Below are 56,044 nucleotides of genomic sequence, written 5' to 3'. Positions count from 1 at the left end.
TAGAGTGGTTGACGTAGCCTTGGGCATCGGCCAGTGGGTGGCTGGGGTCGTGTACGCGCTTGCCGGGGCTGTTGTCTTCTTGGATGGCTTTGATGCGCACGCCTGCCGAGCTGTCCGCACCCATCGGGGCGGTTTGAAACACCACTTGGCGCGCTTTGTAGGCTTGACCATCTGGGCCAGCCACTGCATCGACGTTGGCCAAGTTGCTGGCCACCACATTGAGACGCTGGGACTGGGCGCTGATGGCGCTGCCCGAGACGCTGAAGATAGAAAACATGGACATGGTAAAAATCCTTTATCCGGTTTACTGGCCCTGAATGGCACTGAGCATGGTTTTGGCGCTGCCATTGATAAAGCGCAGCGTGGCCTCGTAGCGCACCGAGTTATCGACAAAATTGGCGCGTTCGCGGTCTAGATCGACGCTGTTGTTGTCTACCGTGGGCTGGGTTTGTACGGTGTAGCCCAATGCGGCAGGGTCGTTGCCGATGCGGGCTTGGCCTATCTGCACTGTGGGCAAGGCCACATGGCCGGTGTGCGATACCGGAGCTTTGGGGATGTCTTGTTGGCCTAGCACGGCACCGGTGCGCATGGTCTCGCGCAAGGCGCTGGCAAAGTCAAAATCGCGGGCGGTATAGCCGGGAGTGTCAGCATTGGCAATGTTGCTGGCAATGGCACGCTGGCGCTCAGCGCGCAGAAGCAATGCGTTGCCCTGAAAGTCGAGTTGCCCAGTCATTTTGTTGATCATGGCGGTGCCCTTTGCCGGTGTGCCGTGGTTTGCGTGGTGCGCCACTGCCATGCATAAGAGGCTTGGGCGTGCAGCAATTATGGGAAAGCCCCTCGCTGCTGAACCCCGAAAGAAGCCGGGTTTGCCCGTGCAGTTTGTGCCATTGCATGCTGCTAAAACCGCGATAGTGGGATGTTGTTACGTTGCACGTTGAGTGCCTGCCTTGGCGCACAGCAGATAGGTACCCATGTTTGTTTCGCTTTTTTTTGTGCCGGTGTGCCGCCGGTGGCTGTTGTGCCTCGTGGCTTGGCTGTGCTGTGCCAGCTTGGCTGGTGCGCAGGTGCCGCAAAATGGTATTGAAGAGAGCACCCGCCAGTGGGTAGAGCAGGCGCTCAAAACTGCACAGGCCAGCAGTGGTGTGGCCGTGCCTTTGCGCATGGAGGTGACTGTGGGCCAACTCGACCCCCGGCTGCGCCTAGCACCGTGCGAGCGCATTGAGCCTTATTTGCCGGTGGGTACCCGGTTGTGGGGGCGCACCCGTTTGGCGCTGCGCTGCGCGATCGGCCCTAGCCGCTGGAATGTTTTTTTACCCATCACTATCAAAGCCACTGGCCCAGCTTGGGTGCTGACCGGCCCGGTAGCTTCTGGGGCGGTACTGACCGAGGCCCATGCCATGCAGGCGCAAGTCGATTGGGCCGCCGAAAACGATACAGTACTGGTCGATCCGGCCCAATGGGTGGGTAAAACCACAGTTCGCGCTTTGTCTGCCGGTCAGGCGCTGCGCCAGTCTATGCTACGGGCTCCACCTTTGTTTCAGGCGGGGTCACAGGTGCGCGTACTCTCTAAGGGCGGCGGTTTTACCATTAGCGGCAGCGGCCAAGCGATGGGGCCGGCCGGTGCTGGCGATACGGTGCGCGTGCGTATGCCTAATGGCAAAATTATCAGCGGTGTCGTCACCCAAGAGGGCTTGGTCGAGACCCAGTTTTGAGTCTGCTTGGCGTTGATGGCTAAAGTCTGCGCCCCAAGCGCCGATAACACCTGCACTGAAGCCCCGGCAGCGGCAGGGGGTGTGTGGAGAAAAAACATGAAGATAGGACATCAACCGGAGTTGCCCAGTGCCCTGGCGCAGACCCGGCCAGTGGCAGCGCCCGTGGCTGAAGGGGTTGCCAAAGGTGCATCGGCAGCGCTGGCCGCTGGTGTGCCCGTCACAGTAAGTTTTTCGCGTGGTGCCCGTGGGTTAGAAGAGCCCAGCGGGCGTCCTGCGGCCGATTTTGATGCCGAGCGCGTGAAGGCGATGCGTGCCGCTATCGAGTCTGGCACCTTTCGCGTCAATGCCGAGGCGATTGCCGACCGCCTGCTCTCAGACGCCCAAGAAGCGCTGGCGCTGGCCCCGGCGCGTGATGGCTGAGTGCCGGGCCGCTTTGGCCTGGTGTTGTTTTCCACCCCTTTCATTGCTGCACGCCCATGACTGCTTCTTTTTCATCCCCCGCTTTTCTTGACAACGCACTGCACGCTGTAGAGCGGCAACTGCAAGAGTTGTCTGCTGCCTTGCTGGGCACCGACCCGTTGGTGTTGCAGGCGTGCAGCGAGCGTATGCGCCAAGTATCGGTCGATTTCATTGCTGCGCTAGAGGGGCTGCCAGTGGCTGCTGTGACCCAAGGCTTGCAGCAGCGCATCCAGCAAATCCACACCACTTTGTCGGTGCAGCGTGACAGCTTGGCGCGCTTGGCGGCCTTGGCTGACCGGCAGGCCGCAGTGCTGTTGCCTCCGGCCCATCCCACCCCCACCTATGGTGTGGCGCTGGGTGTGCAAGCGGCCAGCACTGGCGCGGCGCGTATTTACAGCGCTGCGGGCTAAAAAGCAGCGCCAAAGCACAACGCCCGGCAGGTGCCGGGCGTGTGTGGGGTGGGTTTGGGTAGGCTGCTGTATTCAGTGAGCGCGCATTTTGGCGCGCAGGCGGGCAATAGCTTGGCTGTGCAACTGGCACACCCGCGACTCGGTCACGCCCAGTACAGCGGCAATTTCTTTCAGGTTCATGTCTTGCTCGTAGTACATGCCCATCACATATTGCTCACGTTCGGGCAATTGCGTAATGGCCTGCACCAAGGCACTGCGCAAGCGCTGGCTGCGCAGCAGGCTGGCGGGGTCTAGCTGCTGGTCAGCCAAGTGGCGGTCAAGAAAATCATCGCCGTCGTTGCTAGAACCCCGGCCCAAGTCTTCTAAGTACAGCAATTGGGTGCCACGCACCTTGCCCAGCAGCTGTTGGTATTCTTGCAGTTCCATGCCCATCTCCTGCGCAATTTCTGATTCAAGTGGGCTGCGGCCCAAGGTTTGTTCCAGCCGGTGGATGGCCCGTTCAATGTCTTTTTGCCCTTTGCGTGAGCTGCGTGACATCCAATCGCCGTTGCGCAGCTCATCGAGCATGGCGCCCCGAATGCGTTGGGTGGCAAAGGTCTCAAACTGCACGCCTTGGCTGGCTTCGTAGCGCGAGAGCGCCTCGGTCAAACCGATCATTCCCACTTGCACCAAATCATCCAACTCTACGTTGGGCGGTAGCTTGGCCATCATGTGGGTGGCTAAGCGTCGCACCAGCGGCAGGTGTTGGCGGATCAGGGCATCGCGGTCAAGCTGGCCTTTGGCGGTGTACATCACACATTAAGGTCAGTGGCTGTGAAAGAGGTGCGATGCCGCTGCATTGGTGGCCCATTGTCCCGCGTGCCACGCCAAGGTGCTGGGGGTGGTAATGGTGCCTGCGTTGTCTAGCAGCAGCAGCGCCAAGCGCTGCAAGTCGGCCCCGCTGTTGTCTGGCAACAAGGTGACATGTAGGCGCTGGCGTAAGTGGTGGGCCACGCAGCGCTCCAGTGCTTGCATACTGCTGCGCGCTTGCTCGGCTTTTTTGCCGCTGGCATGGGGGCTCAGGTAGGCCACCATGCTGCTCATGCCCGCGTGTAAGCTGAGGTGCTTGACTTGGCGGTAGCACTCCATCAGGGCGTTTTTACCGGGCTTAGTTACCAGCAGTGGCATGATGTTGCTGCCCGCCAGCAAAGGGGTGGTCATTAGCTCGATGGGGGCGTACAGCACCATCACAGCGTAGCGCCGGAAAATCGGCTCTAGCTGTTCGAGGGTTTGGGCGGCCTGCCCTTTGCGTTGTGCGGTGTTGGCCAGCGTGAGCATGCCCAAAGCCGCAGGCACTACGGCCAAGGCGGAGGTGTCGGCGTGGACGCCGTGGGCACTGGCATCGGCCCACGGGGCATGGGTAAGCAGTTGCAACAGGCCGGGGGCGCGCTCGGTTTCTACTGCCGTGGCGTCTAGCACCACTACGGGGTAGCCCAGGCGTTGCAGGTGGCCGCACAACTGCCACAAGGTAGAGAGCGTTTTACCGCTATCTTCTTGGCTAGTGACCACCAGCAACCGCAGCTCATCTTGGGGTTGCTGGCATTGCAGGCCCATACCTTGATGGAAATGGGCGTCAAGCATGGCCGGCCATCCCTTCTTGTGCAAACGAGGCAGTGGGTCGGGTGAAGAAAAAGTTTAGATCAGTAACCTTCGGCTCAAAGGCCGAGCGGGCGGTGGCGCGCATCGACAGACTGACCAGCTTTTTGGCATCAGCGGTTTCCCAATCTTCAGGCACGCGCTGGCCGTTGGTAATGCCACGCAGCACCATGCGGTTGCGGATCAGTGCATCCAGTGGGGGGCCGAGTTTGACGGCCTCATCCACCTTGGACAAGATGGCTTGCTGTGGCCCCCGGCTCTTGAATGAGGCAAACACATCGTCTAAGGTATCGCCGTGGCTGCTGGCGTTGACTACCAGCAGGCGCTTGATTTCAGGCAAGTCGAGCACGTCGAGCATGTCGCGCTTGCGTGGGTCGCGGGCGGCTATGCCAGTGGTGTCAATGAGCACCATCTTTTTGCCACTGAGCAGGCCCAGCAGGTCTTGCAGTGCTGCTTGGTCGTGCGCCAAGTGCGCCACCACGCCCAGCATACGGCCATACGAGCGCAGTTGCTCGTGGGCACCAATGCGGTAGGTGTCCAACGTAATCAGGCCTACGCTGGCAGCACCGTACAGGCGAGCGCATTGTGCGGCCAGCTTGGCGCTGGTGGTAGTTTTGCCAACGCCGGTGGTACCTACCAAGGCATAGATACCGCCCTCTTGGGGCAGGTTTTCGCTTTCGGCATCGGTTTTGAGGTTGCGCTCGAGCACTTCCATCAGCCAGCGCACGGCATCGCCAGCGTTAAAGTTTTCGGGCAAGCGCTCTAGCACAGCACGGGCCAAGGTGGGCGAATAACCCGCCCCGATCAGCTTGAGCATCAGGTTCGATTGGATCGGGTTTTGCTTGGCTTGGCCCAACCACGACAGGGTGTTAAAGCGATCCTCGATTAAATCTTTCATCGATTGCAGCTCGGCCATCACACCCTCTTGGCGCACGGGGGCTGGGGTTGCCGCTTTGGCTGGAGCAATGGCACGCTCAGGGCTACGCCGGGTGGTAATTGGGTGCGCTGCGGCGCGCATCGGGGCGGCTGGCTCAGGCTCAATATCAAAACCGGGGGGATACAAACCGGGAATGGCTGCTTTGGGGGCTGCTGCTGCACGCTCGCGGGCCACAGGGGCGGCGCGCGGTGGTTCAGGGCGGCGCGCTGGGGGCGGCTCTTCTGCTGCCGGGCCAGCATCCAAGGCGCTATCGTCTTCGCCGTGGATAGCCTCATGGCGACGGCGCAACATGCGTTCGCGCACATAGTCTTGGAATGACAGCGTGCTCATCGCCAGTTGCTCGGTGTCTTCGTGAACCGGGTTGCGCTCCAAGTCCGACTCACGCTCTTGCATGGCAGTCGCCGCAGCAGGGCGCGCTGGAGCAGCGGCAGCGGGCTTGTTAAAGCCTGCTAAGCCAGTGGCTGGGGATCTACTGTGTTCTGTGGGGTCGCTGGCTTGCTGCTCCAGTGAGGTCAGAGATTCTTCCGCTGTAGCCACCACCTCTACCCCGTCGGGGGTGGTGCGGTTGGACAAAATGACGGTGCCGTCCCCAAAGGTCATGCGGGCCTTGGCCAGTGCTTCGCGTGCCGTGGCTGCGTAAAAGCGTTTGATGTTCATGCCGATGCTCCTTTGAGAATGGGCCCAATACGGATGGTATGGGTTTCAGGGATTTCACTGTGCCCCAGCACCTGTAGGCGGGGCGCGACGCGGCGTACCAGGCGGGAGATGGCACTGCGGATGGTGTCGGGTACCAACAGACAGGCTGGTAGACCGATTTCTTCTTGCTTGAGGGCAATTTCTGCGGCGCGCTGCGTCAGGATGTCAGCTACACCGGGGTCTAGCGAGGGGCCGTTGGCATTGGCCAAGGCTTGCACCAGCAGGCGCTCTAGGCCGGGCTCAATGGCAATCACACTCAACTCGCGGGTGGGGCCATAAATTTGTTGCACGATAGCGGGAGACAGCGCAACGCGCACCCGGCGGGCCAGCTCTTGTGGGTCGGTAATAGCACCGGCGTGCTCGGCCAGCGTCTCGATGATGGTGCGAATATCGCGGATATGCACCGACTCTTCGAGGAGCAATTGCAGCACCTTCTGGAACGTCGTGATCGAAACCATTTTCGGGATCACCTCTTCTATCAATTTGGGGGCCAGCTTGGCAACATGTTCCACCAACTGCTGCGTCTCTGTGCGGCTGAGCAATTTGGCGGCTTGAACTTGCATCAAGTGTGACAAATGTGTCGCCATCACGGTTTCCGAATCAACCACGGTAAAGCCTGCCATTTGCGCCGCTTCCTTTTGCTGTTCGTCGATCCAGTGCGCGGGCAAACCAAAGGCGGGGTCGGTAGTGGGGGTGCCAATCAAGGGGGTGGTGATGCCGCCGGGGTTGATGGCTAAGAACATACCGGGGAAGGCTTCACCCTCGCCCACCACCACGCCGCGCAGGGTCAGGCGGTAGGCACTGGGTTTGAGTTCGAGGTTGTCACGCACATGCACTGGTGGTGGCAGAAAGCCCACCTCTTGTGCAAATTTGCGCCGCACGCCCTTGATGCGCGTGAGCAGATCGCCTTGGCGCGATTTATCTACCAGCGCAATCAGGCGATAGCCCAGCTCTAGGCCCAGCAGATCCACGGGTTGCAGATCGTCCCAAGTGGCATCGGTTTCAGCCGGGGTCGGCACGGCTGCGGGGGCCTCAGAGGGGGGTGGGGCCTTGGCCCGTTGCAGCAGCGTCCATGCCCAATAGCCCAGCAACGAGCCGATACCCAAAAACACCATATGGGGCATACCGGGAATTACGCCCAGCAAAATCAGAATACCCGCTGTGACACCCAGCACGCGCGGCGAGGTAAACAGTTGGTGCACGATCTGCTGGCCCATGTCCGAGTCTTTGCCCACGCGCGAGATCACCATTGCAGCGGCCACCGAGATCAGCAAACCCGGAATCTGCGCCACCAGCGCATCGCCCACCGCCATCAGAATGTAGGTGTCAGCCGCTTTGCCAGCGCTCAGGCCGTGTTGCAGTACGCCCACAGCAAAGCCGCCAATGATGTTGATGAACAAAATCAAAATACCAGCCACGGCATCGCCGCGCACAAACTTAGAGGCACCGTCCATGGAGCCAAAAAAGTTGGCTTCTTCACCTACTTCAGCGCGGCGGCGCTTGGCTTCTTTCTCGTCAATCAGGCCTGCATTCAGGTCAGCATCTACCGCCATCTGTTTGCCGGGCATGGCATCCAAGGTAAAGCGTGCTGACACTTCGGCAATACGCTCGGCACCTTTGGTAATCACAATAAAGTTGATAACCACCAAAATGGCAAACACGATCAAACCGACCGCAAAATTGCCGCCAATCAAAAAGTGGCCAAAGGCTTCAATCACTGCGCCCGCAGCACCGGGGCCGGTGTGACCCTCCAGCAGCACCACGCGGGTGGAGGCCACGTTGAGCGACAAGCGCATCAGGGTAGACAGCAGCAGCACCGACGGAAAGGCCGCAAAGTCCAACGGCTTGAGCATGTAGGCTGCCACCATCATCACCATCAGCGCCACAGCAATGTTGATGGTAAAAAACACATCCAGCATCCAAGCCGGAATGGGTAGCACCATCAGGGCCAAAATGGCGACAACTAACAGGGGGGCCGACATGCCTTGGGCAGCAGTGGCGCTGTTGCCCATCCATTGGCGGGCCGAGTTCACAGAAAGGCTCATGGGGTTGCTCCTTGCTGGGCTTTGCGGTTCAGCGGGTCAAGTTCGGGGGGGATATCGGGCTGGGGCACTTCCTCGGGCATCGGGCCTTCACCGCGCAGGGCAGCTTTGAGGCGATACACGTAGGCCAGTACTTGGGCCACGGCGGTATACAGGGTGTGCGGAATCGGCTGATCCAACTCGGCGTGCGCATACAAGGCACGCGCCAGCATGGGCGATTGCAACACTGGGATGCTGTGTGATTTGGCCAGATCGCGAATCGTCATGGCGATCAGGTCGGTGCCCTTAGAGATCACCTGCGGTGCGCTCATGGTGTTGTCATATTTGAGTGCCACGGCATAGTGGGTCGGGTTCATCACCACAAAGTCAGCTTGGGGCACTGCCCCCACGCTGGCACCATCAGCAATTTCGCGCTGGCGCTGGCGTTGGCGTGCCTTGGTTTCGGGGCTGCCGTCCGATTCTTTGTGTTCTTGCTTGACTTCTTGGTGCGACATCTTCAGCCGGTCTTTAAAGAAGAAGGCTTGCAGTGGCACGTCGATCATGGCAGTGAGAAACACCACCAGCAACAGCATGGCCATACCGCCCGTGATCCAGTTGGCAACAAAGCGCAGCGCGTCTGGCGAGGGTTGCACGATCAAACCGGCCATTTCATCAATGCTGTTGCCCATGTATTTCCAAGCCACAAAGCCCAAAATGGCCGTCATCAGCACCATCTTGGCAACGTTGGTCATCTGTTGCTTTGACAGCAGATTGCCAATGCCAGAGATCGGGTTGAGGCGGCTAAATTGTGGGGTGATGGGCTTGAAGCTCCATACCCAACCGCCCGACGCCACGGCACTGAGCAGTGCTGCTGCGCTGGTCAGCAGGGCAAACGTGCCGCTGGCAACCAAACCCACAATCACCATCTGTTGCAGGCGCTCTAGCATGTGGGCGGGGGTGCGCACAGTGGTGGCATCAAATACCAGTTGGTGGCTCAGTTCTAGCTGGAGGCGGTCCAACAACTGTGGTGCCAGTACCATCAAGCTCACTGCCCCAACACCCAAAATGGCCAAATGGGACAAATCGCGCGAACGTGCAGCTTGCCCGTCGGTGCGGGCCTGCTGGAGCTTGCGCTCGGTCGCGGGGAGGGTGCGGTCTTGGCTCGATTCCATGATGGCATGACGGGGTAGTCATGCCATTGTCGTAAGCAACGACGAAATCTAAAGCCCGAAAAGAGGGCCAGTGGCCCCGCTTATTCGGGCTGTTTGGGGGGCTGAGGCGGATTAAAAACCCAAGCTGGCTAGCAAGTCGTCTACCTCAGATTGGTCGGTAACGACATCGGGGGTATTTTCTGGATCGACCACCGGCCCTGCCAAATGCTCGTGGGGAGGCTCCACTGGCATGGGTGGGGCTACCCCAGGCGGGGCAGTATCCAGCACCAATTGCAGCAGCTGCTCTTCAATGGTAGCTGCCAAAGACACCACGCGGGCAATGACCTGACCGGTAAGGTCATGAAAGTCTTGCGCCATCATGATTTCGGTCAGGTGTTCGTCGGAGGTGCGAGAAATTTTCTCAACGTCGTTGAGAAAATTCATGATCTCACCCTTGGCCACAGCAGCGACGGGGTCTTTGATCAGTGAAGCGGTGACGCGGCGTGTTTCTTCGGCCAACAGATCATTTTGTGTCTTGGCCTGTTCTACGCGCCCCAGCACTTTCTCTGCAGCTTCGCCCGTCAGCCGGGCGATGTACGACAGACGGCTTTGCGCATCGGGCAATTCGCTCATGCTGGCACGTAGCTTTTTGGCATAGCCCAGCTCATTGAGCGAGTCGTGTAACTGACGCGTTAGCGTGCCAATCCGCTGGTGTACATCACCAACCGGAGCGCTGGCTGCAGGAGGGGTGTTGCTGGTATCCATAGCGATGATGGCCTACAGCCCCTGCTTTTTGATGATCAGATTGACCTTTTCTTCCAGCGTGGCCTTGGTAAAGGGTTTGACAATGTAGCCAGCAGCACCAGCTTGGGCGGCAGCTACGATGTCTTCTTTGCGGGCTTCAGCCGTCACCATCAGCACCGGTAGGTGCTTGAGTTTTTCATCGGCCTTGACTTCAGCCAATAGCTGAAAGCCATTCATGTTGGGCATGTTGATATCGGTGACGACAAAGTCAAACTTGCTCGAGCGCAGTTTGTGCAGTGCTGCCACACCATCTTCGGCTTCGTCAGCGTCAGAAAATCCGCTTTCTTTCAGTAGATTGCGGACGATGCGGCGCATCGTAGAGAAGTCGTCAACGATCAGAAAGCGAAGGTCAGACACGTGGGACCCTTTCGGTCGGGATTGCAGTATGTGTTGTCATGGGGCGAATAATAGATGGTGCCAGCCTAAGGTTTGGCACTGCCAGCGGGGGGATTTTCCTGCTTTTCATTGGGTGATGGTGCTGCGGGGAGAATCAGGGCACTTTTACTGAGCAATCTTTCTTCAGCTTCGCGCGTTAAAACCGTGATGGTAATACGTCGGTTGCCTGGTGCCCGTGGCTCGTCTGGTTGTAGCAGGTCGCTGTTGGCTAAACCGACCACGCGCGCCAGCTTGCTATCGGGCATACCTGCGGCCACCAGCTCACGGCGTGAGGCATTGGCCCGGTCGGCGGAAAGCTCCCAGTTGCTATAGCCACGTTGCCCAGCGCCATAGGGCACGGCGTCGGTGTGACCAGCCAAGCTGATGCGGCTTTCTACATCTGACAGCGAGGCACCAATGGCTTGCAAAATATCGCGCATATAGGGCTTGACCAAGGCGCTGCCGCTATCAAACATGGGGCGATTTTGGTCATCAACAATTTGGATTTGCAGGCCATCAGGAGTGACGTCAATGCGAATTTGTGATTTGTATTCGTTCAGGCGTGGGTTTTGCGTGATGATGGCATCAATTTTGGCACGCAATGACTTGATGCGCTGCGCATCTTGCTGTGCTTGTTGCTGTGCCTTGCTTTTGGCCTGATCCGATTTGTCTTTGTTTTCGGCATCAGCACGTTTGACTTGTCCATTCGCCTTGGTCAGATCGTTGCCCCCGCCTGGTAGCACGCTGTTGCTGTTGCCAGAGCCATCGCCTCCAGCTAGTGCTACCTTCATGGGTGAATTGAAATAATCAGCAATGCCTTGCAACTGTCCCTGTGCGGTAGAACCGAGCAACCACATCAGCAAAAAGAAGGCCATCATGGCCGTCATGAAGTCGGCGTAGGCAATCTTCCACGCACCGCCATGCACGGCATGGCCGCCCTTTTTGATGCGCTTGACGATGATTGGCTGAAGTTTTTTTTCGGTGGCCATGGCGTGGCTTACTTTTTACGTACGTATTCTTCCAGCTCCGAGAAGGTGGGGCGGTCGGTGGAGAACAGCACCTTGCGGCCAAATTCGATGGCTGTGGCAGGGTTGTAACCTTGCATACTGGCTAGCAACGTGCATTTGATGCACAGCAGCTCCTTGGCTGCATCGTCGGCTTTTTGTTCCATCAGGCCACCCAGTGGCTCCACAAAGGCGTAGGCCAGCAAAATGCCCAAAAAGGTACCTACCAGTGCCGATCCGACCATGCCACCGAGCACCGCTGGAGGCTGGCCCACCGAGCCCATGGTGTTGACCACGCCCAGCACGGCTGCCACGATACCAAAGGCGGGCAAGCCACCAGCTAGCCGGGCCATAGCCGCCACGGGGGCATGGGCCTCTTGGTGGTGGGTTTCGATTTCGTTGTCCATCAGGGACTCGATTTCGTGGGCGTTGAGGTTGCCTGAGACCATCATACGCAGGTAGTCGGTGGTGAATTCGACCACATGGTGGTCCGAGCCAACGGTGGGAAATTTCTTGAACAGCTCAGATTCGTGGGGCGCTTCGACATCGCCTTCAATGGCCATCAAGCCTTCTTTGCGCGCTTTTTGCAAAATTTCATAGAGCATGGCCATCAGCTCTAGGTAGCGCGCCTTGGTGTATTTGGAGCCTTTGAGGATGTTGGCCAGCTCCTTCATGGTGGACTTGAGCACCTTGGGCTGGTTGTTGATGACAAAGGCACCCAAGGCTGCGCCGCCAATGGTAGCCATTTCAAAGGGCAAGGCCTTGAGCACCACGCCAATATTGCCGCCGTGCAAGATGAACACGCCAAAGACGCAGACCAAGCTGACAAGGTAACCAATGATGATGGGCATGCTGGATGAATGGTGGCTGTGACAGGTGCTATCAGAACAAAAACGGTTTGCACAATGTACAAACGCGCGGCTGATGGATGGTAATGTACCGGAAGCCTCTTCGTTTTGACGCCCGCAGTAGTGGCAAAAAACGGGCTTAACCCGGCCTTATTACTCGGTCCAAGCACGATACCAAGTTTGGACGTTGGTGCCGGTCAATGTCCAGTCTCGGGCCACTTGGGCCTGTAGCGCCAGGCCGTCGCGGTGGCAGGCGCTCAAGTTAGAGACCCGCTCTAGGATGGCATCGTGCCAATCTTTGTAGCGGTTTTTGACCTTGGTGGCGGGCAAATCGCCTTGGTAGGGCGTAACGTCCGAGCATACCACTGGTACCCCGCACCAGCCATATTCGAGCAGCTTGAGGTTGGATTTACAGTCGTTAAAGGCATTACTCTCTACAGGGGCAATAGCCAAATCCCAGTCTTGGGTCAGGGCCATCAGTTTGGCGGGGTAGTCTAGCGTGGGCACACCGGGCACAAACTCTTGGATGTAGGGGCGGATGTTGTCTGGGCACATGCCCATAAAAACCCAGTCTACTTGGTCGGCTAAGTCTTTGATGACGCTGGCTACCATCTCCAAGTCGCCTTGGTGGCTGATGCCACCGGCCCAGCCCACACGGGGTTTTCTGCCCTCAGGGCGTGCTTGGCGCTTGGGGGGCGTAGCACCCCACATGGCCGGTGCCAAGCGGTTGAGTACCACGCGCACATCGTCGTTGTAGCCGCCCAACTCATGGGCCAGCGCTTCGGTAGAGACCACCAGCCGGTCGCACAGACCAATAGCCTTGAGCATCTTGCCGCGCAAGTCTTTGGGCATATGGTCGTAGTGGGCGCTTTTGAGCGGCACTTTGCTCAACTGGTCATCGACTTCGTAAATCTTTTTGATGCCCTTGAGCGGTGTGAGCGCCTTGAGGTGGTTGAGCATGATCTCGGTGTTGGGCCGCTGAAAAACCAAGGTGTCGGCACCGCTACGCAAAGCCAGATTGGGCGAGAAAATTTCGGGCGATACGCCCCCCCGGCACAAACCGGCGTCCAGCATAGCCTGCATCGGTTGGATGATGCGGTAGTGGCCGCAGCCTTGGTGGTCAGCAGGGAAGGCAGCAATTTTGTGTTGCACCGGTTGCGCAAACTGGTCAAAGCGTAGCAGGGCGTTGGATTCGGTTTCGTAGCCGCCACCAATCAGCGATAGATTGGGGTTGTAGGCCGGATCGTTGGCAATGATCTGGGGCCAGCGCAGGTACATGGCCGCCTGCTCGCGGTTAAAGCGCTGCAATTTTTGCTCTTGGCTGATGGTTTCGATATCGGCCTTTTGGCTGGCTGCGCTTTCGTGCAGCAGCGTGGCCAAGGGCGTCCAGACAATGCGCTGGCCGCTTTGGCCGATGCGTAGGCAAAAGTCCATATTGCTGTAAGAGACGCCAAAGCTGGCCTCGTCCATGCCACCCACAGCCTGACACACCGATTTGCGCACCAGCAGACAAGCGCCCGCCACCGCAGAGAAGTTTTGTGCCACTTGGGCACGAAACAGGTAGCCCGGCGCGTTGTTGTCCAATCCGAGCAGTGGGTGGTCTGCGGGGCCACCCAAGCCCATGACGACCCCGGCATGTTGCAAGGTGCCATCAGGGTAGAGCAGTCGTGCGCCCACAGCGCCCACGCCTTCGCGCAGGCCGTGGCGTACCATCTGCGTCAGCCAATCGGCTTGCAGCACGGCGGTGTCGTTGTTGAGCAGCAGGACAAATTCGCCGCGTGCTTGGGCCACACCCAGATTGTTGAGCCGCGATAGGTTGAATGGCCCCGGTGCCGATAGCACTCGGATTTGTTCGCTGCCCAAGGCAGACAAACCCTGCAAAAATTGACGTGCCTCTGGGGTTTGGCTGTCGTTGTTGAGCAGCAAAATCTCAAACGCCGGGTAATCGGTGTGTGACAGCAGGGAGTCAATGCAGCGGCTCAGTTGTGGCAGCAAATCCTTGGTCGGGATGATGATGCTGACCAGCGGCGTTTGCTCTAGCGGATAAATGACATGAAAAGTGCCCGGCCCCGGCCCTTCAATGACTTGGGCACCGGGCGCTTGGGTTTGCAAATGGCTTTCGAGCACTTGCGCTAGGCGTTGCCACATCTCTGAAGAGGTGGTGAATAAACTGTCTGCCGTGGTGGAAAAATGCAGCAGTACCAGCGGTAGGTGCAATACCGCCTTGCCCGGCAGCACGCTGGCCTCTAAGGCGCAGTGGTAGGCATCGGCCAAGTCTGGTAGGCCATGGCTGCCCAATACTTGTTGCGCCCAGCCGTTTTTGAGCAGCAGTGCCCGGCCCATATAGGGCAGGCTGCGCAGCAGGTCAATGTTGAGCCCAGGCTTGAGGCTCGGTTGCTGTGGCTGGCCGTCTGGCCCCCATTCATCGTGGTCGCAATAGACCAGCACGGTATCGGCCGTGGCTTGATCGACCAAGGTGCGCTCTAGCATGAACAAGGCTTGCGGCTCTAACGTGTCACCAGCGTGCAGCAGCAGTGTCCAGCCTTGCGCAAGGGCCTCGTTCCACAGAGGTGTTTGCTCGTTATGGATCTCTTGGACATGGTTTGCCGGGCGTGTTTGGCGCGCTAGGCTTGCGTGGGTGCGTTCCAGTAGCGCCTTGTTGTCTTGCGCTGGGCAGCAGACCAACACGCTCAGGTGCAGGCGCTCTTGCTCTGGCACTGGGGTGCAGCGTGCCGTGCTGGTGCGGAAAGACTCCAGCCAGTCGGCGTAAACTTGGTTTCTTTCGTCCACTTTGGCCTGTGCCACGATGGGGCCAAGGTGCTCTTTGAGTTTTTGCGTGATCTGGGACAACTTGGAGCGGCTGCCGCTGGCGGATGTGTTCATGCTGAAAGTGCTCAGAGGTGATTTAGGTTCCGGCGCGGTACTCTGTGGCACCAATATCTACCGTGTGCATGTAACCGATAATTTCTTGCGGAATCGTGTTGTCAAAAATCTCATGCAGCACCTTTTGCAGCAGGTAACTACCTAACCGTTCGTTGCAAAAAGACAGCGCGCGGCGGTGGTAGGCATCGAGTTTGACCGGTCGGTGCCGCTCCAGAAAATGCAGACATACCGCTTCGAGTTGTTCTGTGAGCGATAAGAAAATGTTGATAGGGAAAGTGCCAAACTCAATGCCGCCGGGAATAATAGTGGAATGGTTGAGTAGTTCAAAGCATTCTTGTGCGGTAATAAATTCCAATTCCACTGCTATAGCTAAATAACGTAGAAAATCTGGCGCTTGGTGTACGTGGGCATATTGCTGAAAAGTATTGCCAATGTTACGTGGGCTGGAAACGCAAAAGTATTGAGTGGGTTCGGCAAACCATGCACTATAGCTGGGAACCTGGGCAGCTTGGTTGATGAAGCGCATGCTGGGAAAGCTAGCCGTGGTGCTGCCAAATGAGCATCGGGAGATGAATTTACGATATTGCACTAAAGTGATGAGATCAAAATCAGAAAAATCCCGGTTTTGGTCACTTAAAAAGCGGCGAACGGCAAAAGTGCCAGAGGTTCCAGCAAGAAAGGGATGCCAAGCCATCAAGTCTGGATAGGCTTGATGTACATCAAGCACCTGCTGCTCCGTTTGCGGTGCTTGCCCCGCTGTCCCCAGCCAGACTATAGAGGCGGAAGGGTCAAGATCAATAGTGATTTTGGGCTGGTGGGTGATGCAAAAAATGGAGTGCATAATTCAAATTTATTAGGCGTATATATAATGATAAAAACGCATTTTTTGTTATTTAAAGCGCGAAAATTACCGAGTGCGCCGTAGATACCCATCTGGTGCAACAGTGATGCAAAGCTTGTTTTGCAGGTTGTTGTCTATTTCAAAATTACTATGTGTTTTTTGATATTCAAAAACAGCGGTTTTTGGGTTGTCTCCAGGGCCCCAAGGGCGGTCTTTGAAAAGAGATTTTGGCATATCTTCAATAATGGTGTCAAAGACAACGCAGTAGCTACCATAAGATACTAGAGGTGCATAAATCTCGAGTTCTGCTAGGACGTGCTCATGGGTGTGATTGCTGTCCAAAAATACCAGCACACGCTTATAATCTTTGGCAATTGCACGCACTTGTTCTGCAACCTCATCGGAGATGCTAGAGCCTTCTATCATTCGAATCCGTGATGCCATAGGGTGTGCTTCAATGGCTTGTCGGTTGTGTTCGCGGATGTCAATATCTATACCCAAGACCAAACGTTCTGAGTGTTTTGGGTCAATGCTGCTAGCGCCTTTCTCAATTGCATCTGTCATATCCAGTAGCGCTAACAAAGATGCGCTCAGTATGAGTGATCCTCCGTGAGCAATCCCGGTTTCAATAATGAGATCTGGTCGCACCGACCATATGATCTCTTGCACCGCTGCGATGTCCTGTGGGTATTGAATGATCGGTCGGCCCATCCACTCAAAATGATAAGAGTATTTTAAGGAATTTGCCTTGTTGATCCACTGTTGTGTGAGTCCTGCCAGCTCTGGGTCTTTCCCTTGTTGGGTAATTTCGCTAGCGCATTCTTGCTTAAATTGTTGATAGGGTGTCATAGATTTTTTATTTGCTGATGGGTTTTGCCGGATTCCCTGCAACCACGGCATGCGCAGCTACAGAACGGGTGACGACGGCTCCAGCCCCGACAACGGCATGAGCGCCAATGCGTAGCCGAGGCAGGATGACAGCACCTGCACCAATAAAGGCGCTAGTGTCGATTTGTACCAGTCCACATACAGTGGCTCCAGGGGCTATGTGTACGCCGTCCGCTACTGTGGATTCGTGGTCGATTGACGCATTATGATTGACGATACAGCCAGATCCGATACATGCTTGGGCACCAACCACCGCACCAGCTAGTACGTGACTACCTTCACCAATAGAGGCGGTCTTATCAACAAATGCCTGTGGATGTATCAAGGAATTGAGGCATAGCCCTGCGGCGCGGAATTTTTCTACGGCATACTGACGATCAGCACCACGCCCCCCGCCGATGCAAATCACTCCTGTGTAGCGATGGGGGTCGGCAGTTTCGTCTAACCAAAGACTCAGTGCATCCGATCCGTAGTACGCACGCGCCCCAAGAATTGGAGGTGTATCTGGGTTGATGTCTAGGGTTGCTGACACCCTGCCGCCCAACAGGTGTATGAGGCTGGTTAGTACCTTGGCATGACCAGATGCTCCCCAGAGCACGCAATCAAGCGCCAACATTGATTAGCCTCTTGAGCACATTGGACACACGAACAATATCTTGATCCGAGATGTCGTGATAACTAGGTAGGTTGATGGCTCGGTCGGGAATAGACCAAGCATGGTAATTGCTCGGTTTAGCCTCGAAGGGGGGTAGTGAAGACAAGGGCCAGAAAAATACGCGTGCGTCAATGTTTTCGGCGGTGAAGGCTGCAAGCATCATTTCTCGATTGACTTTGAGTTGGGGATCGAGAACAGCTGTAGGCATCCAGGCACCAATAGTGACGCCCAGAGGTTCTGGGTTTAGCGCAATTCCATCAATGCCACCGAGAAACTTGCGATACAGCCGGAAGATATCTTGCTTGCGTGAAATCAGTTCTTCAATGCGCTCTAATTGACCACAGCCGATAGCAGCCTCGATGTTAGACATTTTGTACTTGAAGCCCACCATGTCTGACCAGAATTGTTTTTTCTGTCCTTGTGCCCGACCGTGGTTGTTCAGAGTCAGCACCTTTTCGTAGAGTGCGCTATCGTTGGTCACAAACATGCCACCCTCTCCAGTTGTGACTGTTTTAGTGCCGTGGAAAGAAAAAGTCCCAAACTTACCCATAGAGCCAGCACGCTGACCATGCCAGATAGACCCAATCGCTTCTGCAGCATCTTCAATGACTGGGATACCATGCTTTTCACCAATAGCAAGCAAACGATCCATATTGCACAAATTGCCATAAAGATGCACTGCAATAATAGCTTTTGTTTTTGGAGTAATGGCTGCTTCGATTTTCTCTGGATCAATACACCATGAGTTTGCCAGAATATCCACAAAAATTGGTTTTGCTCCCAAATGAATAATTGGTGCAGCGGTGGCAATCCAATTGGTATCGGCCATAATGACTTCATCGCCAGGGCCAATACCTAGGGCGGCCATGCCAAGATGCAGTGCACCCGTACAACTGGAAGTAGCAATTGCGTACTGAACACCTAGGTGTTGTCTAAACATATCCTCAAAACGATGGATGTAGGCATAGCACTGATCACCCCAGCCATTGGCGGCAGCATCAGCGGCATAGCGTACCTCCAACTCAGTGATGGAGGGTTTGGTATAAAAAATGCGTGGCTTCATAAAAACTCCAATGTGGGCATGGCCACAGCCAATTGTCCGCCCCACTCTTGTACATACGCCAGTTGTGCCACTACCTCATCCTTCAAATTCCAAGGCAAAATCAACACGATGTCGGGGCGATGGGCACGTAGGTGGTCTTCATCCACAATCGGGATGCGGCTGCCGGGCAAAAATTGGCCCTGCTTGGCTGGGTTACGATCCACCACATAGGGCAGCAGATCGGAGCGTACCCCGGCAAAGTTGAGCAGGGTATTGCCCTTGGCGGCAGCGCCGTAGGCTGCTACCTTAAGGCCTTGGGCTTGTGCTTGGAGCAAGAAGGTCAGCAGTTCGCGTTTGATGCGCAGCGCCTGTGGTTGCAAGCTTTGGTAAAACGCAGCATGGCCCATGCCAGCGGTGGCTTCATGCTCGAGCAGGGCTGCTACGGCCGGTGTGGTTGGGCGCTCTAGGCCATCCGTGCGCCGAGCAAAAACGCGCAGGCTGCCGCCGTGGGTGGGCAGTTCTTGCACATCAAACACCGTCAGGCCGTTAGCGGCAAAAATACGCTGCACCGCCGTGAGCGATAGGTAAGAAAAGTGCTCGTGGTAGATGGTGTCAAACTGGCACTGCTCTACCAATTGCAGCAGGTGCGGAAACTCAAATGTGGCTACGCCGCTGGGCTTGAGTAAGCTGGCAAAACCAGCCACAAAATCATTGATATCGGGCACATGGGCCAGCACGTTGTTGGCTGCCATCAGGTCTGCGCTATGGCCTTGGGATGCCAGCTCTTGGGCTAGTGCGGTGCCAAAAAATTGCTCTACTACGGCAAGGCCCTTGGCCCGTGCGGCGGCAGCCGTGCTGGCTGTAGGTTCTACCCCTAGGCAGGGGATGCCGCGTTGGGCCACATATTGCAGCAGGTAGCCATCGTTGGCAGCAATCTCTACTACCTTGCTGTGCTCATTCAAGCCCCAGCGCTGCACCATCGCATCGACATAGGCTTGGGCATGGGCCAGCCAAGTGCTGGAGAAGGAGCTGAAATAGGCGTAATTGGCAGAAAAAAGTTCGTTGGCTTGGGCAAAGTCTTCGGTCTGGGCCAGCCAGCATTGCTCACATACCAGCACCCGCAGTGGGTACCAGCGCTCTGAGCCATGCAGGGCTGGAGCATCTAAGTAGGCATTAGACGGTGGGGCGGTGCCCAGATCGACCAAGGGTAGGGTGACAGGGGCGGCGCAGTGACGGCACTTCATGGCTAAGAACCTTATAGGGCAATGCCTTCAAATTCAGGGGGCAGCAGCGTATGGGCTGCATCGCGGGCTGACAAATTGGCTATCGGCAGGGGCCAAGCAATCGCCAACTGCGGCTCACTGACATGAACGGCAGCTTCGCAACTGGGGGTGTGGGGGGCTGAGTGCAGGTAGAGCAGTTCGGTGTGGTCTTGCAAGGTCTGAAAGCCGTGGGCGCAGCCGGGTGGGATCAGCAGCGCCGTGTGGTTCTCAGCAGACAGTTCTGTGGCATACCAGCGCAGAAAGGTGGGCGACCCGGCCCGCAAATCCACCACGACATCCCAAACGGCCCCGTGCAGACAGCTGACCAGTTTGGCCTCGGCGGCAGGTGGGCGCTGGTAGTGCAGGCCACGCACGGTGCTGCGCTGCACGGTGTGGGTGTGGTTAATTTGGGCGATAGGCCCATGCCAGCCCGCATCAGCCAGCTCTTGGGCGCAAAACAGCCGGGTGAGCGCACCGCGTGCATCGGCCAAGGGCTGGCGCTGTATTTGCATCAAGCCGGGCAGCGGCGTGGCGGTGACGACAAAGCGGCTCATGGGGTGGCTTTTAAATAGCGGTCGATATCTGCATGGCACAAAGCGCAGGCATCGGCCCCTTGTTGTTGGGCACGGTACCACGCCATCGTGTGCTCCACGGCGGTGGCCAAGGGCCAACGTGGCTGCACGCCCAACTTGCTGCGAGCCTGTGCGGTCTCTAGCGCCAGCCAGCGCGCTTCGTGTGGGCCTTGATGCTGGTCGTCATAGCGAACACCGGCACTGGGATAAGCGCGGGCTGCCAGTTCAATCACCTGTTGTACGGTGGCGGCTTCGTGGGGTAATGGGCCAAAGTTGTAGGCTCCTGCCAAGGGGGGCTGTTGCCACAGAGCTTGAGCCAATTGCAAGTAAGCAGCCAGTGGCTCTAGCACATGCTGCCAAGGGCGGGTAGACTGGGGCTGGCGGATGTGTAAGGTAGCGCCCTGCTCCCAAGCACGCACGGCATCAGGCAACAGCCGATCCGCAGACCAATCGCCACCGCCCATCACATTGCCTGCCCGCGCCGTGGCTACAGCCACCCCTTGTGCTTGCAAAAATGCCTCGCGGTAGCTGGCCGTTACTAATTCGGCAGCGGCTTTGCTGGCGCTGTAAGGATCATGGCCGCCTAGGGGGTCGCTCTCGCGGTAGGGGTAGGCCCACTCACGGTTGCGATAAACCTTGTCAGTGGTAATAACCAGCGCGACGCGCACGCTGCCCAATCCGCGCAGGGCATCCAATACGTGGGCCGTGCCCATGACATTGGTTGCGTAGGTTTCCAGTGGTGCCGCATAACCCGGGCGCACCAGCGCTTGGGCTGCCAGATGCAGCACTATTTCTGGTTGTGTCGTCCGCACCACGGAGGCCACGGCGGCGGCATCGCGAATGTCGATGAAGTGGTTGTTCATGCCTTGTGCCACATCGGCCAGCGTGAACAGCGCTGGGGTCGTAGCAGCAGGCAATGCGATGCCAGTAACTTTGGCCCCCAAGCGTTGCAGCCACAGTGCCAACCAAGCGCCTTTAAAGCCCGTGTGGCCGGTGAGCAGTACGCGCTTACCGTGCCAGAAATGGATGTTTGGTGTCATACCGTTCACCATTGTTTCCACGGTGCTTGACCCGATTGCCACAGTTCTTCCAGCAGGTTCTTTTCGCGCAGTGTGTCCATCGGTTGCCAAAAGCCGCTGTGCTCAAATGCACAGAGTTGGCCTTGGGCCGCCAAGGTATTCATCGGCGCAGCCTCCCAACTGGTTTGGTCCCCCTCAATGAGGTCAATCACTTCGGGTTGCATGACAAAAAAACCGCCGTTGATAAGGCCACCATCACCTCGGGGCTTTTCGGTAAAGGCGCTGACCCGGTGGCCGTCTAGTTGTAGTGCGCCATAGCGCCCTGGCGGTTGTACGGCAGCCACTGTGGCCAGTTTGCCATGGGCTTGATGGAAGGCAAATTCTGCCGTCAAATCAATATCGGCCACGCCATCGCCATAGGTAAAAGCAAAAGGCTCTCCAGCCGTTAAATAATCACGTACCCGGCGCAAGCGACCGCCCGTCAGAGTGTTTTCTCCGGTATCCACCAAGGTCACGCGCCAAGGCTCGGCATGGCGGCGGTGTACTTCCATACGGTTTTGGGCCATGTCAAAAGTCACATCCGACATGTGCAGAAAGTAATTGGCAAAATACTCCTTAATCACATAGCCCTTGTAGCCCAAGCAGATGATGAAATCATTCACCCCGTGGGCCGCGTACATTTTCATGATGTGCCACAGGATAGGCCGACCACCAATCTCGATCATCGGTTTGGGGCGCAGGTGTGATTCTTCAGAAATACGGGTGCCCAAGCCCCCGGCAAGGATAATGGCTTTCATGTTGGCGTGGCGAGAAGCCGTAAGTGGAGATGGCCAATAAAAAAGCCAGCGCGCCTGGCGGGCGGCTGGCTGGCGCAGGCGCTAGCGCTGGCTTTTACTTCAGCAGCGACAGCACGCCCTGCGGAATCTGGTTGGCTTGGGCCACCATGGCGGTGCCGGCCTGCTGCAAAATCTGTACCCGCGACAAGTTGGCTGTTTCCACCGCAAAGTCGGCATCCATAATGCGTGAACGCGAGGCTGACAGATTCTCGGAGGTGATGTTCAGGTTGTTGATGGCTGTCTCAAAGCGCGATTGCATGGCACCGAGCTTGGCACGTTCACCACTGACAAAGGCCAAAGCCGAATCCACCGTTTTCAGCGCTTGGGTGGCCTTTTCGAACGAGGTCACATCCAAGTCAGAGACCTTTTGCAGTTCCGATGCGCCTGCTGTTACAGCACCGCTGGTATCGGCCACGACGGTAAACGATTGGTTCGAGTCCAGAGTGAGGTAACCACTGCTGGTGACAACGTTGCCAGAGCCGGCGTTGTCGATTTGTGTACCGCTGGCAGCATTGAAAGGCAGCGTGGCAGCGCCGGCAGTCGTATACGCTTGGCCATCAGCAGCCAGCTTGTAGACATCGATAGTTTCGGCGTTATTGATGCCGGTCACGCTGCCCACCGAAATATCGTTGCCGGCAGCATTGGTCAAAAGCAGTTGTTTGCCGTCAGAGGACAGGCTGGCGGTGATGCCAGTTTTGGCCGATTGTTCATTCACCGCTGCCACTGCCGGGGCCAAGCGGTCGGAGCCGGTGCTCGCTTCTAGGCTAAAGGCAATATTGAGCGTGTTGGGTGCGTTGTCGGACTTGAGCGTCAGTGAGAACGAACCGCTGGCGGGTGGTGTGGCACCTGTCGGATCACCAAACACCAGTGCCACTTGGGTACGGGCCGTGGCCATCACACCTGTTTTATCCGAGATACCATTGACTTTGTTGGCAATGCTGGCTGCAGTTTCAGGTGGAGTGATAGTAATAGAGCCGCTGGTGGGTGAACCATTCAGATCCAATTGGCCAGCATTGATACCATTGGGTTGGGGGTCAGCCAAAGCGCCGGGCGCTTGGGCTTGGACGCCAAAACCACTCGAAGCAGCATTCTGGTTATTGCCGTAGGTGGTAGCGCGCATATTGGCGGTATTGGCGACAATAGTTTGGTTGGCGTTGGCACCTACTTGGAACTGCGCGGTACCAAAAGTGCCGTCGAGCAATTTCTTGCCGTTAAATTCGGTAGTTTGCGAAATGCGATCTAACTCAGCTACCAGTTGGCTTACTTCTTGTTGCAAGGCTTTGCGGTCAGAGCTGCTGTTGGTTGCGTTGGCCGATTGCACGGCCAGTTCACGCACACGTTGCAAAATATCGCCCGAGGCCTTCAGGGCCCCTTCGGCCACTTGAGACAACGAGATACCGTCATTGGCGTTGCGTGCTGCTTGATTGGTGCCACGGATTTGGCTGGTAAAGCGTTCCGAAATCGCCAAGCCAGCAGCGTCGTCTTTAGCGGTATTGATCCGCAGGCCCGATGACAGCCGGTTGATCGACGTATTCAGCGACGCTTGGCTGGTGCTCAGGTTGCGCTGTGCGGTCAAGGAAGCGACGTTGGTGTTGATAGTGGATGCCATCGCATAACTCCTACAGAGGTGTAAACAAATACATCTGCCGGTTCAAGGGATCTGCCCGGCGGACTTGGGTGGAACGATGGAGGTGATTGTGGAGACCGCTGCGTTTGGCGTTTGCCCGATAAGACGCACAAAAGTGCGCCAATCTTGCAATTTGCCCTTAAGTTTTCTGCGCACTACCCGAAAATAGTGGTGCTAAGACACTGTGGCGCTAGGCAGTAGCCGGTAGTTCTTCCCCTTATCCCTGCGGGCAACGGGTAAGACACCGCTTCAGCGGGTGCATACTGTGGTTTCTTTGTTGGCGGCAACGCCATCTTTCAGTCGTTTCTTTTTTAGGAGCTTTGTTATGGCATCCACCATCAATACCAATGTCGCTTCCCTGACCGCACAGCGCAACCTCAGCGCCAATCAGGCTTCTTTGAACACAGCTATCGGCCGTCTGTCTTCCGGTATGCGTATCAACAGCGCTAAGGATGATGCTGCTGGTTTGGCCATTTCTGAGCGTTTTAGCAGCCAAATCCGTGGTACCAACCAAGCCATTCGCAATGCTGGCGATGGCATCTCCATGGCGCAAACCGCTGAAGGCGCACTCAAGTCCTCCGGCGAAATCTTGCAACGTGTGCGTGAACTGGCCGTGCAATCGTCCAATGCCACCAACAGCGCCAGTGACCGCAAGGCGCTGCAAGAAGAAGTGAACCAGTTGGGTTCCGAGTTGGATCGCATCGCACAAACCACCGAATTCAACGGCAAGAAACTGCTCGATGGCAGCTTTGGTTCGCAACAGTTCCAAGTGGGTGCCAATGCCAACCAAACCATCACTGCTGCTACGTCTAATATGCGTACCAACAGCTACGGTAACAACCAAATGACCGCCAGCGGCTCTGTCGCTCTTGCCGGTTCTGGTGTTGGTGGTAATGGTGTTGCTGGCGGTACCGCCAACGTCTATGGCACCGCAGGCAGTGGTGCCATCGTGGTTGCCGCTGGTGCTACTGCCAAAGACATCGCTGGCTTGGTCAATGCCCAGAGCGACAAGACTGGCGTGACTGCCACGGCCATCACTAAGGCTGAGTTGACTTTCAGTGCTACAGGTACTTACTCTCTGAACCTCAAGTCTGACAACGCTACAGCATCGTCGGTCAACTTCAGTGTGTCGGCCACAGGTACCGCTGACGGTCTGGCTGCTGCTGTGACGGCTATTAACGACGTCTCGTCCAAGACTGGTATCACTGCCGCTGTCAACAAGGCTGGTACAGGCATTGAACTGACCAATGCGGCTGGCAATGACGTCGTGGTGTCTGATACAGGCGCTGCCAATGGCGGTGATGCTTCTTTGGCCAAGATTGACCAGTACGGCGCGGTGGATGCCACGGCAGTGGTTGCAGCCAATGCTGCTGGTGCTGCTGGTGGTGCTACTGTGGGTGGCGTCGTGACTCTGGATTCGAGCAAGGGCTTTACCGTGGTCGATGCCTCCAACACGTTGTCTGGCAGCGTTGATGATGGCACTGGTACCAAGGTGGCAACCGGTGCTTCGAATCTGAATGCCGTTTCTGGTCTGGATATCACCAGCTTTGATGGTGCTACCAAGGCCCTCAAGACGGTGGATTCGGCCATCTCCTTCATCAGCAGCGAACGCGCCAAGCTCGGTGCCGTGCAATCGCGCTTTGAAACCGCCATCACCAACCTGAGCACTTCGTCGGAGAACATGTCTTCTGCCAAGTCGCGCATTCAAGACGCTGACTTTGCGGTGGAAACGGCTAACCTGTCGCGTGCGCAGATCCTGCAACAGGCCGGTACCGCCATGGTGGCTCAGGCCAACCAGCTGCCGCAAGGCGTGATGTCACTTTTGCGATAAGCCGCAGGGGCTGGAGGGGACTTTCTCGGCTGCTCCCTCTGCTTCCTCTGATGAAGGTGCTTTGAAAGAAACACCTGAAAAAGAGAAAGCAGAGAAGAAAAAGCAAACCGAGGCAGAAAAAGCCCGCTCCGAGGCGAAGGCAAAAGAGAAAAAAAAATCCAAGTCTGCCGATGCCTTCTCCCCCAACGCCAAAACCCGCAAAAGTGCGGGTTTTTCGTTGGAGCAGGATTCTTCTCCAGAGGCAGGCACCATCGACGCCAGCCAAGCGCAGCACACAGCCCAGCTGTCGCGCACGCAAATGGTGCGGGGTGCCGACGCCGCCTTGGTCGCTCAGGCCCGTCGGTTGTCTCCTAAAGTGTTGGTTTTGTTGTATTGATGGACTTCTTTGCACGCATGGTTTTGTTAGCGGTGGCCGTGGTGCCACCGCTTTTTTTTGTACTAGAACGGCTCTTAGTGTTGCCGATAGCTTGCGAATTGGCGGGTTTAGGCGTACGTTTACGAAGGTTCACGGTGTTGGGGCAGCGCCATAATTGCCCTTGAAATTTTCAGGAGTTTGGCATGGCATCCATTTCATCAGTCGGTGTAGGTAGCGGCTTGGACATCAAGTCCATCGTTTCAAAGTTGGTGGAACTGGAGAAGGCGCCACTGGCAAAGCTGAAGTTAGAAAAATCTACAGTTGACGCCAAAATTTCTGCATTCGGGCAGATCAAGTCGCTGGTGTCCACCCTGTCGGATGCAGCCAGCAAACTGAGCAGCGTTACCGGCTGGAACGGGGTAACGACCACTTCGTCTGATAGTGCCTTTGTGAGTGCAACTGCCGTTGGGGGCACCTTGCCTACCAACTTCAATGTAGAAGTGACAGCATTGGCGAAGGCTCAGTCTACGGCCTCTAATTCCATCAGTGGTGCGGTCGGTTCCGGTACGCTAAAAATTGCGCTGGGTAAGTGGGATGCCACTGGCCCTGGTGCAACCGGGGTGTTCACAGGAAAAACCCCTGCTTCTTCCGTAGATATTACCGTCTCCGCTTCTGATACTGTCGCAGACATTGCCAGCAAGATCAACGGTGCCAATGCTGGGGTCACAGCCACTATCCTGACCGATGCTAGCGGCCAGCGTTTGCTCTTACGCAGCAAAGACACTGGCGAGGATTTTGGTTTTAGCCTCACTGCTACTGGGGGTACGCCGGGTGGATTAGATCGTTTGGCCTCCACCGCGATTGATCCTGCAGCCACCGAAAAAGCCGCTAATGCTGCGGCCAAGGTCAATGGCATCAGCGTTACTTCTAGCACTAACACCTTTGCAAACACTGTAGCTGGCGTGACCTTCAAGGCAGAAAAAATGCCCGACACTGGCACCAAGTCTGTGCAGGTCAGTGTGACCAAAGACAACAGCGCCATTCAGGCCAACATCAATGCCTTTGTTGAGGCCTACAATGCCGTCAACTCTTACCTGTCTGACGCCACCAAATACGATGCTGGCACCAAAGAGTCCGGCTTGTTTCAGGGCGACTCGACCGCCATCGGCTTGCAAAACTCGCTGCGCGCAGCGGTGCAGTCGGTGTCTAAGGGCTCGTCGGTGTTCAAGACCTTGAGCGATATTGGCGTTGGCTTTCAGCGTGGAGGAAATTTGGCTATTGACTCGGGCAAATTGTCTAAGGCCCTTAACAATGTCGATGAAGTGAAAAAGATGTTTCGGGGTTCAGAGTCTAGCCCCAGTGGTATCGCTGCCACGGTGAAGTCCATGACTACCAACATGCTCAGTACCGATGGTTTCTTTAAGACCAAAGATAACTCGTTGCAATTGAGTCTCAAGAGCAATAGCAAGGCCCAGAAGGGGGTGGAGGCAGCAGCCACCAATCTGGAGACGAGGCTCAATGCCCGCTACAGCGCGCTAGACAGCCAGATGTCTAAGCTCACTGCCTTGAATTCTTACGTTAGCCAGCAAATTACCACCTGGAATAAATCGACGGGCTAGGGGTGGCCTCTTTAGTCTTTGGCTGAATAGCCGATATCCCCCATTATTCTCCCCTAAGGATTGACAGCATGTTTAGCCCCAATCGCAGCCGTGCCGCCTCTGCCTACCAGCGCATCAATGTCGAAACCAGTATGCACACGATGGACCAGCACCAGCTGGTGCATCTGTTGTATCAGGGCGTGCTTGATGCGGTGACTGCGGCACGGGGTGCCATCGCCCGCAATGACGTGGCACTCAAATGCAACAGCATTGCTAAGGCGATGCGTATCATTGAAGAAGGGCTGGCTACCGCGCTAGACCGTGAAAACGGCGGCGAAATTGCCCGAAATTTGAGCGATTTGTATGAGTATTGTTTGGGTCGTCTGGTGCAGGCCAATATGCACAACGACGATGCCATGCTTGAAGAAGTGGCCCATATCATTGGGCCTATTGCCCAAGGTTGGAGCGAAATGAAAAACCCCGGTGCGGCCACCCCCGCCCCGGACGGTGCCCCGCAGGCCGGGCACGCCGTAACCACAGAGGGTTGAGCCATGCCAGAAATGTTGATCGACTATTACAAGGCCATCGAGGCCAGCAGCGTCAAGATGCTGGAAGCTGCCCAGCACAAAGACTGGGATGGCGTGGTGCGCTACGAGACGGCCTGTGCCGTGCTGATTGAGCAGTTGCGCACCAAAGCCAATAAGATGGAGCTGCTGCCCGAACATCGGCGTGAAAAGACGCGCATCATGCAGCGCATTTTGCACAATGATGCCCAGATTCGTTGCTTGGCAGAGCCTTGGCTGGCGCAGTTTGAGCATATGTTTCAAGGCCAGCCGCAACTGATCCACTGAGCTCTTCTGTTCCCGTTGGAGCCTAGGCCGCCTTCCCCTGTGCAGGGGTGGGCGGCTTTGTTTTTTCCGGCTTCTGTGCTTGGTGCTTGCAGGCACTGACAAAAAGCAAAAAGCCCGACCTGTGGATCGACAGGACGGGCTTTTTGTGGTGCAAACCGGGGTGGGGTAGGTGGTGTGGGTTCAATCGATGTTATACCCCCTGAAAAAATGCAGTAAAACGTGGCACACCATCAGGTGGTTACACCTGCATGTTCATGATATCGGTATAGGCTTGTACCATGCGGTTGCGCACATGCAACGACGCTTGGAAGGCCACTTGCGATTTTTGCATGGCCACCATAGTCTCTTCCAAACTCACCTTGGGGTTTTCTAGCTGCACTTCGCGTTGCAAGTGAGTGGCCTGGTTTTGCGCCGTGCTGACCGATTGCAGAGCGCTTTTGAAGGCGGTGTAAAAGCCCTCGTCCTCAACGTTGTTGCGTTGGACGGCCGCCGCCGCACGGCGCAGCTGGTCGGCACTGGAGGAGGGGGAGATAGGGGATGAGGTGGTGCGGATGTCCATGATGGTCTTGCTCTCTCAAGGCTGGCGATGGCGTCAATCGTAGGCGCAGCGCCTACTTTGCAGCAGGACAAATAGATGGACAAAGGTGGGGCTTATCTGCCGAGTGATCGGGGGCTGAATTCCCATAATCGGATGCACGCAAAGTCCGTGTATTCGGACGCTGTATTACTGGAATAAAAAATGTCTGCCATTGCTGAACTACCTGCCACCGCCACTCCGTCAGCCCGGCCTGTCTGGCTGCAGCGTCTGTCTGCGCTAGACAGCGGACAGCGTCTACGCCTAGGAGGCGGTGTAGCCCTGTTAGTGGCTGCCGTGCTGGTGGCACTGATGCTCAACCGCCAGCCGGACTACAAGGTGCTGTTTTCTAACCTGAGCGACAAAGATGGCGGCGCCATTGTGGCCCAGTTGTCGCAAATGAACGTGCCTTACAAGTACACCGAGGGCGGGGGCGCGATTTTGGTGCCCACTGAGCGTGTGCATGACGTACGTTTGCGCTTGGCCTCACAGGGGTTGCCCAAAGGCTCAGTGTCGGGGTTTGAACTGACCGATTCCAACCGTTTTGGCACGACACAGTTCCAAGAGCGGCTCAATTTTCAGCGGGGTTTGGAGGGAGAGCTGACGCGCTCTATCCAATCGCTGTCGTCGGTGCAAACAGCGCGTGTGCATTTGGCCTTACCCAATCAAAACGGATTTTTTCGGGAGCAGCAAAAGCCTTCGGCCTCGATCTTGGTGAGCTTGCACCCCGGCCGTATGTTGGATAAAGCACAGCTGGCGGGCATTGTGCACTTGGTGGCCTCTAGCGTGCCTGAGCTGGCCCCTTCTGCTGTGAGTGTGCTCGACGATACCGGCAAGCTGCTGTCCAAATCCCCCGATGGGGCCGACGATAAGGGCTTTGATGCCCAGCAACTGCTGTACGTGCAGCAAATGGAGCAGATGTACACCAAGCGGGTCATGGACATTTTGGAGCCCGTAGTGGGGCGCAGCAATATCAAGGCCCAAGTGACCGCAGAGGTCGATTTCAGCCGTACCGAATCGACGCAAGAGCAGCACCGGCCTAACCAAAATGCCGATGCCAGTGCTATCCGCAGCCAACAGGTGCTAGAAAGCACCAGCAATCAGGCAGAGCCGACGCCACCCACCGGCATCCCTGGTGCAGCCACTAATCAGCCCCAGCCACCCCAACCTGCTACGGCTCCTATCAATGGGCCTAACCCTGCCCCGACGGCTGCTGGTAGCAGTAAACTGGCCACTGCCAATAGCAAGCGCGAGTCCATCACCAATTACGAAGTCGATAAGACCGTGCGCGTCACCCGTGGCAACAGTGGCACCATCAAACGCCTGACAGCGGCGGTGGTGGTGAACTACCAGAACGCGGTCGATGAAAAGGGCAACCCTGTCACTAAGGGCATGACTCCAGAGCAGCTAGCGCAGATGACGGCTTTGGTGCGCGAGACCATCGGCTTTAATCCTGAGCGTGGTGATTCGGTCAACCTGATGAACACTCCCTTCCAAGCCGATGCCGGCAAGATCGAAGCCTTGCCGTTTTGGAAACAGCCAGAAACTTTGGAGCTGGCACGCAGCTTTGCGTGGCCAGTCGGTATTGCTCTCTTTGCAGCCTTGGTCTTGCTCGGCTTGGTGCGCCCAGCCATCAAGGCGCTGGCACCACCTACCCCAGAAGAGACTGCGCAGCTCAATGCACTAGAAGCCGATGTCTTGGATCGCCCAGCCTTGGCTCCACCTAAGCCCGGTGACCCAGCGCCTGAGCAGTTGCGCCTAGAAGAGGCTCGTGCCTTGGCGCGACAAAATCCGATTGCGGTTGCTAACATTGTGAAAACTTGGGTTAATGGCGAGTAACGCCAATGTCCAACCCGCTTTAACCAGAATGGATTTTCACCATGGATGACCAAGGGCTTAACGACGCTGCCGTGTTTCTGATGTCTCTGGGCGAAGAAGAGGCTTCAGAGGTGTTCAAGCACTTCTCGCCCAAAGAAGTGCAAAAGCTCGGTGAGGCCATTGCGCGTATGCGTTCGGTCTCGCACGACAAGGTCAACGAGGTGGTGCTGAAATTTACCAATGCCGCTGCGGCGCAAAGTTTGCTGGTGTCTGATACCAGCGACTATGTGCGCTCGGTGCTGCGCCGTGCTTTGGGCGACGACAAAGCCTCTTTGCTGATTGACCGCATTTTGCAGGGCGGCGACGTCTCAGGCATTGAGAGTTTGAAGTGGATGGACCCGCTGTCGGTAGCCGAACTGTTGCGCAACGAGCATCCACAAATCATTGCCGCCATTTTGGTGCATTTGGATTATGAGCAGGCCGCAGCAGTACTCAAGCAGTTTACTGACCGCCAGCGCAGTGAAGTCATGCTGCGTGTGGCGACCCTCGAAGGTATCCAGCCGGTGGCGCTGAAAGATTTGAACGAGGTGCTGTTCAAGGTGCTGGCCGGGGGCGACAAAATTCGCAAGACGTCCCTGGGTGGTGTCAAAACAGCGGCAGAAATTATCAACTTGCTCGGCTCCAACATCGAATCTTCGGTGCTTGAATCGATTGGCAGCCACGACCCAGAGTTGGCGCAAAAGATCATGGACAAGATGTTCGTGTTCGAGCACATGACAAAGCTCGACGACCGCTCTATCCAAGTGGTGCTGCGCGAAGTGGCTTCCGAAACCCTGATCGTCGCCCTGAAGGGGGCATCTGCCGAGTTGATGAACAAGTTTCTCAACAATATGTCCAAACGCGCCTCGGCGGCCCTCAAAGAAGACTTGGAGGCCCGTGGCCCCATGCGCTTGTCCGAGGTGGAAGAGCAGCAAAAAGAAATCATCAAAATTGTGCGCCGTCTGGCCGATGAAGGCCAAGTGGTGATTGGTGGTGGTGCCGATGACAGCTTCGTCTAAACCCCGCAACGTCTATGCCCGCTTCATCCCCCGCGAAGAGGTGGGGCATGTGGTGCCAGTGCAGTTTTCGGCCATGGGCAACGGCGGTTTTTCTGCCCTGACCTTTGGGCCTAATACCTCAGTGGCTGAGCAAAAAGCCAAAGAAGAAGCCCAGCGCCAGCAAGAGTATGAGCGTGAGCAGCAAGCCCAGCAAGCGCAGCAGCAAAAGCTAGAGCAGGCCCGCCAACAGGCTTACGCTTTGGGCGTGGAGCAAGGCTTGGCAGAGGGCTTAGAGCAAGGCCATCAGCAAGGCCACGCCCAAGCCACACAAGAGTGGCAGCAGCGTATGGACGATTACGCCCAAGGCCAAGCCAAAGAAGCAGCCACCCGGCTCGATGCAGTGGTGCGCGAACTAGGGGCCGATCTGCAAGCCATGCAAGCCTATTTGGCCCAGCATGTGCTGGAGCTGGCCTGCGATATTGCCCGCCAAGTGGTGCGCCAAGAATTGCACATCAACCCCAAGGCCCTAGAGCCGGTGGTGCGTGAAGCGCTGGATATGCTGGTCACTGATGGCCGTCCGGCCACCGTGCGCCTCAATCCACAAGACCATGCCATCGTGGCTGAAGCCCTGCGCACAGAATTTGCTGATGGCGCCGTGCAGTGGGTGTCTGATGCAGCGGTGGCTCCGGGCGGTTGTATGGTCGAGTTGGCAGGGGCGGTCATTGACGGCCACTTAGAAAAGCGCTGGCAGCGTGCCATTGCTCCGTTGGGGCTGGATTTGCCTTGGAAGCCTGAAGCGTTGCCCCAGAATGAGGGTGCCAGCCATGACCACTGAAGATAGCACCGCCGCTTGGGCGCAGTTCATAGAGGGAGCTAAGACCCGTGTGGCCAGTGGTGTAACGCTAGAAACGCGCGGCACCCTGACCCGCCTGACCGGGCTGGTGCTAGAAGCCAAGGGCATCCGCGTGCCGGTAGGTTCACAATGCTTTTTAGAGATGCCCGGCAAGGAGCCGGTACTGGCCGAGGTGGTCGGTTTTGATGGCGAACGGGCCTTTTTGATGCCCGCCGGTGACATCCATGGTATCTCCAGCGGAGCTAGTGTGGTGCCCGCACCGCCCTATGTGCCTACGCCACGGCTGGGTGAAGAAGTGCGCCCGATCACGGCGGTGGGCATGTTGCGCCTACCAATGGGCGATGGCTTGCTGGGCCGGGTAGTCGATTCCCAAGGTTTACCGCTCGATCATGGTGGCCCGCTGCAAAATGTCAGTGCCGAGCCTATGAATCGGCAGCAAATTAACGCCATGGATCGCGACCCGGTGCGCACAGCACTTGATACCGGGGTGCGCGCTATCAATGCGCTGCTCACTGTGGGCCGAGGCCAGCGGCTGGGGCTGTTTGCTGGCTCTGGCGTGGGCAAGAGCGTGCTCTTGGGCATGATGGCCCGCTACACCGAGGCAGACGTCATTGTTGTCGGCTTGATTGGCGAGCGTGGCCGCGAAGTCAAAGAGTTTGTAGAAGACATTTTGGGCGCCGAAGACCGGGGCCGGGCCGTCGTGGTGGCCGCCCCTGCCGATGCACCACCCCTGCTGCGTATGCAGGGCGCTGCCTACGCCACTGCCGTGGCCGAGCATTTCCGCGACAAGGGCAAGCATGTGCTGCTGCTCATGGACTCACTCACCCGCTATGCGATGGCCCAGCGCGAGATCGCCTTGGCTATTGGCGAGCCACCGGCCACCAAGGGTTATCCGCCCTCGTGTTTTGCCAAGTTGCCCGGCTTGGTCGAGCGCAGCGGCAATGGCCTGCATGGTGTGGGCTCTATCACCGCCTTTTATACCGTGTTGTCAGAGGGCGATGACCAACAAGACCCGATTGCCGATTCGGCACGGGCTATTTTGGATGGGCACTTTGTCTTGTCGCGCTCTTTGGCCGAGATGGGGCATTTTCCGGCCATTGACATTGAACAATCGGCCTCGCGGGTCATGAACAACGTGGTCAGCCGCGAGCATTTTGAATTGGCACGCAAGTTTCGCGCAACCTATTCGCGTTACCAAAAAAGCCGTGATTTGATTCAGGTAGGCGCTTATATGAGCGGTTCTGATCCGCAGTTGGACGATGCCATCCTGCGTCATCCGGCGATGGTGGCCTTTTTGCAACAAGGGATGCACGAGGCCGCGTCGCTGGAAGACAGTTGTGCTGTGATGGCACAGATACTAAAGTAGGGCGAGCACCATGGCTGTCCCTTCGGCATTGCGAGGCTTGATGGTGGCGGTCGAGGCCGCACAGCGCCAGCGCGATGAGGCCCGGCGGCGGCTGCAAAGTGCCCGCCAAGCCCAAATGGCAGCGCAAGGTCAGATGGAGCAGTTGCAGGCCTACGCCCATGAAACCGAAGGTCGCTGGGGTATGCGTGCCAATGTCACGATGGCCCCTGAGGTCATGTTTCACCATTACCAATTTATGGATCGGCTCGGCCATGCTATGGGCTTGCAAACCACTGTGGTGCAAGACCATGAATGCCGGGTGGCCCAAGCCCAGCAGGCCTTACTACAAACCGAGTTGCGCCTCACTAGCCTGCAAAAACTGACCGATAAGCGCCACCAAGAGATTGAGAAGGCCCAAGCTCGCCGCGAGCAAAAACAAACCGATGAACGTGCTGCATTGCAGTACCTCCAGCAACGCAAGGGCCTGTAAGGGCCAGGAGCCGAGATGATGGAAAAAATGCGCCCCCCCAGTCCTTCGCAGCCAACGCAGGCAGCCCACGGCACCACACCAGCCAAAAACCGCCCTGCTCTCGCCCAAGGTACGGCTGGAGCAGGTGATTTTCTGGGGCTGCTCACGGCATTGGGCGATAACCTGCTTTCTGGCGTACCTGTCTTAGATGCCGATGGGGCACTCGCCTTGGATGTTGCCGGAGACAAGAGCGCACCGTTAAAAAAATGGCCCAGCTTAGAGGCCACGGCTACAGACTCTTCTGCTGCTACAGCCTCTTTGCTGGCCTTGCAGGCTGGATTTGCTGGGGCTACCCAGGCCCCCTTGAGTTCTACCCAGTCTGCCACCATCACCCCGACTGATACCTTATCGTTAGGGGGGCATAACGCCTTGCTGGCAGCACCAACTGTCACTAACGCCTTAGCGGCTGGTTCCCGTGGTGTTGCGGTAGCCAGCAGTGGTGGTGAGCTGGGGCTGGTGGCACAAACTGCCGCTCTGGACGGAGCCACCGAGGCCCAAGCCGAGCAAGGGTTGGGCGCAGTGGCTAAAAAGCCCACGGCCTCGCGGTGGGCCAGCCCGGCCACTGAGGCCCTGACGGCCCGCAGTACCCTGAGTCTGCGCCAAGAGCCCACAGAGCGCGCCGCCTCTCAGGCCGCTTTGGTCTCGGCTTTGCAGGCCGCCGTTGGCGGGGCCGATGCACCGCGTGATCCACTAGCCGCTGGTGCAGGGCAACAGCAAAACGTATCGGGCGCGCCCTCCTACTCTTTTGAACCCCCGGTCGCCTTTTCAGGGCAGGATGTGGGCTTGAGCAGCCAAGGGCAAAATGCGGGCCGTGGCGGCGAAGGTGGTCGCGGTGCCTCAGGTCAAAACTCTGATGCCGGTGCGCTCTTTGGTATCGATGGTTTGATGGCAGAACCTGCCAGCGTGGGCGAAGCGCCGGTTTTTGATGCGGCCAGCGCTTTGCCCGCAGAAGATGCGGTGGCCGAACAGGTGTCGTACTGGGTCAACCAAAATATCCAAAATGCCGAGTTGACGGTCGAGCACGCTGGCCACCCAGTAGAAGTCACGGTGAGTCTCAGTGGCAACGAGGCCCATGTCAGCTTCCGTAGTGACCAAAACGAGACCCGTGCCTTGCTCGATGCCAGTGAGGCCCAGTTGCGTGATTTACTGGAGAGCCAAGGCCTGAGCTTGTCAGGCATGACAGTGGGTGATTCGGCCATGCAAGGCGATGGCAACAATAGTTCTGACCCGCGTAACGGTGCCAAGGGCACACGCCAGAGTGCCACGGTGCAGGCCAGTGTAGCTACAAACGGTCAGCGCAGCGTGGGCACCGTCACAGACAAAGCGGTAGATATCTTTGTCTAATGCGGCTAAAAGGCGTTGGAATACCAAGGCTTTGGTATTTTATTCTGGCTATTATCGGGGATTCATCGTGCCCATAATGCACACAGTCTCCCCAGAGATGTCCGTACCCGCTGCGGGTACCCGTCTCCTGCTTGTTGCAAGGAAATTCCATCGTGTCATCTAAAACCCCGGCTGACGACTCTGCCCCCCAGCCTGCCAAGGGCAAGAAAAAGTTGATCATTATTGGCGCTGTCGTGTTCGTGCTGCTCCTTGTCGGGGGGGGCGCCGCTTTCTGGATGATGTCCCAAAAAGCTGCGGGAGAGGAAGGCGGCGATGCCGCCCATACCGAGTCCAAAGCCACGGTGCCTACCTTTTTGCCACTCGAAAACATGGTGGTCAATCTGGCCGATCCGGGTGGCGACCGCTTTGTCCAGTTGGGTATCACCCTCGAAGTGGCCGACGAGAAAATGGCCGATCAGCTTAAAAAGCTCATGCCCAGTGTGCGCAGTAGTGTGCTGATGCTGCTGTCGCAGCGCACCACCGAAGAACTGTTGCGCCTAGAGGGTAAAGAAAAGTTGGCTGCCGACATCCAACGCGAGGCGGGCAAGGCCCTAGGCTTTAAACCTCCAGCGGCGCGTGCTGCCGATGCTGCCGAAGAAGAAGACGCAGCACCACGGCGGCGTCAAAACCCAGTGCGCCGGGTGCTGTTCTCCAGCTTTATCATCCAATGATGCCGATGGGGTCGCTGCCATGAGCGAATCGTTTTTATCCCAAGAAGAGGTCGATGCCCTCTTAGAGGGCGTTACGGGTGAAAGCCAAAAACATGCCGAAGAGGTGCATGAAGATGGCGAAGTGCGCCGCTACGACATCTCTAGTCAAGAGCGCATTGTGCGCGGGCGTATGCCGACGATGGAAATCGTCAACGAGCGCTTTGCCCGCAACTTTCGTATCGGCCTGTTCAACTTTATTCGCCGCAGCCCTGAAATCTCAGTCGGTACGGTGGCGGTGCAGCGCTACAGCGCCTTTTTGCGCGAGCTGGCGGTACCCACCAACTTCAATATCGTCGCCATCCGGCCCCTGCGCGGTAGTGGCTTGATCGTTTGCGAGCCCTCCTTGGTGTTTGGCATCATCGACACCCTGTTTGGCGGCGTGGGCAAATTTCAGACCCGGATTGAAGGGCGCGATTTCTCGCCCACCGAGCAGCGCATCATCAACCGCTTGGTCGATGTGATCTGCGCCGAATACAAAAAAGCGTGGCATGGTATCTATCCGCTAGAGCTAGAGTACCAGCGCTCTGAAATGCAGCCGCAGTTTGCCAACATTGCTACACCGAGCGAAATTGTGGTTTCCACGGCATTTCAGTTAGAAATTGGCGATTTGGCCGGGGCCATCCACATCTGTATGCCCTACGCCACGATGGAGCCAATCCGCGATGTGCTGTACTCCTCTACACAAGGCGATTCGATTGAGGTCGATCGCCGTTGGGTGCAGGTGCTCACGCGTGAAATCCAGTCGGCAGAGGTCACATTAGTGGCCGAGCTGGCCCGGGCTGATGCCACGGTGGAGCAGTTGCTGGCTATGAAGCCGGGCGATTTTATTGAGCTTGACCGCGAGCCGCGCATTCGGGCCTCCATTGGAGGGGTGCCGGTATTCAATTGCCAATATGGCACACACAACGCTAAATACGCAATTCGTATCGAAGAATGTCTGCGTACTACAGATCTGAGCTGGATGGGAGATAAGAATGGCAAATGAAGAAGCAAGCAGGCCCGCAGGAGATGATGCTTTTGCAGGTTGGGCCGAGGCGCTAGAAGAGCAGAAAAAATCCGACGATCACCCAGATATCGACGCCGAACAGGGTGGGCCATTGGCGGGGGAGCCGTTGCGGCCTTTTGGCCCTGGCGCAGATGCACCCCCCATCAACGACATCAATATGGTGCTGGACATTCCGGTGCAGTTGTCGGTGGAGCTGGGGCGCACCAAGGTGCCGATCAAATACATTTTGCAACTGGCCCAAGGCTCGGTCGTTGAGCTCGATGCGCTGGCCGGTGAGCCGATGGATGTGTTGGTTAACGGCTACTTGATCGCCCAAGGCGAAGTCGTGGTGGTGAACGACAAATTTGGTATCCGCCTGACCGATGTGGTCACGCCCTCGGAGCGGCTGCGCCGCGTCAGCCGTGGCGGATAGTGGCAGCATGACCCAGACCTTAGTGGTCGTGGTCTTGTTTATTGGTGCTATGGCTATGGCGCCGTGGTTGCTGCGCCAATGGCAGCAGCGCCATGCCACCGCCCAAGCACAAGCTGGGGTGGCAGCCAAGGTGTTGTCGGTAGTGGCTGTAGGGCCACAGCAGCGCGTCGTAACGGTAGAAATTGCCACCGACCAAGAAAAAACCCGGTTAGTTTTGGGCGTGACGGCACAACATATCAGTTGCTTGCATGTGCTGCCAGTGGTGGCTGCTGTCTCAGCAGGTGCGCCGCTGCCGTTTGCCCAAGTGGTGGCGGTGGCACAGGCCGCCCAAGCCGTCAGTGCGAAGGATGCAGGCCATGTGTGACACGGGACGCAAGGCGATGGGTGCCGCCGCAGCACTGGGTGTGGGCCTGTTTGCGCTGGCCTTGCCTGCCCCCGTGCTGGCTCAAGCGGCGGGCAGTTTGCCTATTTTGGTTGGTTCGGGTGGAGGTGGCACCAGTTTTTCTGTGCCCATTCAGACGTTGCTGTTTTTTACGGCGTTGTCTTTTTTGCCCAGCATTTTGCTCATGATGACGGGGTTCACGCGCATCGTCATCGTGTTGTCTTTGATTCGCCAAGCGTTGGGCACCCAAGCGGCACCGCCCAATCAGGTCATCATTGGCTTGTCGCTGTTTCTCACGTTTTTTGTCATGGGCCCCACGTTGGACAAGGTGTACAAAGAGGCTTATGTGCCCTACACCACCAATGCCATGACTTTTGAGCAGGCCGTGGCTAAGGCCGAGGTGCCTATGCGCAGTTTTATGCTCAAGCAAACGCGCCAAGCAGATTTTTCACTGTTTGCCAAGTTAGCCAAGCTTGACCCCGCCACCACGGCAGAAACCGCCCCCTTGCGGGTGTTGATTCCGGCATTTGTCACCAGCGAGCTCAAATCGGCGTTCCAGATCGGCTTCATGATCTTTATCCCGTTTTTGGTCATTGACATGGTGGTTTCCAGCATCTTGATGTCTTTGGGCATGATGATGCTGTCGCCGGTGTTGGTGGCCTTGCCGTTCAAGCTGATGCTGTTTGTATTGGCCGATGGCTGGAACCTGCTGGTAGGCTCGCTGGCGGCCAGTTTTGTCACCTGACGAAGGAACCCCATGACACCCCAAATGGTGCTGACCATCGGCGGTGAGGCGCTCACCCTGCTGCTCATGATTTCCATGCCCGTGCTGGGTGTGGTGCTGGCCGTTGGTTTGCTGGTGAGTATCTTTCAGGCTGTCACGCAAATTCACGAGGCTACGCTGGCTTTTGTGCCCAAGCTGGTCGCTGCCATGCTGGTGTTTGCCATCGCAGGCCCTTGGATGTTGAGCACGCTGGTGGACTATATCCGCCGCACCTTGGAAGCCATTCCCGGCATCGTGGGCTAAATGGCTGCCCCCGGCTTGATTACCTTCTCAGAGGCCCAGTTGGTCGGGTGGTTGTCGCCCATCCTCTGGCCTTTTTTGCGCGTGCTGGCGCTGTTTACCGCCGCACCATTGTTTTCCATCCGTGCCATTCCAGCCCGCACCAAGGTCGGGCTGGCTTTTTTTGTCGCGGTGTGTGCCCAACCTATGCTGGCCGAGCAGCCGATGGTCATGTTCAACGGCCCAGCCGCGCTAGAGACCGTGTTGCAGCAATTGGGGGTGGGCTTGGCCTTGGGCTTTGCCGTGCGCTTGGTGTTTGCCTCGGTGGAGCTGGCTGGTGAAGTGATTGGCTTGCAGATGGGCCTGAACTTTGCCTCTTTTTTCGACCCCACCAGCAACGCCCAGATCAGCGCCGTGGGCCGCTTTTATGGCCAGATGGCGCTGCTGCTGTTTGTCGTTATCAATGGGCACCTGCTGCTGATCATGGCAGTGGTCGATAGCTTTAGCCACTTTCCAGTCAATGGCAATTTTTTGCAGTCGCTGGGCCAAATGAAGTTGCACCAATTAGGCTCTTCGTTGTTCTCTAGTGCGTTGTGGATTGCTTTGCCCCTGATGGCGCTGCTGCTGTTTGTCAATCTGACGATGGGTGTCATCTCGCGGGTTGCACCCCAAATGAACATCTATGCCGTGGGCTTTCCGGTCACGCTCACGGTGGGCTTGCTCGGCATCATGGCTACTTTGCCCATGCTAGAGCACCCTGTCCTGACCCTGATGCAGCAGGCGATTGACCTGTTTTCTGCCCAGAAATAGTTTTTCCGTTATTTCCGATAGTTAAAGTCGGAATTATTTAATTGACCAGACAATAATTGCCTGGTCAATTAAATTCCGGGTATGTCCACACCACCTCTCTCGCAAAGCCATTTTTATTCTCCAGAGCAGTACGAACCCTGCCAGAGCGTGGGCTACTTGATGCGCAAGGTGGTCGAATCCATCCGTGTGCAGGCCGATGCTCGGTTGGCGGTGCATGGAGTCACAGCGGTGCAATGGGTGCCGCTGTTTCTGTTGCTCAAATCGGGGCGTGCCACTGTGGCTACTTTGTCGCGTGAGATTGAGGTCGATCCGGGGGCCATTACCCGGGCGCTGGATCGACTGGAAGCCAAAGGGCTAGTGCAGCGCCAGCGCTGTAGCGATGACCGCCGCGTGGTGTATGTGATCTTGACCGAGGCGGGGCGCGCAGTAGCAGAACAGGTGCCCGCCGTGCTGGCCGAGGTGCTCAATGGACATCTGTGTGATTTCAGCGTGGAGGAGTGGCAGCAATTACAGCATTTGTTGCAGCGCATGTTGGTCAATGGCCGCGCTTGGTGTCAAACCCTTGATGCAGAAGCCCCAGATCTTTGACCCTTTGTTGCAGGTAGCCCATGCCGATTTCCATTTTTTCTTCCCGCACTGGTCGCATGGCTTGGGTGTTGGCCGCTTTGGTCACTGCCGGTTGTGCTGCCCCTGGCCCTGAGCACCCACCGTTAGTCACCACCACGGCGGCTATGCTGGGCCTTGGAGCTGCCGACACCACGGTGGTGCCAACGCAATGGTGGCAGGGGCTGGGTGATGCGCAGCTCAATCAGTTGATGGCTCAGGCCCTGCAAGGGCATCCCAGTTTGGCAGCGGCCCGCGCCCGGCTGGCCCGTGCGCAGGCGCTGGCCGATGTTAGCCGCAGCACAGACGGCCCCCATGCCAGCTTAGGCGCTGATGCCACGCGCCAGCACTACAGCGCCCACGGTTTGGTGCCTGCCCCCATCGCCGGAAACACTTGGAACAGTGCTAATCTGCAAGCCACTGTGGGCTGGTCGCCCGACTTCTTTGATCGCAATGCCACAGAGCTGGCGGCGGCTTTGGGTCAGGCACGGGCTGCTCAGGCCGATGCCGCCGCAGCCACCCAAGTGCTGGCGGCGCAAGTGGGGCGCAGCTACATTGCCTTGGCTCGGTGGTTGGCCCAGCAGGCCGTGGCAGAGCAAACGCTGGTACAGCGCCAAGCCCTGTGGGATCTGACGCGGCAACGTGTGGCTGCCGGTTTGGACAGTCAGGTGGATGCCACGCAAGCCCAAGCGGCCTTGACCGAAGCACAATCCCAACAAGAGGTGTTGCAAGAGCAAATCACCTTGGCGCGGCGTCAAATTGCGGTGCTGTGCGCCCAAGCCCCGGATGCCCAATCTGCCTTGACTCCCCGGCTGGAGCACTTGACGCTGGAGCCTGTCCCCGACACCTTGGGTGCTGACCTGCTGGGCCGCCGTGCTGACGTGGTCGCTGCCCGTTGGCGCGTCGAAGCGGCTACGCAAGGGGTAGCGCTGGCGCGCACTGATTTTTACCCCGACATCCATTTAGGTGCCTTCATCGGTCTGAATGCACTGGGCCTGAACCACCTGCTCTCTACCGGAGCGCGCCAAATGGGTGTCACACCCGCTTTGCGCTTGCCGCTGTTTGACGGTGAGCGCCTGCGTGCCCAACTGGGTAGCCGTCAGGCCGAACTAGACGCCGCTATTGCCCAGTACAACGGTGCGGTGCTCGAGTCGGTCAAGCAAGCGGGCGATGCTATCGCCTCAGCGCAATCGCTGGCCCGCCAACACAGCTTGCAAGCCCAAGCCAGCGCGCAGGCCCAGACCAGCTACCGCTTGGCAGCACAGCGCCACCAAGCGGGCCTGTCCAATACCCTAGCCTTGTTGCACAGCGAAAGCCAAGTGCTGGCACAGCGGCGTCTGGCTGTGGATGTGCGTGCGCGCCAACTCGACACCCAGATCGTGTTGATGCAGGCGCTCGGTGGTGGCTGGCATGACGACACTGCCCCCTTGACCACAGCTACCCGCTGATTCTCTCACCCTTGGATTTCCGATTGCCCTGCATCTGAAAGTAGTACGCCGATGAGCACCCTGACCCCTAACGAGATGAAAACCGCGCGCCGCCGTGGTCTGGCCCTGATCGCTGCTGCCACCGTGGTCGGGGGGCTAGGCTGGGCGGGCTGGCAATGGTTGCACGCCGGGAATTTTCAAAGCACAGACAACGCCTATGTGGCGGGCCATGTCGTACAAATCACGCCACAGGTGGCGGGCACCGTGGTGTCCATCGGGGTAGAAGACACCGAATTTGTCCGGGCTGGGCAGGTGCTGGTGCAACTTGATGCCGCAGATGCCCGCATCGCGCTGGAGCAAGCCCAAGCACAGTTGGCCCAGACCGTACGGGAAGTGCGCACGCTGTTTGCCAACCATGGCGCACTCAAGGCGCAGATCCGTCTGCGTGAGGCTGATTTGGCCCGTGCCCAAGCCGAGGCGGTGCGGTTGCAAGACGATGTCAACCGCCGTGCCCCCCTGCTGGCTACCGGCGCGGTGGCACAGGAAGAACTCCAACACGCCAAGGCCCAGTTGACCTCGGCCCAAAGTGCGGTGGCTGCGGCCCAATCTGCTTTGCTCACGGCCAAAGAGCAACTGCTGGCCAGCCAGACACAGACCGATGGCACCACACCGCAAGAGCACCCCAGTGTGCAGCAGGCTGCGGCCCATGTGCGCGAAGCCCATTTGGCCTTGGAACGTACACAATTGCGTGCCCCGGTCGATGGGCATATTGCCAAGCGTGGTGTGCAATTGGGCCAGCGCGTCGCTGCCGGTGCCCCCTTGATGACCGTGGTAGCCCTCGACAAGCTCTGGGTTGATGCCAACTTCAAAGAAAGCCAGTTGCAGAGCCTGCGCATAGGCCAGCCTGCTGAATTGACCGCCGATGTTTACGGTAGCAAGACTGTTTACCACGGCACGGTGGCCGGTCTGGGGGCTGGCACGGGCGCGGCCTTTGCGTTGCTACCTGCGCAAAATGCCACTGGCAACTGGATCAAAGTGGTACAGCGGGTGCCGGTACGTATTGCGTTGGATGCTAAAGAGGTAGCCGTCCATCCGCTGCGCGTAGGCCTGTCGATGGAGGCCGTGGTGGATGTACACCAGCAGGAGGGTAAATCGCTGGCAGACACACCGCGCACCGATCCTGCACAGATCACCCAAGTGTTTAACACCCCCCAGCACACTGCGGATGCTGAGGTGCAAGCCATCATTGCTACCCATTTGGGCCACCCGCCGGTGGCGGTTGCCAGCAGCACCACCCGTGCGCAGCCATAAGTTCAGGCCGTTATGAGCGTGACTGCACCGCCCACCGCCCCAGCGGCAGCCCCTCCTGTAGCGGCACCGCCCCCGGCCCACCCCCCCTTGCAGGGCAGTACCCTGCTGCTGGGTACTTTGGCCCTGTCGTTGGCCACGTTCATGAACGTGCTCGACTCTTCGATTGCCAATGTGTCGATTCCGGCCATTGCCGGGGATCTGGGCGTTAGCCCCGGTCAAGGCACTTGGGTCATTACCAGTTTTGGCGTGGCCAATGCGATATCGGTACCACTCACAGGTTGGCTGACACAGCGTTTTGGTGCCGTGCGCCTGTTCACGTGGAGTGTGCTGCTGTTCGTACTCACCTCGTGGTTGTGCGGCTTTGCCTCTTCGCTGGAAATGCTGATTGTGTTTCGCGTGCTACAGGGGCTGGTGGCGGGGCCGATGATTCCGCTGTCGCAAACCTTGCTGCTGGCTAGTTACCCCCGCGCCAAGGCCGGTACGGCACTGGCGCTGTGGGGAGTGACCACGCTGGTAGCACCGGTGGTGGGGCCATTGCTGGGGGGGTGGATCACCGACAACATCTCTTGGCCTTGGATTTTCTATATCAACGTGCCCATCGGTCTGCTGGCCGCCGCGATCACCTGGGGCATTTACCGCCACCGCGAGACACCTCGGCGCAAGCTGCCCATTGATACGCTGGGCTTATCGCTGTTGGTGGTGTGGGTGGGGGCCTTGCAACTGATGCTCGACAAGGGCAAAGAGCTAGACTGGTTTGCTTCTGGCGAAATCGTGCTGTTGGGTGTGGTCGCATTGGTGGCCTTTGCCGTGTTTTTGGTCTGGGAACTGACCGATGAACACCCCGTAGTGGACTTGCGATTGTTTGCACGGCGCAATTTTGCTTTTGGGGCGCTGGCGCTGTCGGTGGCCTATGCACTGTTTTTTGGCAATGTGGTGTTGTTGCCGCTGTGGCTGCAACAGTGGATGGGCTATACCGCCACCTCAGCAGGGATGGCACTGGCCCCGGTGGGGGTGTTTGCTATCTTGCTCACCCCTTTGGTCGGTCGTAAAGTGGCGGTGTGGGATCCACGGCGCATGGCTACGGCAGCTTTCATCGTGTTTGCCTTGGTGTTATGGATGCGCTCGCAGTTCACGGTAGAGACGGATATGCACCACATCCTGATCCCTACCCTGATTCAGGGGGGAGCTATGGCTTTCTTTTTCATTCCACTCACCACGCTGACATTGGCCGGACTGACGCCAGACCGCATTCCGGCAGCAGCGGGCTTGAGCAATTTTGTGCGTATCACTGCTGGGGCGATGGGTACCTCGATTGCTACTACCTTGTGGGATAGCCGCGCTGCCATGCACCATGCTCATCTGACTGAAGGGCTGGTGCAAGGCCAAGGCGTATTTGCTAGCACGCTTGATGGGCTGATCAACTCGGGCTTGAGTAGCGCTCAGGCATTGGCCCAGATCAACCGCCTCATCGATCAGCAAGCCTACACCCGGGCGGCCAATGATGTCTTTCTGGGTTCATCTTTTGTGTTTCTGCTGCTGATTAGCCTGATTTGGCTCACCCAGCGACCACCCCGTCTGGGCGCTGCTACAGCTGCAGATGCTGGGGGCGCGCATTAAAACACCCCACAGGGGGGTGCAGGTACGTTTTCTGTTCAGACCAGTTGGTTGCGGATAGCATACACCGTCAGTTCCGCGTTGTTCGAGAGTCCCAGCTTTTCTAGCACCCGTGAGCGGTAGACGCTCACGGTTTTGGGGCTGAGGGTTAATTCTTCAGCAATTTCGGATAGGCGCTTGCCGGTGGCAATTTTGAGCAAAGTTTGCAATTCGCGCTCTGATAGCGTGGTGTGTGGCGCTTCTGGCGTGCGTTCAGACACGCTCTCTGCCAGCATCTGCGCCACTTCGGGTGTCAGGTATTTACGCCCCTGAAAAATGGTGCGCACAGCGTCAATCAGGGCCATCGGGTCTGCTGCCTTGTTGGCATAGCCCTGTGCGCCAGCGCGCAGGCAGCGCACCGCATATTGGTCTTCGGGGTACATTGACACCACCAGCACCTTGATGGCCGAATCCGTTTCTTTCAGACTGGTCAGTACGTCCAGCCCGCTGCGCCCTGGCATGTTCAAATCCAGCAGCAGCACATCGCAGGGGGCACTGCGCAACACTTCGCGCAACTCTGGGTAGCTGCCAGCCTCGCCAGTGATTTGGATGTCTGGGGCCTCAGCCAAGGTATCGCGGATGCCACGGCGCACCACGGCATGGTCGTCACAAAGCATCACATGGATCATCGCGTGTCATCTCCTGTCGGGGGTGGTATAGAGGCCAGAGGCACGGATAGGATCAGCGAGGTGCCTTGTCCTGGTCGGCTGCTGATGTCTAGCCAACCATCGACCATTTTGGCCCGCTCCTGCAATCCCTTGAGGCCAAAAGCCTTGGGTTTTTCTAGCGCCCGTGTGTCGAGCCCTTTACCGTTATCGTTTACTTCCAGCGTCAGCATGCCCTCAGAGTCTGACAGATCAATCCGTACCAGTGTGGGCGCGGCATATTTAGAGATGTTGGTCAGGGCCTCTTGGGCAGTGCGGTAGGCTACCAGTTGCACAGCATCGCTCAAGGGCATGTTGGCGCTGCTGGTCACCATTTTGATGGGCACGCTCGTGCGCCGTTCAAAATCTTCGGCTAGCCACTGCACGGCAGCCACCAGCCCTTGATCCAAAATAGGCGGTCGCAGATTCATCATGATGCGCTGGCTGGCCCCAATGGCATGTTGCAGCATGCTAGTGGCCGCTTGGGCATGTTCGCGCACCCCTTCTTGCGTGCTGTGGCGTCCAATCCAGGCCAGATCAAAGCGGATAGCGGTCAGGGCACCTCCAATGTCATCATGGATTTCTCTGGCAATGGCGGCACGTTCTTGTTCGATAGAGCTTTGCAGATGCTCGGCCAGCTCGGCCAGCCGTTTTTGTGATGCTGCCAACTCTTGCACAGCGTGCTCGCGCAGCCGCCGCGACTCGTGTACCTCGCAGGCGCGCTGTATCACATGGGGCAGGCGGGCCATATCGTCTTTGAGCACGTAGTCTGCAATGCCTAGGCGCATGGCGTCTACAGCAGCTGTTTCTCCGATGGCACCAGAGAGCAAAATGAATGGGGGATGGTCTGAATGCTGGGCCACCAGTTGCCAAGCATCCATGGCCGTAAAACCGGGAAGCTGGTAATCGGCCAAAATCACATCTATGCTTTGGCTGGCGATGGCGGCCTGAAAAGCCTCCAAAGAGTCAGCGTGCTGCATGTCAAATGCCAGCTGTGCACGGCGTAGGGTGAGAACCGTGAGGCGGTGGTCGGCCAGCGAATCTTCCAGATGCAAAATCGAAAGGTGCCGCTCCGGGTCGTGGCAGACCATAGGTGACGCTATCATAGGGCAAGAAATGCAAACAGCAGAAAGTGTGCTGGAATGATGAAAAGCAGGCCATGCAAGCCCAGCAAGAAAGGCGCTGAGCTTGTAGGTGTAATACCACGATAGGATAGTGCAGCCAGTGCGCTACACAACAGCAACACGCCGCCTTGGAGAAACAATGCAATCAACCCTCACAAAAACCGGAGTTCCTGGCGTGCACGTGCCTGTGGCGGTGGCTGCCGACTTGCAAGACTCCTTGATGGTGGTGATGCACGATTTGCATCGGCTAGAGGGCCTACTAGACCATGCGGCAGACAAATTGCTAGAAAATTTCAGTCGGGCCAATGATGCCCTCAATGATCCCCTGCTGGGCGAGTCCGAGGAGGTTGCGCGTGTGCGTGCAGCCTTGCGCCAGTCCGTGACTGAGCTACAGTTCCAAGATATGGCATCCCAGCTCATTGGGCACACCACCAAAGTTTTGCAGGCTTGTGCTTTCCGACTGGCTGCCGAAACCATGGGTGATGATGATGGAGAGGAAGCTGCACCATTTATGGGTATTGAGCCTGAACGCCCCAACCCCGTTACGCAAAGCGAAATGGATGCAGGCTCTATTGAGCTGTTTTGAGCGGCACAATCGAACCTATCACGAAAATTTTCAAAATTCTGCCGGAGCCTTACATGCAATCGATTCTTGCCGTTGACGACTCGCCATCTATGCGGAAAATGGTGGCCTTTACCCTGACTGGGGCCGGCTATCATGTTGTCGAGGCGGTAGACGGCCAAGATGCCTACGAAAAAGCACAAGATCAGGACATCGCCTTGGTCTTAGCCGATCAAAATATGCCCCGGCTCGATGGTTTGGGCCTGACACGCAAGTTGCGCGAACTGCCCCAATTCAAAACTACTCCCATCTTAATCTTGACCACCGAATCGAGCGACCAAATGAAACAGGCCGGGCGCAGTGCAGGGGCCACAGGGTGGCTGGTCAAGCCCTTCGATCCCAACCGGCTCATTGAAGTGATCCGGAAAGTCATTCGTTAATTGTGATGCACAGCTACCGCACGTACACAGGAGCCCCGCATGGGTGAAAGCTATCAAGAAGGCACAGGGTCAGGGGCAGATTTTGACCTCACCCAGTTCTACCAAATCTTTTTCGAGGAGGCCGGTGAAAACCTCGATCAGATGGAACGTATCCTGCTGGCGCTCGATCTTGCGGCAGTCAGCGATGAAGATCTGAATGGCATCTTCCGCTGCGCCCATTCCATCAAAGGGGGGGCTGCCACCTTCGGCTTTGCCGATGTTGCTGAGTTGACTCACCAGATGGAGTCGCTGCTCGATCGCTTGCGCCGGCACGAGTTGCAGCTTATTCCCGAAATGATCGATGTGTTGCTGGAGTCAGCGGATGCTTCGCGCAGTTTGCTAGCCCGGCACCAAGCGGGTGGTCAAGGTGAAGCCTTGTCCACCACCGATCTGGTGGCCCGTATCCGTCAATTGGTCTCTGGTGTGGTGCCCACACCAGTACAGGCCCCCCCACCGCCTCCGCCGCCTCCTGCACCTGCGCCAGCGCCAGTTGTTGCAGCGCCAGTTGCGGCCCATCCATTGCCACCTGGTGTGCGTCGCCTCGAAATCCGTATTGGCCCGCTGCCCTTGGTAGAGCAAGCCGATGCCGTCAAAGAATTGTTCCGCGACATTCCGGGCTTGGGCACAATCAGTGATTTGCCCTCTGCGCAGGCCGATACCCGTCTGTTCTTGGTTGAAACCTCTTCCACCAACGACGATTTACTCGATCTGTTCGCCTTCCATGTCTCCAAAGACCAGGTGCAGATTCGACCAATGGGTGAGGCCCCAGCATCTACAGCCGGAGCCAATCCTTACGAGTTGTTTGGTGGTGCTGAGGCTCCTGCTCCTGCTCCTGCTCCTGCTCCTGCTCCAGTCGCTCCAGCACCGGCCCCAGTGCCTGCAGTGGTAGCTCCTGCTCCTGCTCCCGCCCCCGCCCCCGCTGCCAACGCTGCACCCAAGATCAGCAATCAGGCTGCACAAATGGAGTCCACCACCATCCGGGTGGCGGTCAACAAGGTCGATCAGCTCATCAATCTGGTGGGCGAGTTGGTCATTACCCAAGCCATGCTGGCGCAAAACAGCCGAGGGCTGGATGCTGCGGTTTACCAGCAATTGCTGGCTGGGTTGGCTGATCTCGATCGCAACACCCGTGACTTGCAAGAGTCGGTGATGTCGATCCGTATGATCCCGATGTCGGTGGTGTTTAGCCGCTTCCCGCGTATGCTGCGCGACTTGGCCAATAAACTGGGCAAGAAGGTTGATTTTGTCACCCACGGCGAGGCCACTGAGCTTGACAAAGGGCTGGTAGAAAAGATCACCGATCCGCTCACCCACTTGGTGCGCAATAGCTGTGACCACGGCATCGAAATGCCCGCCGAGCGTCTGGCTAAGGGCAAGCCCGAAAACGGCACTATCATCTTGTCTGCATCGCACCAAGGCGGCTCTATCGTCATTGAGGTGCGTGATGATGGCAAGGGCTTATCGCGCGAAAAAATCCTAAGCAAAGCCCGCGAGCGTGGCTTGGATGTCACCGATCAAATGCCCGATGAAGAAGTTTGGATGCTTATTTTTGCGCCCGGCTTTTCCACCGCAGAAGTCATTACTGACATCTCTGGGCGCGGCGTGGGTTTAGATGTGGTCAAACGCAATATCGCCGCTCTGAATGGTACGGTCGAAATTGAATCGTTTGAAGGCCAAGGCATGAAGGTGGCGGTGCGCTTGCCTCTCACGCTGGCTATCATGGATGGTATGTCCGTTGGTGTGGGCGATGAAGTTTATATTCTGCCCCTGTCATCGGTGGTCGAGTCCTTCCAAGTTAACTCTGACGATGTCAGTACTGTAGCCCAAGGGGCCCAGCTGGTTAAGGTGCGCGATGAGTATATGCCCGTTATTGCTCTAGAGCGTACTTTCCAAGTTCCTCGGAACAACCAAGAAAAATCTAGCACCATTATGGTGGTGGTCGAAGCTGATGGTTCGCGCGTTGCGCTATTGGTCGATGAGCTATTGGGTCAACACCAAGTGGTGGTAAAAAATCTAGAAGCCAATTATCGCAAAGTGCCCAATGTCTCTGGTGCCACTATTCTTGGAGATGGCAAGGTAGCTTTGATTTTGGATATTGGTGGCCTGGTTCGACGGGCACGTTATTGATCGCTGGGATGCTCCGCCAAAAGTGGCCGGGGTATCCTGTCATGTAGTAGAAGGAAACTCACCATGAGCGTAGTGGGAAAAACAGCAGGAACTACTCCTTCCGGAGCTCGTGAATATCTCACATTTCGGTTGGACCAGGAAGAGTATGGTATTGACATCCTGAAAGTTCAGGAAATACGTGGATACGAAGCTCCCACGCGCATTGCCAATGCCCCTGATTTTATTAAGGGGGTAGTCAATTTGCGTGGCACCATTGTGCCAATTGTTGATATGCGCTTAAAATTCAACTGCTCGCACGTTGAATACAATAGCTTCACGGTCGTCATTATTCTCAACCTTCGTCATCGCGTGGTTGGTATTGTGGTCGATTCCGTGAGTGATGTCATGGAGTTAGCGCCCGATAGCATCCGTGCAGCTCCAGATATTGACAGTGTTATTGATAATGGCTGTATTCTAGGTCTAGGCTCAGTTGGGGAGCGGATGCTCATTCTGCTGGATATTGAGAAATTGATGTCTAGTGTAGATATGGGGCTGGTCTCAATGGGTGATTGATATCATTTTAATCTTCGGTTGGCAAGTTAAAGTTAGCTTGCTGAGGTGAAGGGTGTGGCTATCGACAAATAAAAAGTAGTTTAAATAATTTATTCCCTATGCGTCACACCAAATCCCCCAGTCTTATTCGGTCTGTAGATGTTTCTTTGCCCGCAGGCTTGGATGCTGGAGGCCCCTTGGAGCAGGGGCGTGAGTTTACATGGTCTGATGCAGATTTTTCGCGTGTTCAATCTTTAATTTATCAACGTGCAGGTATCAGTTTGCATGATGGTAAACATGCAATGGTATATAGCCGATTATCTCGGCGGCTGCGTGAAACGGGATACACCAGTTTTAGGGAATATCTTGATTGGTTAGAAAAACATGATGGGCCAGAGTGGCAAGAGTTTATTAACGCACTTACCACCAATTTAACAGCGTTTTTCCGCGAGCAGCACCATTTTGAGATACTGGCCGAGCATCTGCGCTCTAAGCCTGCAGGAAACTCTTGGCGTGTTTGGTGTAATGCCGCTTCAACCGGAGAAGAGCCTTATTCTATCGTCATGACTGCCCTAGAGGCTTTGGGTGCTCAAGCCCATTTCAAGCTTATGGCTAGTGATATTGATTCACGGGTACTAGCTACGGCAGCACAAGGCATCTATCGGATGGAGGCCACGAAAGGGCTTAGTCAAGAGCGTTTACAGCGTTTCTTTCTTCGTGGTAAAGGTAGCAATGTCGGTTTGTTGCGTGCCAAGCCAGAGTTGCGTAACTTTATCGAATTCATGATTGTGAACTTGATCCGGGACGATTGGCCTTTCCGTGAGCCTTTTGATGCCGTTTTTTGTCGCAATGTCATGATTTATTTTGATGCTAAAACGCAGCGCAGTGTTCTGGAGCGTATCCATCGGGTACTTAAGCCCGGTGGATTGCTGTTTGTAGGGCATGCAGAAAATTTCAGTGAATCGCGTGATTTGTTTACCCTGCGGGGTAAAACGGTTTACGAACGACGCTAATCGCTATATTTTTTGTTTCGCACGTTATTATCATGACTTACCATGCTAAGCCCCCTCTCCCTGTTGCTGTCACCAAATTGAATGGTACACAGGGTGATTATTTGCAGGCTGGGCGTGCAGCAGCTATGGCGCCATCCGCATCGTCCAAAGAATTTTCTTTGGTAGACTTGAAGGCACAGCCACGTCGTCCCGGACAGGCTAGTTTCTTTTTCTTTGATCCTCATTTTCAGCAAAATGCTGTCAAAATTCTTCCTGGTGAGTATTTTGTTTCAGATAAGCAAATTATTATAATGACGGTGTTGGGGTCATGTATTGCGGCTTGCTTATGGGACAGTCGAATGCAGATCGGGGGCATGAACCATTTTATGTTGCCAGAAGGTGATTCTGCCGATCTTTCCGGACGTTATGATTCTTATGCGATGGAATTACTCATCAATGAGATGCAAAAAATGGGTGCGCGGCGTGAAACCATGCAAGCCAAAATTTTTGGGGGTGCCCAAGTGATGCATAACTTCACCACAATGAATGTGGGAGAGCGCAACACAAAATTCGTTATAAATTATTTGCGTACTGAGCGTATTCCTATTATTTCAGAAGATGTATTAGATATTTATCCGCGCAAAGTAGTATTTTTTCCTGTCACCGGAAAAGCAATGGTCAAACGTCTTGCCCATGCGCATCCTGACATCCTAGCGCAGGAAAAACGGGGTAACGTAGCCACGGTGGTTAAAACCACAGCAGGTGGCTCAGTGGATTTGTTTTAAATAAAAGAAGGCTGGTCGATGAGCAAGAAAATCCGTGTAATTGTGGTCGATGATTCAGCATTGGTGCGCAGCTTACTTGCAGAAATCATCAATCGCCAGCATGACATGGAATGTATTGGTACCGCCCATGATCCCTTGATTGCTCGCGAAATGATCCGCGAGATGAATCCTGACGTCATCACGCTGGATGTTGAAATGCCGCGTATGGATGGCATCGATTTCTTGGGCCGTCTGATGCGTTTGCGCCCGATGCCGGTGGTCATGGTCTCCACACTGACCGAACGCGGGGCAGAAGTCACCATGAAAGCGCTTGAATTGGGGGCTGTAGATTTTGTCGCCAAGCCGCGTGTCGGTTTGGCCGGGGGGCTACAGGATTTGGCAGGGCAAATTGTCGATAAAATCCGCGTCGCCGCCGTGGCCCATGTTCATCGTATGCAGCGCCCCCCTGTGACATCCAGCAAACCTACAGGTGCAGGCAGCACCGCACCCACACCAGCATCTGCCAGCAGCAGTTTGTTGGGCCGTGTTTCGACCGAAAAGTTGATCTTTATCGGTGCTTCTACCGGCGGCACCGAGGCTATCAAAGAAATTTTGGTGCAGCTACCGGCCGACTGTCCGGCTATTGTCATTACCCAGCACATGCCGCCTGGCTTTACTACCAGCTTTGCAGCCCGCCTCAACAGCCTGTGCCAAATTACTGTCAAAGAGGCTACGCATGGCGAGCGTATTTTGCCTGGCCATGCTTATATTGCACCGGGAGGCAAGCAGTTTTCCGTCAGTCGTAGTGGGGCCAATTATGTGGCTGTCGTCGATGACAGCCCGCCAGTCAATCGGCACAAGCCTTCGGTTGAAGTACTGTTCAAGTCCGCCGCCGCCGTAGTCGGGCGCAATGCTTTTGGCATCATGCTCACCGGGATGGGGGCGGATGGTGCTAGTGCCATGCGCGAGATGCGCGATGCTGGCAGTTACAACTATGTGCAAGATGAGGCCAGTTGCATTGTCTTTGGCATGCCCCGCGAAGCCATTGCTAAGGGTGCAGCCGATGAAGTCTTGCCATTAAATCAAATTGCCTCTGCTTTAGTCACACGTTTGCGTGGCACCTCAGACAAAGCGCACCACCGTATTTAACTTAACAGGTGGTGCGTAAGGCAACTTTAGGCAGACAGCGCGGTCCAGCGCTCTAAGGCTGCCATTAAAGCCTGTTCTATTTCCCCTTCGCGCGTGTGCAAAGCTACAGCGCGGGCGGCATCGGTACTGTAGAGCGTGCCATCAGCCAGCTCCGCCTGAATGCGGCTTTGTTCCGCTTCTAGCGCTTCGATCTGTTGGGGCAACTGTTCTAAATCGCGCTGTTCCTTATAGCTCAACTTGCGTTTGCTTGCTGGTTCGCGTGGCGCTGCGACCGCCTCTTTAGGCTGCTCTTTATCCTTGCTAGCTGACGTAGCAGGTGCCGCTGGCGACACAGCTGCCTGAGCAGCCGCAGCAATTTCTCGGCTGCGACGCGACTGAATCAGCCAGTCTTGCACGCTGCCCTCGTACTCACGCCACAAGCCATCACCCTCAAAGGCAATAGTGCTGGTGACTACATTGTCCAAAAATGTCCGGTCATGGCTGACTAAAAACACTGTGCCCTCATAGCTTTGCAGCAGGTCTTCGAGCAAGTCCAGCGTTTCAATGTCCAAATCGTTGGTTGGCTCATCAAGTACCAGCACATTAGCCGGACGGGCAAACAGCCGGGCCAGCAATAGCCGGTTGCGTTCACCCCCGGACAGCGAGCGCACCGGCGAATGGGCGCGGGCCGGTGAAAAGAGAAAGTCGCCCAAATAGCTCTTCACATGCTTGCGCTGGTTGCCAATTTCAATCCACTCGCTGCCGGGGCTGATGAAATCTTCTAACGTAGCATCCAGATCAATCGCATGGCGCATCTGGTCAAAATAGGCCACTTGCAGGTTTGCGCCTTGTCGAACCCGTCCGCTGTCTGCTGCCAGCTCACCCAAAATCATTTTGAGCAAGGTGGTTTTACCTGCGCCATTGGGGCCGATCAGGCCTACTTTGTCGCCGCGCAAAATAGTGCCACTGAAATTGCGCACCACCGTTTTGTCGCCAAAGGTCTTGGATACCTCTTCCAGTTCGGCCACGATCTTGCCGCTGGGCGCACCAGAAGCCAAATCCATTTTCACGCTGCCCAAGGTCTCGCGGCGTGCAGTGCGGCGCGCACGCAGGGCCTCTAGGCGGGCGATGCGGCTTTGACTGCGCGTGCGTCGTGCTTCTACCCCCTTACGTATCCAGACCTCCTCTTGTGCCAGCAACTTGTCTGCTTTGGCTGAGATCGTTTCTTCTTGGGCCAGTTGATCTTGCTTGTGCAATTGGTACTGGGCAAAATTACCGGGGTAGGAACGCAACGCGCCCCGATCCAACTCCACAATACGGGTCGCCACATTGTCCAGAAAGCTGCGGTCATGGGTGATGGTGACAACGCTGCCCGGAAAGTCCAGCAGCAAACCTTCCAGCCACTCAATGGAATCTAAGTCCAAGTGGTTGGTTGGTTCATCGAGCAGCAGCACATCGGGCCGTGTCACCAGCGCCTGCGCCAAGGCCACCCGTTTCTTGGTTCCGCCTGATAAATTACCAATGCGTGCCTGTGGGTCTAGGTGCAGCCGTTGCAGGGTTTCTTCAACCCGTTGTTCCCAGTTCCAAGCATCAAAGGCTTCAATCTGGGTTTGCAGTGCATCCAGATCAACCCCCTCTTTGCCCTCTAGGTACTCCTCACGCAGGGCGATCACCGTGGCCAAACCTTCCGATGTTGCCTGAAACACCGAGGTATCTGCATCCAGCACCGGTTCTTGGGCTACATAGGCAATCCGAATCCCCTGTTGCACATGTTTGTTGCCATCGTCGGGCTGTGCCAGCCCGCCCAAAATTTTCAGTAGAGAGGACTTGCCAGCGCCGTTGCGCCCAATCAAGCCCACCCGTTCCCCCGTCTCCAAGGAAAAGTTAGTGTGATCTAGTAGAGCCACATGCCCGAAGGCCAGCTGCGCGTTGAGTAATGTAATCAGTGCCATGGTGCGGCCCATTATCCGTGCCCCCGGTAGCCAAAGCACCTCCGGTACTGTCACGTTCCAGCTGTTGCATCCCTGATGACTGCAAAAAAGATCGAATCCAGTGCTAACGACCCGATAGTGCCAAGAAACGGTGCTACAATGCGCCCCTTGCTGCTGATGTTGCTCCTTCTTTTTAAAGATAGATCACTGTCAGTAGTAACTTGGTTTTACGTAGTTTAAGTAGTGCCTGCAAAGATTTTCAAAATTTCTTGCAAGTGCTGCAAAAACCGGTGTATAATTCAAGGCTTCGCTGCTCGGTGATGTTGCTTCTAAATAGAAGTTGTGTTGTTGGGTAGCGGTAAGAATTTCAGATTGTTGGTTGATGTTAAATCCCCTACAGTTTGACAGGAGATAAAAAGTCCTGTTATAATTCAAGGCTTCGCTGATCGTAGCGAGCTAGACAGAAAAAGACTTCGGTTTAATCTGTTGGAACTTTAAAAATATACAGCCGATAAGCGTGGGCGTTTGAATATGCGATTGCCAAGTTCTTTGGAACTAGTGCTTGCACTACAAACGCTCATGAAGAAGTGAAGT

General features: G+C 56.6%; 57 protein-coding genes (1 of these 57 cut by a window edge). 32 read left to right on the top strand and 25 right to left on the bottom strand.

What is annotated here, in order from left to right; all coding sequences use genetic code 11:
* Both flgC and flgB read right to left on the bottom strand, forming a co-directional pair.
* A protein-coding gene (gene flgC / locus BMX55_RS10200) for a flagellar basal body rod protein FlgC (protein ID WP_091456972.1) crosses the window boundary here: on the bottom strand, positions 1-283 show its 5' portion. 122 nt of this gene lie to the left of the window's left edge; only the first 283 of its 405 coding nucleotides appear in the window; the start codon lies at positions 281-283; its stop codon lies off the left edge, out of view.
* Between the two features lie 21 nt (positions 284-304).
* Positions 305-745: a flagellar basal body rod protein FlgB gene (gene flgB / locus BMX55_RS10195; RefSeq protein WP_091457280.1), complete on the bottom strand. Its 441-nt coding sequence runs from the start codon at positions 743-745 to the stop codon at positions 305-307.
* Between the two features lie 226 nt (positions 746-971).
* Between flgB and flgA the strand changes: the two genes are divergently transcribed.
* The 3 genes from flgA to BMX55_RS10180 all read left to right on the top strand — a co-directional run bounded on the left by flgA (position 972) and on the right by BMX55_RS10180 (position 2,581).
* Positions 972-1,712: a flagellar basal body P-ring formation chaperone FlgA gene (gene flgA / locus BMX55_RS10190; RefSeq protein ID WP_091456969.1), complete on the top strand. Its 741-nt coding sequence runs from the start codon at positions 972-974 to the stop codon at positions 1,710-1,712.
* A 96-nt stretch (positions 1,713-1,808) separates the two neighbouring features.
* Complete coding sequence (gene flgM / locus BMX55_RS10185) at positions 1,809-2,132, top strand: flagellar biosynthesis anti-sigma factor FlgM (protein ID WP_091457276.1); 324 nt, start codon at positions 1,809-1,811, stop codon at positions 2,130-2,132.
* Positions 2,133-2,188: 56 nt separating this feature from the next.
* Positions 2,189-2,581: a hypothetical protein gene (locus BMX55_RS10180; RefSeq protein WP_091456965.1), complete on the top strand. Its 393-nt coding sequence runs from the start codon at positions 2,189-2,191 to the stop codon at positions 2,579-2,581.
* 72 nt (positions 2,582-2,653) lie between these two features.
* Here the strand turns inward: BMX55_RS10180 and BMX55_RS10175 are convergent, their stop codons facing one another.
* From BMX55_RS10175 to BMX55_RS10085, 19 genes are all read right to left on the bottom strand, one after another.
* Complete coding sequence (locus BMX55_RS10175; RefSeq protein ID WP_091456962.1) at positions 2,654-3,373, bottom strand: RNA polymerase sigma factor FliA; 720 nt, start codon at positions 3,371-3,373, stop codon at positions 2,654-2,656.
* Between the two features lie 12 nt (positions 3,374-3,385).
* Complete coding sequence (locus BMX55_RS10170) at positions 3,386-4,201, bottom strand: hypothetical protein (protein WP_143059616.1); 816 nt, start codon at positions 4,199-4,201, stop codon at positions 3,386-3,388.
* Entirely contained in the window at positions 4,194-5,810 is a 1,617-nt protein-coding gene (gene flhF / locus BMX55_RS10165) for a flagellar biosynthesis GTPase FlhF (protein WP_091456956.1), read from the bottom strand. The genes BMX55_RS10170 and flhF overlap by 8 nt, the downstream gene beginning before the upstream one ends.
* On the bottom strand, positions 5,807-7,894 hold the full coding sequence (gene flhA / locus BMX55_RS10160) for a flagellar biosynthesis protein FlhA (RefSeq protein ID WP_091456953.1): 2,088 nt from the start codon (positions 7,892-7,894) through the stop codon (positions 5,807-5,809). Before flhA ends, flhF begins: the two co-directional genes overlap by 4 nt.
* The gene (locus BMX55_RS10155) at positions 7,891-9,042 is read right to left on the bottom strand and encodes an EscU/YscU/HrcU family type III secretion system export apparatus switch protein (RefSeq protein ID WP_091456950.1); all 1,152 of its coding nucleotides are present in this window, start codon (positions 9,040-9,042) and stop codon (positions 7,891-7,893) included. Before BMX55_RS10155 ends, flhA begins: the two co-directional genes overlap by 4 nt.
* A 111-nt stretch (positions 9,043-9,153) precedes the next feature.
* Positions 9,154-9,786 carry a protein phosphatase CheZ gene (locus BMX55_RS10150; protein WP_091456948.1) on the bottom strand — a complete coding sequence of 211 codons (633 nt, stop codon included), beginning with the start codon at positions 9,784-9,786 and terminating at the stop codon, positions 9,154-9,156.
* Between the two features lie 12 nt (positions 9,787-9,798).
* Entirely contained in the window at positions 9,799-10,182 is a 384-nt protein-coding gene (gene cheY, locus BMX55_RS10145; protein ID WP_281242833.1) for a chemotaxis response regulator CheY, read from the bottom strand.
* A 65-nt stretch (positions 10,183-10,247) separates the two neighbouring features.
* Complete coding sequence (gene motB, locus BMX55_RS10140; RefSeq protein WP_091456945.1) at positions 10,248-11,189, bottom strand: flagellar motor protein MotB; 942 nt, start codon at positions 11,187-11,189, stop codon at positions 10,248-10,250.
* An 8-nt stretch (positions 11,190-11,197) separates the two neighbouring features.
* On the bottom strand, positions 11,198-12,055 hold the full coding sequence (gene motA, locus BMX55_RS10135) for a flagellar motor stator protein MotA (RefSeq protein WP_091456942.1): 858 nt from the start codon (positions 12,053-12,055) through the stop codon (positions 11,198-11,200).
* A 150-nt stretch (positions 12,056-12,205) separates the two neighbouring features.
* The gene (locus BMX55_RS10130; protein WP_091456938.1) at positions 12,206-14,935 is read right to left on the bottom strand and encodes a glycosyltransferase; all 2,730 of its coding nucleotides are present in this window, start codon (positions 14,933-14,935) and stop codon (positions 12,206-12,208) included.
* Between the two features lie 22 nt (positions 14,936-14,957).
* Positions 14,958-15,776, bottom strand: coding sequence for a hypothetical protein (locus BMX55_RS10125; protein ID WP_091456935.1), 819 nt, complete (start codon positions 15,774-15,776; stop codon positions 14,958-14,960).
* Positions 15,777-15,842: 66 nt separating this feature from the next.
* A complete protein-coding gene (locus BMX55_RS10120; RefSeq protein WP_091456931.1) occupies positions 15,843-16,625 on the bottom strand; it encodes a cephalosporin hydroxylase family protein in 783 nt (260 codons plus the stop codon).
* A 7-nt stretch (positions 16,626-16,632) separates the two neighbouring features.
* The gene (locus BMX55_RS10115; RefSeq protein WP_091456927.1) at positions 16,633-17,280 is read right to left on the bottom strand and encodes an acetyltransferase; all 648 of its coding nucleotides are present in this window, start codon (positions 17,278-17,280) and stop codon (positions 16,633-16,635) included.
* Positions 17,267-18,382 (bottom strand): DegT/DnrJ/EryC1/StrS family aminotransferase, encoded by a 1,116-nt coding sequence (locus tag BMX55_RS10110; protein WP_091456923.1) that lies wholly within the window; start codon positions 18,380-18,382, stop codon positions 17,267-17,269. Before BMX55_RS10110 ends, BMX55_RS10115 begins: the two co-directional genes overlap by 14 nt.
* Positions 18,379-19,605: a class I SAM-dependent methyltransferase gene (locus BMX55_RS10105; RefSeq protein ID WP_091456920.1), complete on the bottom strand. Its 1,227-nt coding sequence runs from the start codon at positions 19,603-19,605 to the stop codon at positions 18,379-18,381. Before BMX55_RS10105 ends, BMX55_RS10110 begins: the two co-directional genes overlap by 4 nt.
* An 11-nt stretch (positions 19,606-19,616) precedes the next feature.
* Positions 19,617-20,177: a dTDP-4-dehydrorhamnose 3,5-epimerase family protein gene (locus BMX55_RS10100; protein WP_091456917.1), complete on the bottom strand. Its 561-nt coding sequence runs from the start codon at positions 20,175-20,177 to the stop codon at positions 19,617-19,619.
* Complete coding sequence (gene rfbG, locus BMX55_RS10095) at positions 20,174-21,235, bottom strand: CDP-glucose 4,6-dehydratase (RefSeq protein ID WP_091457269.1); 1,062 nt, start codon at positions 21,233-21,235, stop codon at positions 20,174-20,176. The genes BMX55_RS10100 and rfbG overlap by 4 nt, the downstream gene beginning before the upstream one ends.
* Positions 21,236-21,240: 5 nt before the next feature.
* On the bottom strand, positions 21,241-22,011 hold the full coding sequence (gene rfbF, locus BMX55_RS10090; RefSeq protein WP_091456914.1) for a glucose-1-phosphate cytidylyltransferase: 771 nt from the start codon (positions 22,009-22,011) through the stop codon (positions 21,241-21,243).
* A 94-nt stretch (positions 22,012-22,105) separates the two neighbouring features.
* Positions 22,106-23,659, bottom strand: coding sequence for a flagellin N-terminal helical domain-containing protein (locus BMX55_RS10085; RefSeq protein ID WP_091456910.1), 1,554 nt, complete (start codon positions 23,657-23,659; stop codon positions 22,106-22,108).
* Between the two features lie 343 nt (positions 23,660-24,002).
* Between BMX55_RS10085 and BMX55_RS10080 the strand changes: the two genes are divergently transcribed.
* From BMX55_RS10080 to BMX55_RS10060, 5 genes are all read left to right on the top strand, one after another.
* Complete coding sequence (locus BMX55_RS10080; RefSeq protein ID WP_091456905.1) at positions 24,003-25,508, top strand: flagellin N-terminal helical domain-containing protein; 1,506 nt, start codon at positions 24,003-24,005, stop codon at positions 25,506-25,508.
* A gap of 61 nt (positions 25,509-25,569) precedes the next feature.
* Entirely contained in the window at positions 25,570-25,884 is a 315-nt protein-coding gene (locus tag BMX55_RS10075) for a hypothetical protein (RefSeq protein ID WP_091456901.1), read from the top strand.
* Positions 25,885-26,066: 182 nt separating this feature from the next.
* The gene (gene fliD / locus BMX55_RS10070) at positions 26,067-27,482 is read left to right on the top strand and encodes a flagellar filament capping protein FliD (RefSeq protein WP_091456896.1); all 1,416 of its coding nucleotides are present in this window, start codon (positions 26,067-26,069) and stop codon (positions 27,480-27,482) included.
* A 68-nt stretch (positions 27,483-27,550) separates the two neighbouring features.
* A complete protein-coding gene (gene fliS, locus BMX55_RS10065; protein WP_091456892.1) occupies positions 27,551-28,009 on the top strand; it encodes a flagellar export chaperone FliS in 459 nt (152 codons plus the stop codon).
* A 3-nt stretch (positions 28,010-28,012) separates the two neighbouring features.
* Positions 28,013-28,312, top strand: a complete 300-nt coding sequence (locus BMX55_RS10060) for a flagellar protein FliT (RefSeq protein ID WP_091456889.1) — start codon at positions 28,013-28,015, stop codon at positions 28,310-28,312.
* A 238-nt stretch (positions 28,313-28,550) separates the two neighbouring features.
* Here BMX55_RS10060 and fliE read toward each other — a convergent pair whose 3' ends face one another.
* On the bottom strand, positions 28,551-28,871 hold the full coding sequence (fliE, locus tag BMX55_RS10055; RefSeq protein ID WP_091456886.1) for a flagellar hook-basal body complex protein FliE: 321 nt from the start codon (positions 28,869-28,871) through the stop codon (positions 28,551-28,553).
* A gap of 180 nt (positions 28,872-29,051) precedes the next feature.
* Between fliE and fliF the strand changes: the two genes are divergently transcribed.
* From fliF to BMX55_RS09970, 17 genes are all read left to right on the top strand, one after another.
* Positions 29,052-30,725: a flagellar basal-body MS-ring/collar protein FliF gene (gene fliF, locus BMX55_RS10050; protein ID WP_091456883.1), complete on the top strand. Its 1,674-nt coding sequence runs from the start codon at positions 29,052-29,054 to the stop codon at positions 30,723-30,725.
* A 41-nt stretch (positions 30,726-30,766) separates the two neighbouring features.
* Complete coding sequence (gene fliG / locus BMX55_RS10045) at positions 30,767-31,762, top strand: flagellar motor switch protein FliG (protein WP_091456880.1); 996 nt, start codon at positions 30,767-30,769, stop codon at positions 31,760-31,762.
* Positions 31,746-32,576, top strand: a complete 831-nt coding sequence (locus BMX55_RS10040; protein WP_091457266.1) for a FliH/SctL family protein — start codon at positions 31,746-31,748, stop codon at positions 32,574-32,576. The genes fliG and BMX55_RS10040 overlap by 17 nt, the downstream gene beginning before the upstream one ends.
* Complete coding sequence (fliI, locus tag BMX55_RS10035; RefSeq protein ID WP_091457262.1) at positions 32,566-33,960, top strand: flagellar protein export ATPase FliI; 1,395 nt, start codon at positions 32,566-32,568, stop codon at positions 33,958-33,960. Before BMX55_RS10040 ends, fliI begins: the two co-directional genes overlap by 11 nt.
* A 10-nt stretch (positions 33,961-33,970) precedes the next feature.
* A complete protein-coding gene (locus tag BMX55_RS10030; RefSeq protein ID WP_091456876.1) occupies positions 33,971-34,429 on the top strand; it encodes a flagellar export protein FliJ in 459 nt (152 codons plus the stop codon).
* A gap of 18 nt (positions 34,430-34,447) precedes the next feature.
* A complete protein-coding gene (locus BMX55_RS16730; protein ID WP_245751375.1) occupies positions 34,448-35,812 on the top strand; it encodes a flagellar hook-length control protein FliK in 1,365 nt (454 codons plus the stop codon).
* 152 nt (positions 35,813-35,964) lie between these two features.
* The gene (locus BMX55_RS10020) at positions 35,965-36,522 is read left to right on the top strand and encodes a flagellar basal body-associated FliL family protein (protein WP_245751373.1); all 558 of its coding nucleotides are present in this window, start codon (positions 35,965-35,967) and stop codon (positions 36,520-36,522) included.
* Between the two features lie 19 nt (positions 36,523-36,541).
* Positions 36,542-37,546 (top strand): flagellar motor switch protein FliM, encoded by a 1,005-nt coding sequence (gene fliM, locus BMX55_RS10015; protein ID WP_091456873.1) that lies wholly within the window; start codon positions 36,542-36,544, stop codon positions 37,544-37,546.
* Positions 37,536-37,979 carry a flagellar motor switch protein FliN gene (gene fliN, locus BMX55_RS10010; protein WP_091456871.1) on the top strand — a complete coding sequence of 148 codons (444 nt, stop codon included), beginning with the start codon at positions 37,536-37,538 and terminating at the stop codon, positions 37,977-37,979. Before fliM ends, fliN begins: the two co-directional genes overlap by 11 nt.
* A 7-nt stretch (positions 37,980-37,986) precedes the next feature.
* Positions 37,987-38,343, top strand: a complete 357-nt coding sequence (locus BMX55_RS10005) for a FliO/MopB family protein (protein WP_091456867.1) — start codon at positions 37,987-37,989, stop codon at positions 38,341-38,343.
* A gap of 16 nt (positions 38,344-38,359) precedes the next feature.
* Positions 38,360-39,106: a flagellar type III secretion system pore protein FliP gene (gene fliP, locus BMX55_RS10000; RefSeq protein ID WP_091456862.1), complete on the top strand. Its 747-nt coding sequence runs from the start codon at positions 38,360-38,362 to the stop codon at positions 39,104-39,106.
* Between the two features lie 12 nt (positions 39,107-39,118).
* Positions 39,119-39,388, top strand: coding sequence for a flagellar biosynthesis protein FliQ (gene fliQ, locus BMX55_RS09995; RefSeq protein ID WP_091456858.1), 270 nt, complete (start codon positions 39,119-39,121; stop codon positions 39,386-39,388).
* 15 nt (positions 39,389-39,403) lie between these two features.
* Entirely contained in the window at positions 39,404-40,174 is a 771-nt protein-coding gene (fliR, locus tag BMX55_RS09990; protein WP_091457252.1) for a flagellar biosynthetic protein FliR, read from the top strand.
* Positions 40,175-40,255: 81 nt separating this feature from the next.
* The gene (locus tag BMX55_RS09985) at positions 40,256-40,762 is read left to right on the top strand and encodes a MarR family winged helix-turn-helix transcriptional regulator (RefSeq protein WP_091456855.1); all 507 of its coding nucleotides are present in this window, start codon (positions 40,256-40,258) and stop codon (positions 40,760-40,762) included.
* 20 nt (positions 40,763-40,782) lie between these two features.
* Positions 40,783-42,225, top strand: coding sequence for an efflux transporter outer membrane subunit (locus BMX55_RS09980; protein ID WP_091456852.1), 1,443 nt, complete (start codon positions 40,783-40,785; stop codon positions 42,223-42,225).
* A gap of 51 nt (positions 42,226-42,276) precedes the next feature.
* Positions 42,277-43,515 carry an HlyD/EmrA/EmrK family protein gene (locus BMX55_RS09975; RefSeq protein WP_091456848.1) on the top strand — a complete coding sequence of 413 codons (1,239 nt, stop codon included), beginning with the start codon at positions 42,277-42,279 and terminating at the stop codon, positions 43,513-43,515.
* 12 nt (positions 43,516-43,527) lie between these two features.
* Positions 43,528-45,132, top strand: coding sequence for a DHA2 family efflux MFS transporter permease subunit (locus tag BMX55_RS09970; protein ID WP_177172870.1), 1,605 nt, complete (start codon positions 43,528-43,530; stop codon positions 45,130-45,132).
* Positions 45,133-45,167: 35 nt separating this feature from the next.
* Here the strand turns inward: BMX55_RS09970 and BMX55_RS09965 are convergent, their stop codons facing one another.
* Together BMX55_RS09965 and BMX55_RS09960 are read right to left on the bottom strand one after the other, a co-directional pair.
* A complete protein-coding gene (locus BMX55_RS09965) occupies positions 45,168-45,797 on the bottom strand; it encodes a response regulator (protein ID WP_091456845.1) in 630 nt (209 codons plus the stop codon).
* Positions 45,794-46,918 carry a hybrid sensor histidine kinase/response regulator gene (locus tag BMX55_RS09960; protein ID WP_091456842.1) on the bottom strand — a complete coding sequence of 375 codons (1,125 nt, stop codon included), beginning with the start codon at positions 46,916-46,918 and terminating at the stop codon, positions 45,794-45,796. Before BMX55_RS09960 ends, BMX55_RS09965 begins: the two co-directional genes overlap by 4 nt.
* 157 nt (positions 46,919-47,075) lie before the next feature.
* Here BMX55_RS09960 and BMX55_RS09955 point away from each other — a divergent pair, with 157 nt between their 5' ends.
* From BMX55_RS09955 to BMX55_RS09925, 7 genes are all read left to right on the top strand, one after another.
* Positions 47,076-47,522: a hypothetical protein gene (locus tag BMX55_RS09955; RefSeq protein WP_091456839.1), complete on the top strand. Its 447-nt coding sequence runs from the start codon at positions 47,076-47,078 to the stop codon at positions 47,520-47,522.
* Between the two features lie 53 nt (positions 47,523-47,575).
* Positions 47,576-47,938, top strand: a complete 363-nt coding sequence (locus BMX55_RS09950; protein WP_091456836.1) for a response regulator — start codon at positions 47,576-47,578, stop codon at positions 47,936-47,938.
* A gap of 39 nt (positions 47,939-47,977) precedes the next feature.
* Positions 47,978-50,104 (top strand): chemotaxis protein CheW, encoded by a 2,127-nt coding sequence (locus BMX55_RS09945; protein ID WP_091456833.1) that lies wholly within the window; start codon positions 47,978-47,980, stop codon positions 50,102-50,104.
* 63 nt (positions 50,105-50,167) lie between these two features.
* Positions 50,168-50,656 (top strand): chemotaxis protein CheW, encoded by a 489-nt coding sequence (locus tag BMX55_RS09940; protein ID WP_091456831.1) that lies wholly within the window; start codon positions 50,168-50,170, stop codon positions 50,654-50,656.
* Between the two features lie 98 nt (positions 50,657-50,754).
* Positions 50,755-51,648 (top strand): CheR family methyltransferase, encoded by an 894-nt coding sequence (locus BMX55_RS09935; protein ID WP_091456828.1) that lies wholly within the window; start codon positions 50,755-50,757, stop codon positions 51,646-51,648.
* Between the two features lie 125 nt (positions 51,649-51,773).
* Positions 51,774-52,412 carry a chemoreceptor glutamine deamidase CheD gene (gene cheD / locus BMX55_RS09930; protein ID WP_245751388.1) on the top strand — a complete coding sequence of 213 codons (639 nt, stop codon included), beginning with the start codon at positions 51,774-51,776 and terminating at the stop codon, positions 52,410-52,412.
* Positions 52,413-52,430: 18 nt separating this feature from the next.
* Entirely contained in the window at positions 52,431-53,540 is a 1,110-nt protein-coding gene (locus BMX55_RS09925; RefSeq protein ID WP_091456822.1) for a protein-glutamate methylesterase/protein-glutamine glutaminase, read from the top strand.
* 26 nt (positions 53,541-53,566) lie between these two features.
* On the opposite strand, the gene BMX55_RS09920 is transcribed toward BMX55_RS09925, so the two are convergent.
* Positions 53,567-55,471: an ATP-binding cassette domain-containing protein gene (locus BMX55_RS09920; RefSeq protein WP_091457245.1), complete on the bottom strand. Its 1,905-nt coding sequence runs from the start codon at positions 55,469-55,471 to the stop codon at positions 53,567-53,569.
* Positions 55,472-56,044: the final 573 nt, after the last annotated feature.

It is taken from the genome of Giesbergeria anulus, assembly GCF_900111115.1.
In the GTDB taxonomy this organism is placed as follows: domain Bacteria; phylum Pseudomonadota; class Gammaproteobacteria; order Burkholderiales; family Burkholderiaceae_C; genus Simplicispira; species Simplicispira anulus.
The sequence above is the reverse complement of the archived record's forward strand: the minus strand, read 5'-3'. Positions and strand labels throughout refer to the sequence as shown.

Bases quoted from the DNA above. Each gene is read 5' to 3' on its own strand.
- flgB (WP_091457280.1), bottom strand. From the start codon at position 745: ATGATCAACAAAATGACTGGGCAACTCGACTTTCAGGGCAACGCATTG.
- flgA (WP_091456969.1), top strand. From the start codon at position 972: ATGTTTGTTTCGCTTTTTTTTGTGCCGGTGTGCCGCCGGTGGCTGTTG.
- flgM (WP_091457276.1), top strand. From the start codon at position 1,809: ATGAAGATAGGACATCAACCGGAGTTGCCCAGTGCCCTGGCGCAGACC.
- BMX55_RS10180 (WP_091456965.1), top strand. From the start codon at position 2,189: ATGACTGCTTCTTTTTCATCCCCCGCTTTTCTTGACAACGCACTGCAC.
- BMX55_RS10175 (WP_091456962.1), bottom strand. From the start codon at position 3,373: ATGTACACCGCCAAAGGCCAGCTTGACCGCGATGCCCTGATCCGCCAA.
- BMX55_RS10170 (WP_143059616.1), bottom strand. From the start codon at position 4,201: ATGCTTGACGCCCATTTCCATCAAGGTATGGGCCTGCAATGCCAGCAA.
- flhF (WP_091456956.1), bottom strand. From the start codon at position 5,810: ATGAACATCAAACGCTTTTACGCAGCCACGGCACGCGAAGCACTGGCC.
- flhA (WP_091456953.1), bottom strand. From the start codon at position 7,894: ATGAGCCTTTCTGTGAACTCGGCCCGCCAATGGATGGGCAACAGCGCC.
- BMX55_RS10155 (WP_091456950.1), bottom strand. From the start codon at position 9,042: ATGGAATCGAGCCAAGACCGCACCCTCCCCGCGACCGAGCGCAAGCTC.
- BMX55_RS10150 (WP_091456948.1), bottom strand. From the start codon at position 9,786: ATGGATACCAGCAACACCCCTCCTGCAGCCAGCGCTCCGGTTGGTGAT.
- motB (WP_091456945.1), bottom strand. From the start codon at position 11,189: ATGGCCACCGAAAAAAAACTTCAGCCAATCATCGTCAAGCGCATCAAA.
- motA (WP_091456942.1), bottom strand. From the start codon at position 12,055: ATGCCCATCATCATTGGTTACCTTGTCAGCTTGGTCTGCGTCTTTGGC.
- BMX55_RS10130 (WP_091456938.1), bottom strand. From the start codon at position 14,935: ATGAACACATCCGCCAGCGGCAGCCGCTCCAAGTTGTCCCAGATCACG.
- BMX55_RS10125 (WP_091456935.1), bottom strand. From the start codon at position 15,776: ATGCACTCCATTTTTTGCATCACCCACCAGCCCAAAATCACTATTGAT.
- BMX55_RS10120 (WP_091456931.1), bottom strand. From the start codon at position 16,625: ATGACACCCTATCAACAATTTAAGCAAGAATGCGCTAGCGAAATTACC.
- BMX55_RS10115 (WP_091456927.1), bottom strand. From the start codon at position 17,280: ATGTTGGCGCTTGATTGCGTGCTCTGGGGAGCATCTGGTCATGCCAAG.
- BMX55_RS10110 (WP_091456923.1), bottom strand. From the start codon at position 18,382: ATGAAGCCACGCATTTTTTATACCAAACCCTCCATCACTGAGTTGGAG.
- BMX55_RS10105 (WP_091456920.1), bottom strand. From the start codon at position 19,605: ATGAAGTGCCGTCACTGCGCCGCCCCTGTCACCCTACCCTTGGTCGAT.
- BMX55_RS10100 (WP_091456917.1), bottom strand. From the start codon at position 20,177: ATGAGCCGCTTTGTCGTCACCGCCACGCCGCTGCCCGGCTTGATGCAA.
- rfbG (WP_091457269.1), bottom strand. From the start codon at position 21,235: ATGACACCAAACATCCATTTCTGGCACGGTAAGCGCGTACTGCTCACC.
- rfbF (WP_091456914.1), bottom strand. From the start codon at position 22,011: ATGAAAGCCATTATCCTTGCCGGGGGCTTGGGCACCCGTATTTCTGAA.
- BMX55_RS10085 (WP_091456910.1), bottom strand. From the start codon at position 23,659: ATGGCATCCACTATCAACACCAACGTCGCTTCCTTGACCGCACAGCGC.
- BMX55_RS10080 (WP_091456905.1), top strand. From the start codon at position 24,003: ATGGCATCCACCATCAATACCAATGTCGCTTCCCTGACCGCACAGCGC.
- fliD (WP_091456896.1), top strand. From the start codon at position 26,067: ATGGCATCCATTTCATCAGTCGGTGTAGGTAGCGGCTTGGACATCAAG.
- fliS (WP_091456892.1), top strand. From the start codon at position 27,551: ATGTTTAGCCCCAATCGCAGCCGTGCCGCCTCTGCCTACCAGCGCATC.
- BMX55_RS10060 (WP_091456889.1), top strand. From the start codon at position 28,013: ATGCCAGAAATGTTGATCGACTATTACAAGGCCATCGAGGCCAGCAGC.
- fliE (WP_091456886.1), bottom strand. From the start codon at position 28,871: ATGGACATCCGCACCACCTCATCCCCTATCTCCCCCTCCTCCAGTGCC.
- fliF (WP_091456883.1), top strand. From the start codon at position 29,052: ATGTCTGCCATTGCTGAACTACCTGCCACCGCCACTCCGTCAGCCCGG.
- fliG (WP_091456880.1), top strand. From the start codon at position 30,767: ATGGATGACCAAGGGCTTAACGACGCTGCCGTGTTTCTGATGTCTCTG.
- BMX55_RS10040 (WP_091457266.1), top strand. From the start codon at position 31,746: ATGACAGCTTCGTCTAAACCCCGCAACGTCTATGCCCGCTTCATCCCC.
- fliI (WP_091457262.1), top strand. From the start codon at position 32,566: ATGACCACTGAAGATAGCACCGCCGCTTGGGCGCAGTTCATAGAGGGA.
- BMX55_RS10030 (WP_091456876.1), top strand. From the start codon at position 33,971: ATGGCTGTCCCTTCGGCATTGCGAGGCTTGATGGTGGCGGTCGAGGCC.
- BMX55_RS16730 (WP_245751375.1), top strand. From the start codon at position 34,448: ATGGAAAAAATGCGCCCCCCCAGTCCTTCGCAGCCAACGCAGGCAGCC.
- fliM (WP_091456873.1), top strand. From the start codon at position 36,542: ATGAGCGAATCGTTTTTATCCCAAGAAGAGGTCGATGCCCTCTTAGAG.
- fliN (WP_091456871.1), top strand. From the start codon at position 37,536: ATGGCAAATGAAGAAGCAAGCAGGCCCGCAGGAGATGATGCTTTTGCA.
- BMX55_RS10005 (WP_091456867.1), top strand. From the start codon at position 37,987: ATGACCCAGACCTTAGTGGTCGTGGTCTTGTTTATTGGTGCTATGGCT.
- fliP (WP_091456862.1), top strand. From the start codon at position 38,360: ATGGGTGCCGCCGCAGCACTGGGTGTGGGCCTGTTTGCGCTGGCCTTG.
- fliQ (WP_091456858.1), top strand. From the start codon at position 39,119: ATGACACCCCAAATGGTGCTGACCATCGGCGGTGAGGCGCTCACCCTG.
- BMX55_RS09985 (WP_091456855.1), top strand. From the start codon at position 40,256: ATGTCCACACCACCTCTCTCGCAAAGCCATTTTTATTCTCCAGAGCAG.
- BMX55_RS09980 (WP_091456852.1), top strand. From the start codon at position 40,783: ATGCCGATTTCCATTTTTTCTTCCCGCACTGGTCGCATGGCTTGGGTG.
- BMX55_RS09975 (WP_091456848.1), top strand. From the start codon at position 42,277: ATGAGCACCCTGACCCCTAACGAGATGAAAACCGCGCGCCGCCGTGGT.
- BMX55_RS09970 (WP_177172870.1), top strand. From the start codon at position 43,528: ATGAGCGTGACTGCACCGCCCACCGCCCCAGCGGCAGCCCCTCCTGTA.
- BMX55_RS09965 (WP_091456845.1), bottom strand. From the start codon at position 45,797: ATGATCCATGTGATGCTTTGTGACGACCATGCCGTGGTGCGCCGTGGC.
- BMX55_RS09960 (WP_091456842.1), bottom strand. From the start codon at position 46,918: ATGATAGCGTCACCTATGGTCTGCCACGACCCGGAGCGGCACCTTTCG.
- BMX55_RS09955 (WP_091456839.1), top strand. From the start codon at position 47,076: ATGCAATCAACCCTCACAAAAACCGGAGTTCCTGGCGTGCACGTGCCT.
- BMX55_RS09950 (WP_091456836.1), top strand. From the start codon at position 47,576: ATGCAATCGATTCTTGCCGTTGACGACTCGCCATCTATGCGGAAAATG.
- BMX55_RS09945 (WP_091456833.1), top strand. From the start codon at position 47,978: ATGGGTGAAAGCTATCAAGAAGGCACAGGGTCAGGGGCAGATTTTGAC.
- BMX55_RS09940 (WP_091456831.1), top strand. From the start codon at position 50,168: ATGAGCGTAGTGGGAAAAACAGCAGGAACTACTCCTTCCGGAGCTCGT.
- BMX55_RS09935 (WP_091456828.1), top strand. From the start codon at position 50,755: ATGCGTCACACCAAATCCCCCAGTCTTATTCGGTCTGTAGATGTTTCT.
- cheD (WP_245751388.1), top strand. From the start codon at position 51,774: ATGGCGCCATCCGCATCGTCCAAAGAATTTTCTTTGGTAGACTTGAAG.
- BMX55_RS09925 (WP_091456822.1), top strand. From the start codon at position 52,431: ATGAGCAAGAAAATCCGTGTAATTGTGGTCGATGATTCAGCATTGGTG.
- BMX55_RS09920 (WP_091457245.1), bottom strand. From the start codon at position 55,471: ATGGCACTGATTACATTACTCAACGCGCAGCTGGCCTTCGGGCATGTG.